Here is a 54957-nt window from a genome sequence, read left to right on the forward strand (position 1 = left end):
ATTGATCGAAGCGCATCTGCGCGCCGCGACGGGTGAGGTCTTCCGCTTGCCGCGCTTCGTCGATTCGATGGCGTCGATGGTGACTTACGCCGCGACGCCAATCACTCACTTTCCGTCGATCGCCTGGCCTGAATGGACAGCGGACCAGCAGTCGGCTGGCACCCGTCTGATTGCCGGCGACCCTGTCTGCACGGTCTTCGCTCGCGGTCCGAGCGTCCAATCGACCAAGCGGCTCATCAAGGGACAAGCCAGTCAATTGCAACTCCAATGGGAAGGAGACCGGACATGAAAGACGGTTCGGCATTCCTGAACGACAATGCACAGCGCATCGTTGACGGGATGATTGGCGACGCCGAACGCCTGCGTATCGTCGTCTCCACGGGGCCATTGGGCGAGCGCCTGATCGATGCCGGCGCCAAGACCGTCGGCAGCGTCGAAGCCGGGCTGCGCATGGCTGAGGCTGCGATGGGCGGTCTCGGCAGCGTTTCGGTGTTCATGGATCGCGCGTCACAGCAATGGCCGTTCACCGTCGAAGCGCGCTCTTCGCAGCCGGTGCTAGCCTGCCTGGGCAGCCAATATGCGGGCTGGAATCTATCTGGCCAGGACTATTTCGCCATGGGATCTGGGCCGGCGCGGGCGCTCGCCCGGGTCGAACCGCTGTTCGAAACACTTTCCTATCGCGACATCGCATCGTCCGCGGTGCTTATCCTGGAGACGGCCGAACCGCCTCCCCGCGCGATCGTTGAGAAAGTGGGCAAGGCAACTGGATTGGCGACGGAAAAGCTCACCTTCCTCTATGCGCCGACACAAAGCCTTGCCGGCGGCGTGCAGATCGTTGCGCGCGCGCTCGAGGTTGCCCTGCACAAGATCAACGATCTCAAATTCCCGCTGGAGAACGTTGTCGATGGCATCGGAACGGCTCCGATCCCCGCCCCCCATCCGGATTTCCTGACCGCCATGGGCCGAACCAACGATGCCATCATCTATGGCGGCAGCGTCCAGCTCTTCGTGAAAGGATCGGCGAAAGAAGCTGGCAAACTCGCGGAAAAACTCCCAAGCAGCGCCTCACGGGACTATGGCCAACCCTTCGCCGAGATCTTTGCGCGGTTCAAGGGCGATTTCTATGCCATCGACCCGCTGCTGTTCAGCCCGGCCGAAGTGATCGTGACAGCGATCGAAACCGGCGATACGTTTCGCGCCGGTCGGCGTGATCTGAAGATGCTCGAACGGAGTCTCGGCTAAGAGGATGGCGGTGCAAAGGGATTCGTCCGTCATTCGCCTGCCCGACGACTGCATTTCGTGCAGCCCCATCGCGGACGCGGCCATTGGGGCGTGGAATCGCTCGCGCCGCCGACATTCCCGTACCCGAGAGGCCACATGATCCCTCGCATCCTGATCGTCAGCGACAAAGTGGACACCGGCTCCAACGGCCTGGCGGCAGGGCTTGGTCGGCGAGGCGCCGCCGTTGCAGCCGTGCCGCTGGCGGCGATCGCATTCGACACCAGCAGCCCGAGCGGGCTTTCGATCCCTGGCTTCGGCGGCACGCTGCCCGACGCCGTGCTCGTCCGTTCGATCGCCGCCGGATCGTTCGAAGCGATTACCCGGCGCCTCGGCGTGCTGCACGCGTTAAGCAGACTGTCGGTTCCCGTGTGGAATTCCGCGCAGGCGATCGAGCGCTGCGTCGACAAGTCGATGACGACATTCCTCCTGAAAAATGCCGGCCTGCCTACGCCACGCACCTTTGCCGTAGAAGGACTTGCCGTCGCCGAGGAGATCGCGGCGCAAGAGCTTCCGCGGGGACCGCTGGTGCTGAAACCATTGTTCGGCGCGCAAGGCCGCGGGATAAAGCTGATCCGCGCGCTCTCGGACCTGCCGGCCGCAGAAGAGGTGAACAGCGTCTACTACCTTCAGCAATATTTGTCGCGTGCCGGTCCGCCTTTCCGGGATTTTCGCGTCTTTGTCTGCGCCGGCGAGACCGTGGCGATGATGAGCCGCATCAGCGACGACTGGATCACGAACGTCAACAGGGGCGGCGTGCCGGAACAGGTTTCCGAACATGGCAAGGCGGAACTGGCCTCGCTGGCTGTCGCCGCGTCAGCCGCGGTCGGCGCGGATTTTGCCGGCGTGGACATCGTGCGGGCTGACGACGGCAATCTGCTCATACTCGAAGTGAACAGCATGCCCGCCTGGTCGGGATTGCAATCGGTGGTCGCCGTGAACATCGCCGAAGCAATCGCCGATGCCTTGCTGAAACTCCTGGCCGACCGCGCCGAAGCGGCCGCCGCGCCGCGGCCCTACCGTTTCGCCGCGCCTGCGAATTCGTGAGGGCCGCTAGGATGGCGCTATCGCGTGAACGCCTCCGGGCCAGCTACAAGGATGCCTGCAGGATGGAGATCGAAGCCCTCAAACCGGGCAACGTCCATCTGTTCGCCGACGGACACGGCATGTCGGCCGCCCAATTCATGATGAGTGCGGAGGTTTCCTCCGGGCCGCTGACCGATCCTCGTCTGCCGGTCGGACAGCGCATGCTGGAGGCGGTGCGCGCGACACGACTGGCGGTCGCAACCAATACCAATCTCGGAATCATCCTTCTGACAGGGCCACTGATATGCGCCGCCGAAATGGGCGGTGACAGACTGCAGGACAATCTCGACTCGCTGCTTCGGGCTTTGAGCGTGCAGGATACCAAGGCGGTGTTCGAGGCGATCGTCACGGCCGCGCCAGGCGGCCTCGGAGAAGCCGCCAACGATGTGCGGCAGGAGCCGAAGATCCATTTGCTGGACGCGATGCGGGAGGCCGCCGACCGCGACATGATCGCCCGCCAGTACGGCAGCTGTTTCGGCGACGTGTTCGGGGTCGGGCTCGCGGCGCTGGATGGAGCGTTGGCACGTGGAGAAACCGGCATGTGGCCGACGGTATTCGTCTACATGGCGTTTTTCGCCGACTTCCCCGACAGCCATGTGATGCGCAAGCACGGCGTTGACGTCGCAAATCAGGCGCGGCAGGAAGCCGTTGCCGTCCAGGCGGCGCTCCATGCGGAGGGCGACGAACCGTCGCGCATTCGCCTGCTCATGGAGTTCGACCGCCGGTTAAAGACCGACAACATCAACCCCGGCACCTCGGCCGACCTCACCGTGGCTACTCTTTTAGTCCACACCCTCGCCCTCACCTTGCATAATCGCGGCGTTGGTGCTTGACTTCCAAAAGTGGAAGCTGTGCTTCCGCGGCTATCTAGCCAACCGGTCCGGGCAAATCCGGACGCTGCCAACAAGGATAGCTGTCCATCGAGCGCCTGCTCGGTTGCAGCGTCCGTGGACACCATAATTGTGTCTTGGAGGAAATTGGCATGGCAAAAATCTCAAAGGTTATGGTCGGTGAATCGCTGGTGGGAGACGGCAACGAAGTCGCGCATGTCGACCTGCTCATCGGCCCGCGGGGGAGCGCGGTCGAAACGGCATTCTGCAACGCGCTTACCAACAACAAGGACGGCTTTACTTCGCTTTTGGCGGTGATCGCGCCCAATCTTCAATGCAAGCCCAACACCGTGATGTTCAACAAGGTCACGATCAAGGGCGCCAAGCAGGCGGTCCAGATGTTCGGCCCGGCGCAGCACGCCGTGGCAAAGGCCGTGCAGGACAGCGTCGCGGACGGGACCATTCCGGCCAACGAAGCGGACGACGTGTTCATCTGCGTCGGGGTATTCATCCATTGGGACGCGGCGGACGACGCCAAGATCCAGAAATACAATTACGAGGCGACAAAGGAAGCTATCCAGCGCGCCGTTGCAGGAACGCCGACCGCCGCCGAAGCAACGGCCCAGCGCGACAAGGTCAAGCATCCGTTCGCAGCCTAGACAAGAGACAGCCCCGCACAGGAAAAACCCTCTTCTGAGACGGATGGTCTGTTGCGCCGGCTGAAAAAGGTTCTGGGCTTTTGAAACGTCAACTCCCGAAGGGCGCTCGCCCTTCGGGAGTTGACGAGCGACGATTGTCAGGCGCCGAGTGACGCGAGGCGGCCGGGGGTGAGCGTAGCGTTGTGCAATGAGGTTGCGACCAGCGCCGCGGCGACACCCATCGCGGACAAGGCGCTGATGTCGGTCTCATCTCGGACGCCGCCGGCCGCGATGACGGCGCGATTTCCGGCCTTGGCCTTGACCTCCTGCAACCGCCCGAAGTCGGGACCGGCGGCCGCACCGACCTTGGCCAGCGTCATGACAATCACCTTTTGCGGCCAAAGCTCGGGCTCATCGAGAAGAGAACGCGGTCCGCAAAAACTATCGCCGACGAAATCAAGGGACAGGATGAGATCGGGATGATCGCGAAAACGCCGCAGCAACATGTCGTCCCGCTGCGATTCAGAGCCCAAAACAGGAGACAGCGAGCGTTCGGCAAGCGCCGCCAAAAGTGTCTTTTCGTCGGCCACACCGGCATCGACCCAAAGTTCCGGCGGCTCCGCCATCGTCCTCAGCCGGGCGAGTGCGTCGCTGTTTGGCACACCGCCTTCGATAGCGTCCAGATCCGCGATGTAGAAGGTCGAAAAAGGATAAAGCCCACGCAGTCCTTCAGCGACCGCGACGACATCAGGGCTTCGGCTGAGCGGCGTAACGATCGGCCTGTAGCGATCGCGTTTTCCCTGCTGGGCGCGAACCACCACGCCGTCTTTCAGGTCGAGAACCGGAATGATACGCAACGCTTTTTTCACCGACCAATTGCCCCCGTCATGAAAGCTTGAAGCGTGGAAAAAAGAAAGGGCATCATTGCCGGTTTCGACATTGGCGGCGCACATCTGAAGGTGACCCGCGCACAAGACGGTCGCATCGTCGAGGCGGTAACGATCGCAACGCCGCTCTGGCAAGGGCTGCACAAGCTGGCTTCAGCCCTCGACGAAACGGCTCCGATCTACGCGGGTGCGGATCTCAACGCATTCACCATGACAGGCGAACTGTCGGACATCTTTCCGTCTCGCGATGTCGGCGTAGCGGCTCTGCTGGGTCAGATTTCCACCCATTTCCCCACAGACAAAAAGCTGGTCTATGCCGGACCATCCGGTTTCGTCGGGGTCGAGCGGGCAGCGCAGCTAGGCGCCGATGTGGCTTCCGCCAATTGGCACGCGACAGCCTTGTTGGTGGCAAAACTCGCCGGCGATGCCCTGTTCGTCGACATGGGCTCCACCACCACCGATATCATTGCCATCAAGAACGGCGCCGTGGCCAATGACGGCTACACCGACGCCGGACGGCTTCTAACCGGCGAATTGGTCTATACCGGCTTCACCAGGACATTCCTGTTCGGCGTAGCCTCCTCGGCTCCCGTCCATGGCAGGCTAACGCCGCTGATGAACGAGTATTTCGCCTCGATCGCCGACGCTCACCGCATTCTGGGCGTGCTCGACGAGGACGACGACAGGCACCCTCCCGCCGACGGCAAGGAAAAGACCGTGGATGGCTCGATCGCGCGGCTGGCGCGCATGGTCGGGCGCGACGCCACTGACCTTACCCCGCCGGAATGGGGTGAAGTCGCGCGCTGGTTCAGCGAGCAGCAACTGCGCAAAGTGCACGATGCAGCGTCGCTGGTTGCCGGAACCCTGCCTCGGGACGTCCCGATCGTCGGCGCCGGAAGCGGTCGCTGGCAGATCAAGCGACTGGCCCAACGCATGGAACGCAGTTACGTCGATTTCGCCGACATCATCCCCGCGGATGACACCGTTCGCGGCCAAGCGAGCAGCGCGGCACCCGCTTCCGCGGTAGCGCTTTTGGCGGGATATCCGTCGTAAGCAGGATGCGGCGCTCGGCCTAAGCCCGCGCGTCCTCGCTCCCGGAACCTTTGGCGGTCAAATGATCGCTGACACGCTGCATCAGCCAGCCCCAGGCTTCCTTTTCACCGTCGCCTGCTGTCTTTTCGATGGCGATCGAAAGGTAGGCGATTTCCGCCTCGATCTTGTCGCGCGGCAGCATGCCGAGCCGGCTGACCAGGATGGCCAGCTCAAGCACCGCCGCCTTGGCTCGGTTAAGGCCGGTGAACGGCGCAAGCGCTTCCTCCCGCACCACGCGGCAGAAATGGCGGGGGCGCACGCCATTGTCATCGACCGCTTGGACTTCGAGGCCCGAATACGCCAGCGCGGCCTCGAGCCTCGGCACCGGAAACCCGTCAACCGGAACAGTTGGCCAATGCTTGCGGCCTGTCAGGCAGCCGGCAAAGACACGCACGTCGTCGGTATAATTGGCGATGGCGAACGGCACTTCGGCGAGATTGTCGAGCGTGACCGACGGCCGGAAGGGCGCAATCACCCAGCCGTCATTCTCGGCGATGATGCCGATCGGCGCGATGTGGACGTTGCCTGCCTTGTTGACCGTCGTGATGATCGATTCGCGAATGTAGGGCATGGTCCTAGCGCTCTTTCCTTGCGCGGAGCGTCTTGCCCGGCTCGGCAAGACGGGTACGGTCGGGTTCGGGAGCCGGCGCGGCAACGCCCCATGCGAGCGGCTCGTCCTGCACATAACGCTTGCCGAGGCGCCACGCGATCTCGGCCTTCATCAGTTCGGCGCCGAGGTAAAAAGCGTGTGCGCCATCGGCGTTGACGTCCAGCCCGGCAAAAAGTTCGAACGCATCCGTGGCAACTGCATGCCCTTTGCTATTGAAAACATGGATGCCGTCCTCCGCTACCGCGATCCGGAAGTTGGCATCGCGCACCTGGACCGCCAATGCCTCGATATCGTCGGTTGAGGCTGTGAAAGGCTTGCGATCGTGGACCTGCAACAGGCCTGGGTGATAGCCGCGCGGCAAGGCGCCGTCCGTGCAAGCAGCCAACATGACGCGGCGGGCGATATCGTGCTCCTCGATCGTCCGCACCGTGTGTGGGCTGACATGCACCGCCAGCACGTTTCGGATCCGGAGTTCCGAGCAGAGTCCCGCTAGAACGGCCGTAACACCAGAACTGTCCGCGTCGGTCAATTCGGTGAGATTGCCGGTGCCCATCAGCAATTCGACGTCCGGCCAGCGGCGCCGCGCCTCGATGAAGCGCCCGAGTGAAACGGCGAAGCCGAAATGGATCGGGTCGAGCACGGGATCGGCAATGAAGGCGATACCGGCCTTTTGCGCGGCTTCGATGGCCCGGCCGAGCGAATCCAGATCGCCAGGCGTGGAAGGTATCAACACTGCCGTAGCCCTATGATCGAAGATCAACGGCAGCGTGTTCTCATCGAGGCTGAGAAGATAGTCCGCGCCGGCGCGTGCCCCGATCGTCAGTTCGTCCACGCTGGCCGAATCGACGCTGACCATAAATCCCCGTGCCTTGAGCGCTCGCACAGCCTCCGCCAGCAATGGAAACGGCGTCTCCGGCAGGCAGCCCAGATCGATGACATCGGCGCCGGCCGCAGCTAGCATCGAGGCCCTCGCCATCAGTGCCTCGACCGACAGCATCGGCGCATCGACGATCTCGGCGAAGATGCGCATATCGTGACGCGTCAGATCCGGCGGTTTGCCCGCCCGGCCAAGGAAGGCCGGAAGGTCGGCGATCTCGTCGGGGCCGCGCACAAAAGGCACGCCGAAATGCTCCGACAGGTGCTCGATGTTTCCCCGATAGCGTCCGGGTAGGATGACGCGGTCGGCGTCTCCTGTCAGAGTGAGCCGACGCTTCACAATGTCCTCGCTCATCAGCGCGGCGACCTTGACGCCGACGTCGACGATTTCCCACGCGAATTCGGTTCTGCCCAGCCCGGCCAGCAGCCGTTCCAGCCGCGCCTTGGCCAGATGGCCGGTAAGAAAAACCAGCCGCTCAGCCATCGCTTGCGAGTTCGGCCTGTCGCCGTGTGAGCGAGGCTTCGAGATCAGCGAGCGACTCGACCACCTGGGTCCGCTCGAAACTCTTCAACTGCTCGGTATTTTCCAGATCGATCCTGCGCGGATAGACCTTGACCAGCCCGTGCGGTGCCTGGGTTTCGAGTTCCGGTGCGGTGTCGCAAGCAAAGACGATGGCTGGCACACGGCACTTTCCCGCTTGGGCAAAGACATTGGTGGCGAGCGTGTCGGAAATGCCATGCACGCATTTGGCGACCGTGTTGGACGTGGCCGGCGCCACCACGACCGTGTGATAGACACCGTGGTAGAATTCGCCGACCGGGATCGCGCTCGCGGTCTTGTCGTGCAGCACGCGCGTCGTCTCCGGGAAATCAAGTTTGAGCTTGTACATGCGCAGCACTTCGTTGGCGGCCTTCGACACGAAGACATCGCAATGTTCGAGTTGGCGAACAAGTGCGAAGCTCTCCGTAAAAAAATGCCCGGAACCCGTCAAAACCCACGCCCAGCGCGGCACATGCAGCTTCACCATCGGCTATCCCGCCTTCTTTGCCGACGACCCTGTAGAAGCCACGATCCTGATGCCGGGCAGCTTGCCCAACACGAGCATCGCGCCGGCCTCGGCAGCATCCTTCGGACCGGCGAGATGGAAATCGACGCCGTCAGGCAGCATGGCGGCAAAGCCTGGGTCGACAATGCCTCGGGTCCTCAGGCTGTCAGCGGTATCGCTGTCGAAGAATGCACCGGTCTGCTTGATAAGCAACAGCGCGTTTGCGCCAAGCTTACCGGCAAGCCAGGCGGCCAGAGAATCGGAGGTAATGTCCCAGGAGGCCGGAACATCCAGCGCCGGCAGTGCCAGTGACGACGGCAGCCACACCGGAACCTTCCCCGCCTCCAACGCTCGCCCGATCTCATCCAGCGACCGTGCCGGCGTCAGCCTTTCGTCCCGGTCGAGGATGACATGGCCGAACTGTTCCATGGCCAGGATCGCCATGGCATGTGCGGCGGTGTCGGAAAAATCCATGCGTGTCTGCGTCTCACGCACATGATCGGCAAAGAGCCCGCCGCCGGGCACGATGACGATCGGCAGCCGGGAACCCGCCAGCGCTGCGATCCAGCTCTTCATCTCCGCCGCGTGGGCCGTGCTGCCGCCAAGCTTGACGATGGCCCGTCGGAGCATTTCGGGGCGTTCCTGGCGCGGCCGGAAGACAACGCTTCGGTCTTCTCGGCCAGCGGTGCCGGAGGCAGCGCCGCGTCCCGCCGATTGGCGCTTGCGTTCGATCTCGACGCCGACACCGCCAGGACCGAGCTCGAGCTTTTCCACCCTTACCGTAACGCGCACGACCCGCTGGTTCTCCAGGACGTGCGCTGCCACCTGCTCGGCCAAAGCCTCGCTGAGCTGGATATGGCCTCGCGCGACGATGGTGCGAATGCCGTCCATGATGATGTCATAAGAGAATACATGGCGCATGTCCTCGGGATGGTCGGTGATTTGCAGCACGTCGGCGGTCACATCAAAGCGCACTTTTTGAGTATGGCCATGCTCGAAGCTGTAGGCGCCGATCTGGACCGGCAGAACAAAATCCCGCACAAAAGTCCTGTCCGTGCCCAGTGTCGGGTCGGTGTCCGGCGAATAGCCTCTCGCCGCCAACAGGCGATAGTCGATACTCAATTGACCGCCGGTCCCGGATTCCGTCGGGATCAACTCTCGAATCTGCGAGACCGCCTCGGCGCTGATCGAACTCGTGCGACCGGAATGGCCACACAGCGCCCCCCGAAAGCCGAGAAAATCCGGAGCGAAAGGCAATAGGCGCGGAATATCCGGAGCTTCCAACGATCCACTCAGGCCTGCCATCAGACCGAGCGATTTCGTGCGATCGACGAATCCCGGAATACGCTCCGGCGGCAGATGATCGAGCAGCCGGCCCTTCCCCTTTTGCGCGGTATCGACCATCACGCCATGGAAGCGATGCCTGGCGAACATCGGCAGAAGCTCGAACTCCGGCGCCAGATCGGCAAACAGCACGGCAATCAGCTTCGTTCGTGCAGCGAGCGGTTCGAGCGCTTCTACGCAGGCAGAGATATTTGCCGAAGGGAAAAATCCGATCTTCACATAGTCGACGCCGGTCGCCGCGATCTCTTCGGCCTTGATGCGGATCGTTTCGGGCTCCATCGGCAGGTCGCCGCAGACCGCGCTGACCGGAGCCCGACCAGCGATGAACGAAATGGTTCGGCGCATGGTTTCCGTGGACACCGCGCCCAGGGCTCCCGCCTTCGGGTCCTTCAGGTCGACGATATCGACACCTCCAGAAAGAGCGATCTCCGCCTCTTCGATGCCGGTGACGCTTGCCAGCATTCTGGTCATTTGAACAGTTTCTCCAGTTTGGAGGACAAGACGTTTTTATAAAGGCGGTCGATGCCCCTGCGCCACGTCTCGTCGGTGTTGCCACGCGAATCGACGCTGGCGACTTTCCGCACCGTTCTGGCAGGCGCGAAAAGTCGTCCGATAGGGTTTGATAAATTTTGCGGGTCGGCTAAGTTGATCATGGGCACCTTGACTTGGCGCGGGTCCGGCAACAGTCGAACCTTTGCGCAAGAATGGGTAATTACTATCGATGACGAGCGCGGTGCCAGGCACTCTCGCTGCCTTTTTGTGCTTTTTTTCCCTGACCGTCAACGTTTCCGACGCGACAGGCCAGGAAACGGTGGCGAAGCCGGAAAAAAAGACAACTGAAATCAAAATAGGTTATTTGCGGGCCTACGCACCGCAATTGACGCTTTCCATGCTCGACCTGCCGCCACGTGACGAAGGTGTCGCCGGCGCCGAGGTGGCAATCGGCGACAACAACACGACGGGAAAGTTCACCAACCAGAAATTCAGCCTGGACGTGACCGAGATCAAACCCGAAGGCGACGCGGTTCGGGCATTCGAGGACCTGATCGCCAAAGGCGACCGCTATGTGGTCGCCGATCTTTCAGCAAAACAATTGCTGTCGATCGCCGACATCGCCCGCGAAAAAGGCGTGCTGATCTTCAACGTCGGCGCGACCGACGACAGCCTTCGCGAGGAGGACTGCCCCATCAACGTTTTCCATATCGCGCCGACGCGCAGCATGCTGGCCGATGCGCTGGCGCAGTATCTCATGGTGAAGAAGTGGCCGAATTGGGTGCTGCTCTATGGATCGCATGAGCAGGATCATCTTTACGCCGATGCGTTGCGCCGCGCGGCGACCCGCTTCGGCGGCCAGATCGTCGCCGAGAAGGAATTCAAGGATACCGGCACAGCCAGGCGCACCGACACCGGCGCCACGCAGATACAGCAGCAGATTTCCGTGTTCACGCAAGATCTCCCGGAGCATGACGTGGTGCTTGTCGCCGACGAAAGCGAGGTTTTCGGGACCTACGTGCCCTATCGCACCTGGACGCCGCGGCTGGTCGCCGGCACGGCCGGTCTGGTTGCATCGTCGTGGCATCCCGCCAGCGAACAGTGGGGCGGCATCCAGATGCAGAGCCGCTTCCTGAAGACGACGAGCCGGCGGATGCTCTCCAAGGACATGTCGGCCTGGACGGCGGTGCGTGCCGTCGGCGAGGCCACCACGCGCACCAACGGCGACGATGCGAAAAAGATCAGCGACTACATGCGCTCTGACGATTTTTCGGTTGCTGCTTTCAAGGGGCAGAAGCTGACCTTCCGCAAATGGAACCTCCAGCTTCGCCAGCCGATCCTGCTTGGCGATACCAAGTCCGTCGTCTCGACATCGCCACAAGAGGGCTATCTTCACCAGGTCTCCGAACTCGACACGCTCGGTGTCGATCAGCCGGAAACGAAATGCGCTCTCAAGTAGAGTCAATCGGGAGGAATTTGCGTGCAGAAACGAGCTTGCGCATTCGCCATTCTCGCGGCCGGCCTGACAGTCAGCCCCGCATCGGCCTATACGGCCTACGTTTCCAACGAGAAGGACAACACGATGACCGTCGTCGACACGGCGACGATGCAGGTGATGAAGACCGTCGAAGTCGGCCAGAGGCCGCGCGGCATCACCATCTCGCATGACGGCAAGTTCGTCTACCTATGCGCCAGCGATGACGATACGGTCCAGATCATCGATACCGCGACGCTTGAAATCGTCGGTACGCTGCCATCCGGCCCCGATCCCGAATTGTTCGTGCTCTCGCCGGACGGCAAGACGCTTTATGTCGCCAATGAGGACGATAATCTCGTCACCGCCATCGACGTCGAAAGCAAGCAGGTCCTGGCCGAGATTCCGGTCGGCGTGGAACCGGAAGGCATGGGTGTCAGCCCCGATGGCAAGACCATGGTCAACACTTCGGAAACCACCAGCATGGCGCATTTCATCGACACCGGCACGCATGAGGTGACCGACAACGTGCTGGTCGACACGCGCCCGCGCTTCGCCGACTTCAAGCCCGACGGCACGCAGGTCTGGGTCAGCGCCGAGGTTGGCGGCACCGTCAGCGTCATCGACAACGCCAAACGCGAAGTGGTGAAGAAGATCCAGTTCGCGATTCAGGGACTGCGGGCCGAAACCATCCAGCCGGTAGGCATCGCCATCAGTGCCGATGGCAAGAAAGCCTATGTCGCGCTCGGCCCGGCGAACCATGTCGCGGTGATCAATACCGATACCTACGAGGTGGAGAAATACATCCTCGTCGGCCAGCGCGTCTGGCATCTGGCCTTCACGCCCGACCAGAAAACGCTAATCACCACTAATGGCAATTCCAACGATATCACCTTCATCGACACGGCCACCGACGAGCCGGTCCAATCGCTCACCGTGGGCCAGCAGCCCTGGGGTGTGGTCATTTCGCCCAAATAGCAGACATTGATCATCGGGAGGTCAAGACATGAAACTTTGCCGCAGGTTTTTCTTCGCCGCGCTCGCCGGATTTGTCCTTGCTCCGATCGGAGCAAGCGCCGACGACGCAACACCAAAACCGTCGCGTGCCAGCAAGAACCTGCCGGAATTGATTATCGGTTCGGCCGATTCCACCTATGCCGTCAATCAGAAGGACTTCGAGCTGATCGCCGGCCAGGGGTATCGCTGGAAGATCACCTCCAAAGGCGGTTTCGAATACAAGTTCGTGACCGACCTCTTCCGCAATGTCTGGATGGACCAGATCGTCATCAACGATTTGGAAGTGCATATGGACGGCGGACCAGCCTGGCTGGAATTCGACGATGCGGGAACGATCCAGGTGCAGTTCCATACCGTTCGCCCGGGCGAATATACCTGGTCGGTTCCCGACCTTGCCGACAAGGGACTGAAGGGCAAGATTACGATCAAGTGAGACAAAGGCGACCAGGGCGCCAGATAGCCAACGCGTCCTGAAGGAGCGACCCGGCATGCAGCATATGAGGACAAACGGTCCGGGAGAAGAGGTGGCGGCGCTCGATGTCGGCGCCGTCAGCCATTCTTATGGCCAGAAGCGGGCGCTCAACGACGTCTCCTTCTCGATCGCGCCGGCGACTTTCACCGTTCTGCTCGGCCTCAACGGGGCCGGCAAGACAACGCTGTTCTCACTGATAAGCCACCTCTACGACACGCGTCACGGATCGATCCGCATCTTCGGCCATGACATTCGCCGCGCGTCCGGCGAAGCACTCAGACGGGTCGGCATCGTGTTCCAGGCACGCACGCTCGACCTCGACCTCAGCGTCTACCAGAATCTCTCCTACCACGCCTCGCTGCATGGCATTGGCGGACGCGAAGCTCGCCAGCGCATTGCCGCGCTGCTTGAAACGGTCGACATGCAGGGCCGCCAGCACGACAAGGCACGCAGCCTCTCCGGCGGTCAGATGCGACGCATCGAAATCGCCAGGGCGCTGCTTCACCGACCTTCCCTGCTCCTGCTTGACGAGGCGACCGTCGGCCTCGACATCGAATCCCGCGCGGGCATCCTCGCCACCATCCGCAAGCTCGTCCAGGCAGAGGGCATCGGCGTGCTCTGGGCCACGCATCTGATCGACGAAGTCGAAGACGCCGACCATGTTGTCATACTGCGGCGGGGTGATCTGGTCGCGAGCGGCAAGGTGTCGGATGTGACCCGTGCGAACGGTGGAAATTCGATTCGCGAAACCTTTTCGAAGCTCAGCCGCGTCGATGCGGCGGGCATGGCGGAGACGTCGCCATGAGCGCTCCTGCGATGCCTGGAAAGGTCGCCGGCATCATGCCGGTGCGGTCTGAGCCATTCGGCCTGCGCCACTATCTCATTTGCCTGAAAGGCGTCGTCCTGCGCGAGTGCCTGCGCTTCCTGCACCAGCGCGAACGCTTCATTTCCTCGCTGGTCCGGCCGCTCGTCTGGCTGTTCATCTTCGCCGCCGGCTTTCGCCAGGTGCTCGGCGTGTCGATCATCCCGCCCTACAAGACCTATGTGCTCTACGAGGTCTATATCACACCGGGCCTTTGCGGCATGATCCTGCTGTTTTCCGGCATGCAGTCTTCGCTGTCGATGGTCTACGACCGCGAGATGGGCAACATGCGCATCCTGCTGGTCAGCCCGTTTCCGCGCTGGTTCCTGCTGGTGTCGAAGATGCTGGCCGGTGTGGCCGTATCGATCGTGCAGGTCTACGCGTTCCTGATCGTTGCCTGGTTGTGGGGCGTCAAGGCGCCGCCACTCGGCTACCTCTACGTGCTGCCGGCACTGTTCCTGTCGGGCATGATGCTTTGCGCGCTCGGCATGCTCTTGTCTTCGCTGATCAAGCAGCTCGAAAACTTCGCCGGCATCATGAACTTCGTCATCTTTCCCGGCTATTTCGCGTCTCCGGCGCTCTATCCCTTGTGGCGCATCCAGGAGGCGAGCCCGCTGCTCTACAAGATCTGCCTCTGCAACCCGTTCACCTATGCCGTCGAACTGATCCGCTTTGCCTTCTACGGACAGATCGAATGGCTGTCGCTGGGCGTCGTCGCCGGCTGCACGCTGCTGTTTCTGGGCGGCGCCATCATCGCATACGATCCTTCGCGCGGTTTGGTGATCCGCAAACAGGACATGGGAGGAAACGCCTGATGGCGCGAATGAGGCTTGCTCACACTCTGGTTCTGGTCGCCACGCTTGCCTCGATGGGGAGCGCCGGCGCGGCAAACACCGATCCCGACTGGCCCTGCATGCAGCGTAAGGTGCCACAGCTCTCGCTTGGCCAGATCTGGAATGGGCCGGAGCTTCCTGCGACCGCGAAAGATTGGGCGAAGGATGCCCGTGTGTCGGCGCTTGTCGAGGCGGTGGCGGCCCGGCGGACGCCGATTGCCGAAGCCCAGAAAGAGATCAAGGATTTCGCGACTTCCCTGTCGGCCGAGCAGGTCGCACCAAAAATGACGATGCTGGTGCAGGGAATGTTCGACCATATGGACGCCGAGCGTTCGCACGTGATCTCCGGCATCTCCCGCTATGCGCACAAACAGCTCGAAATGGCGGCACAGTTGCGCAAGGAAGCATCCGAAGTCGACGCGCTGCGCGCCAAGGCCGATGCGGATCCGGACGAAGTCGAACGGCGAACCGACCAGCTGAATTTCGCGACGCGAATTTTCACCGAACGGGTCCAGTCGCTGACTTATGTCTGCGATGTGCCCACGATAATCGAGCAGCGGCTTTACCAGTTGTCGAAGACCGTCTCGGAAACGCTCGTCGTGAAGAAATAGACCTTGGCGCCTGCCTCATGACCCCCTGCCAGGCAGCACACGCCAGCGCTGCACGAAATAACCGGGATGCGTCTCGATCCACCGAGCCACCAGCGGCTGCGCCTGCATGAAGGCAGTCCCGGGATTCATCGCCAGACCGTCTACCATTTGTTCGCGTTGTTCGCAGGTCCGCGGTACATCCGTCAGGCAGACCATCATAACGAGTGTGTAGAGCATTACCCCTTTTCCCCATCGAATTCCCGAACCCTACCCGGGAGATTTCCGAACAGTCTGCAGGGGTTGCACATACGGATCGCTTACGGATGTGAAAGGACGTGGCCCCCGCTCTTTCGCACTGCAACATAACATATCGCTTATATAACACCAACGATCGCGGGCGTTCTCCACCGGACTTTCATCCGTTGCGTTCGTAAAATGTCATCCCGCCTTGTCTGGATACAGCTTTCCGAAAAGGGGCAGATACATCGCGCCCTTGCGCATCAGGAAATCGTTGAACGTGGCCATGGCCGGCGAGATTGCGTGATCGGTCCGCATCACCGAGAACCATTGCCGGCGGATCGGCATGCCGACAACGTCGAGGATGACGAGCCGGCCTGCTTCGGTTTCCGCAGCGATGGTGTGGGCAGAGATGAAGGCGATGCCCAGACCAGCCATCACCGCCTGCTTGATCGTTTCGTTCGAGGCCATCTCGACACCGAGGTCGTCGATGCGCCCAGGCACGTCGCTCAGGAATATTTCCAACGAGATGCGGGTTCCGGAGCCGGGCTCGCGAATAAGGAAATGCTCCTCGGCGATGCGCTCCTTGGAGATATCGCGCGCCGCGACCAACGGATGGTCGGGCGGCGCGATGATGACCAGCGGGTGATCGCCGAAGACCGAAGCACGCACCGGAACCTCTTTCGCCGGGCGCCCCATCAGCGCGATATCGATGTCGTGGTTTCGGAGGTTGTCGATCGTCTGGGCACGGTTTCCGATGGCAAGCCGCATGTCGATGTCGGGATGGTCCTTCATGAACGCAGCCATCAGCCGCGGCGCGAAATATTTGGCGGTGGAAACGACGCCGAGCCTCAAGCTGCCGGTGCGTACGCCCTTGATGGCATCCATCTTGTCTTCGAGCAAACCGAGATGCTCCTCGATAACCTGTGCTGTCTCGACGAAAGCCCGACCTGCGGCAGTGGGACGCATGCCGTCCGACGTTCGGTCGAACAGAGCCAGCTGGAATTCTTCCTCCACTTGCCGCAACTGGATTGTCAGCGCTGGAGGAGACAGGCCTAACATCTTGGCTGCGCTGACAATTTTTCCGCACTTGATGATTGCCTGGACGGTCTTGAAATGCTTGAGCGTGAGGTTTCTCATGCCGCATACTAAATTATTTTTACTGGCTAAGTAAAGTTATTGAATTTTACTTATCTCTCCACGTTTGTTTCCATTCCTCCAGTCCAGCCGCTCCGAGGAGATGCGGCCGGACCGGGAGGTTACGATGCCAGCGGCAACGCTCGACGCTTTTCTGAACTCCTATCTCGGCCAGCCTGACGAATTCCGCTCGGCAGTTGTGACGACCGTCCGTCAGTTGACACAGGCCGCCATCAAGGTCCGCAACACCATCAATCAAGGGGTGCTCGGCGCCGCCTTTGCGGAAACCCGTGGCGCCAATGCCGATGGCGACGTCCAGAAGGATCTCGACGTCTTCTCCGACGACATCTTCCTCGACGCCATGCGCCGCGCACCAGTCGCGCTTTACGCCTCCGAGGAACTGGAGCAGCCGGTCCTGCTCGACAGGCAAGCGCCACTCGCCATTGCGATCGACCCGCTCGACGGCTCTTCCAACATCGACACCAACGTGTCGATCGGAACGATCTTCTCGCTCCTGACCGCAACTGGCGCGCCGGACGCTGATCCGGCCGCCTCTTTCCTGCAGGCGGGCGTGAACCAGCTAGGCGCCGGTTTCTTCATCTATGGGCCGCAGCTGGCACTCGTCCTGTCGCTCGGCAGCGGCACGCATGTCTTCGTCTTCTCGACAAGGCTCGGCACCTTCGTCCAGGCCTATGAAAGCCGGATCATTCCGCAACGCACTCAGGAGTTCGCCATCAACGCCGCCAACTACCGGCACTGGGACGAGGCCGTGCGGCTCTATGTCGACGACTGCCTGGAGGGCACCGAAGGACCGCGCGAGAAGGATTTCAACATGCGCTGGATCGCCTCTCTGGTTGCAGACTGTTACCGAATATTGATGCGCGGCGGCGTCTTTCTCTACCCCGGCGATCGGCGCAAGGGCTATGGTCAGGGACGGCTGCGCCTCGTCTACGAGGCCAACCCGATCGCCTATCTCATAGAACAGGCTGGTGGTGCCGCCACCGATGCGATCAACCGAATCCTGGAAATCGAACCCGAGAGCCTGCATCAGCGCGTGCCGATGATCTTCGGGTCGGCGCGGGAAGTCGCGCGCATCACCCGCTACCACACAGAGCCGAGCAACATCGGTGAGCGTGCGCCGCTGTTCAGCCGCCGCGGCCTGTTCAGAGCCTGAGCAGCACCATGTCAGCCAAGCACCCCATCATCACCATCACCGGGTCGTCGGGCGCGGGCACGACCTCGGTTAAGCGCATCTTCGATCTGATTTTCCGGCGCGAGAACATCGAGGCCGCTTTCATCGAAGGCGACGCATTCCACCGCTACGACCGCGCGGCGATGAAGGGAAAGGTGGCCGAGGAGGAAAAGGCCGGCAACCCGAACTTCACCCATTTCAATGCCGCGGCCAACGAACTCGGAATTCTCGAAGAGGTGTTCACGGAATATGGCCGCCGCGGAACCGGCAAGACCCGCACCTACATTCATGATGAGGAAGAGGAAAAGCAGCACGGCACGCCACCGGGAACCTTTACCGAATGGCGCGAATTCGCTCCCAGCGACCTGCTCTTCTACGAGGGGCTGCACGGCTGTGTCGTCACCGACACGATCGATTTGGCCAAGCATGCGGATCTCAAGATCGGCGTCGTGCCGGTCATCAATCTCGAATGGATCCAGAAGATCCATCGCGACCGTTCGACACGCGGCTATTCCACCGAGGCGGTGATGGACGTGATCCTGCGCCGGATGCCCGACTATGTCCGCTACATTGTCCCGCAATTCTCGCAGACCGCCATCAACTTCCAGCGCGTGCCGATCGTCGACACGTCCAACCCGTTCATCGCGCGCTGGATCCCGACGCCGGACGAATCGATGCTGGTTATCCGCTTCGCCAATCCGCGCGGCATCGATTTTCCGTATCTGCTGTCGATGATCCACGACTCGTTCATGTCGCGGCCAAATTCCATAGTGGTGCCAGGCAACAAGCTCGATCTTGCCATGCAGCTGATCCTGACGCCGCTCATCCTGCAATTGACTGAACGCAAGAGCCGTGTGTCGTGAGGAGGATGCAATGACCAGCCAAACAGCACTGAAGCCCGTCACCACAACCGCTCCCGTCTCGGAGCGCGACATGGCGAACGCCATTCGCGCGCTGGCGATGGACAGCGTCCAAAAGGCGAATTCGGGTCACCCAGGCATGCCGATGGGCATGGCCGATGTCGCAACGGTGCTGTTCAACCGCTTCATCAACATCGATCCGTCGAGGCCGGACTGGCCCGACCGTGACCGTTTTGTGCTTTCAGCCGGCCACGGCTCGATGCTGCAATACGCGCTGCATCATTTGCTCGGCTATGAGGACATGCAGGTCGAGGAATTGCAGCGATTTCGGCAGTTGGGCAGCCGCACCGCCGGGCATCCGGAATACGGCCATGCGCTTGGCGTGGAGACCACCACCGGACCGCTGGGACAGGGCATTTCCACGGCGGTCGGCATGGCGCTGGCGGAACGTATGCTTGCCGCCCGCTACGGTACCGATCTGGTCGATCATCATACCTATGTGATTGCGGGCGACGGCTGCCTTCAGGAGGGCATCAGTCACGAGGCGATAGACCTCGCTGGTCACCTGAAGCTTTCCCGCCTGATCGTCTTCTGGGACGACAATGCGATTTCCATTGACGGGCCGACCTCCCTCTCCACGTCGATGGACCAGCCGGCGCGCTTCAAGGCCGCCGGCTGGGATGTCCAAAGCGTCGCCGGCCACGACATGGAGGCAGTCGCCGCGGCAATCGAGTCGGCGCGGCGGTCGGATCGGCCATCGCTGATTGCCTGCCGCACAGTGATCGGCATGGGTGCCCCCAATCTCGGCGGTTCGGAGAAGACGCACGGCGCACCGCTGGGTGAAGCAGAGATCGCCGCGACACGCGAAAACATCGGCTGGGCCCACGCGCCGTTCGATGTGCCGGATGATATCCTTTTCGCCTGGCGCGAGATTGCCGGTCGCGGCGAAGCGATGCGGCGCGCCTGGGAGCAGCGGCTTGCCGCCTCGCCGCGGCGCGAGGCTTTCGAGAGCGCCGTCGCCGCCGAACTGCCCGACACCGTCTTCAAAGCGCTCGACGCCTTTCGTCGCGAACATGTCGAGAAGGCAACCAAGGTGGCGACGCGAAAAGCCTCCGAAATGGCGCTCGAGGTCATCAACGGCGCAACGGAATTGACCGTCGGCGGCTCGGCCGATCTGACGCATTCAAATCTGACGATCACCAAGGGCATGAACCGCATTGCGCCGGGTGATTATGCCGGCCGCTACATTCACTACGGCATTCGTGAGCACGGCATGGCTGCCGCCATGAACGGCATCGCGCTGCATGGCGGTTTCGTGCCCTATGGCGGTACGTTCCTGTGCTTCGCCGATTATGCGCGCGGCGCGATGCGGCTCTCGGCGCTCATGGGCCAGCGCGTCATCTATGTGATGACACACGATTCCATCGGCCTCGGCGAGGACGGCCCGACGCACCAGCCGGTCGAGCACCTTGCGATGCTGCGTGCCACGCCTAATCTCAACGTCTTCCGCCCGGCGGATGTCATCGAAACGGCGGAGTGCTGGGAACTCGCGCTAAAGAGCAAGGATCGGCCGAGCGTCCTGGTGCTGTCGCGCCAGAACTTGCCGATGCTGCGTCGGTCGCACAGCGACGAGAACCGCTCCTGCCAAGGCGCTTACATCCTGCGCGAGCCGACAAAGCACCGCGCCGTCACCCTGATCGCCACCGGCTCGGAGGTCGAGATCGCGGTTGCTGCCGCCGAAAGGCTGGAGACCGAGCATGGCGTCGCCGTCGCCGTCGTGTCGATGCCGTGCTGGGAGCTTTTCGAGGAGCAGGAAAGCGCCACCCGCAAGGCCGTTCTCGGCTCGGCGCCGCGCGTCGCGGTCGAAGCGGCAGCCCGGCTGGGCTGGGATCGCTGGATCGGCGAGACCGGCGCTTTCGTCGGCATGACCGGCTTCGGCGCCAGCGCCCCTGCCCCCGACCTCTACCGGCATTTCAACATAACGTCCGAAGCGGTTGCTGCAGCGGCGCTGAAGCTCATCATCTAGGAGGATTCACAATGGCTCGCATCACCCTTCGCCAGCTTCTCGACCATGCCGCCGAGCACGGCTACGGCGTTCCGGCATTCAACATCAACAACATGGAACAGGGCCTCGCCATCATGGAGGCGGCCAAGGCCTGCGACGCGCCAGTCATCATCCAGGCTTCACGTGGCGCCCGGTCCTATGCCAACGACATCATGCTGGCCAAGATGATGGAGGCGCTGACCGAAATCCACCCGGCCATCCCGCTATGCATCCATCAAGACCACGGCAACAGTGAGGCCACCTGCCTTTCCGCGATCCGCCACGGCTTCACCTCGGTGATGATGGACGGATCCTTGATGGCGGACGCCAAGACGCCGGCAAGCTACGACTACAACGTCGCCATAACCGAACGCGTCGCACGCATGGCGCATTGGGTCGGCGCTTCCGTCGAAGGCGAACTGGGCGTGCTCGGCTCGCTGGAAACCGGCCAAAGCGAGGCGGAGGATGGCCACGGCGCCGAGGGCGCGCTCTCTCACGACCAACTCTTGACCGATCCCGATCAGGCGGTCGACTTTGTGACTGCAACCCAGGTCGACGCGCTGGCGATTGCCTGCGGCACCTCGCACGGCGCCTACAAATTCACCCGCAAGCCGGACGGCGACATCCTGGCCATGCAGGTGATCGAGGCGATCCACGAGAAGCTGCCCAACACGCATCTGGTCATGCACGGCTCTTCCTCGGTGCCGCAGGAGCTGCAGGACATCATCAACAGATACGGCGGCGAGATGCCCCAGACCTTTGGCGTTCCGGTCGAGGAGATCGAGCGCGGCATCCGCTACGGCGTGCGCAAGGTCAACATCGACACCGATTGCCGCATGGCCATGGCCGGACAGTTCCGCCGCGTCGCGACGGAAGACCCGCGCGAGTTCGATCCCCGCAAATTCCTGAAACCCGCCATGGATGCCTTGCGCGACCTTTGCCGGGACCGCTTCGAGCGCTTCGGTACGGCGTCCAACGCCTCGAAGATCAAGGTCATCGCCATGGACGAGATGGCGAAACGTTACGCCGCGGGAAAACTCGACCCCCATATCGCAACCGCGAAAGCCGCCTGAGCAACAAACAGGAGACCTGTCATGAACAAGATCGACATACTGCCAGCGGGGACGCTCAAGGAAGGCAAGGAACGCTATAAGTCAGGGGTCATCCCCTACAAGAAGATGGGCTATTGGGAGCCTGACTACAGGCCCAAGGAGACCGATCTGATCGCCATGTTCCGGATCACGCCGCAGCCGGGCGTCGACCACGAGGAGGCGGCGGCCGCCATCGCCGGCGAATCCTCCACCGCGACGTGGACCGTGGTGTGGACCGACCGGCTGACCGCCTGCGAGCTCTACCGCGCCAAGGCGTTCAGATCCGAGCCGGTGCCGAACACCGGTCCCGGAACCAAGACCGAACAACAGTACTTCGCCTACATCGCCTACGACCTCGACCTGTTCGAGCCGGGCTCGATCGCCAATTTGACCGCATCGATCATCGGCAATGTGTTCGGCTTCAAGGCAGTCAAGGCGCTGCGGCTGGAAGACATGCGTATCCCGGTCGCGTACCTCAAAACCTTCCAGGGGCCGGCGACAGGCATCGTGGTGGAGCGTGAGCGGCTCGACAAGTTCGGCCGGCCGCTGCTCGGCGCTACGACGAAGCCGAAGCTCGGCCTGTCGGGCCGCAATTACGGCCGCGTCGTTTACGAAGCGCTGAAGGGCGGCCTCGATTTCGTCAAGGACGACGAGAACATCAACTCGCAGCCCTTCATGCACTGGCGCGACCGCTTCCTCTACTGCATGGAGGCCGTGAACAAGGCGTCGGCTGCCACTGGCGAGGTCAAGGGCCATTATCTCAACGTCACCGCCGGCACGATGGAGGAGATGTACGAGCGCGCCGAATTCGCCAAGCAGCTTGGCTCCTGCATCGTCATGATCGACCTCGTCATCGGCTACACGGCGATCCAGTCGATGGCCAAGTGGGCACGCCGCAACGACATGATCCTGCACCTGCACCGTGCCGGCAACTCGACCTATTCGCGCCAGAAGAACCACGGCATGAATTTCCGCGTCATCTGCAAATGGATGCGCATGGCCGGCGTCGACCACATCCATGCCGGCACTGTGGTCGGCAAGCTGGAAGGCGACCCGCTCATGATCAAGGGATTTTATGACACGCTGCGTGAGGAGCGCACGCCGCAGAACCTCGAAACCGGGCTGTTCTTCGATCAGGAATGGGCCTCGCTCAACAAGGTGATGCCCGTCGCCTCGGGCGGCATCCATGCCGGCCAGATGCATCAGTTGATCCACTATCTCGGCGAGGACGTCATCCTGCAGTTCGGCGGCGGCACAATCGGCCATCCGGACGGCATCCAGGCAGGCGCGACGGCCAATCGCGTCGCCCTGGAAGCGATGATCCTGGCCCGCAACGAGGGGCGCGATTATTTGCGCGAAGGGACCAAGATCCTCGAACAGGCGGCCAGATGGTGCACGCCGCTGAAGGCTGCCCTGGAGACCTGGAAGGACGTCACCTTCAACTACGAATCGACCGACACGGCCGACTTCGTGCCAACCGCAACGCCCAGCTTCTAGACGAAAGGAACCATCGTCATGATGACCAATCCGGGAAACAAGGTCACGCAGGGACAGTTCTCGTTCCTGCCAGACCTGACCGATGAGCAGATTTCGGCGCAGATCAAATACGCGCTGAAGAACCATTGGGCGGTCAGCGTCGAGTACACGGACGATCCGCATCCGCGAAACACCTACTGGGAAATGTACGGCAACCCGATGTTCGATTTGAAAGATCCGGCGGGCATACTGCTCGAGGTCAATGCTTGCCGGAAAGCCTGTCCGAACATGTATGTGCGGGTAACCGCCTTCGATTCGACCAAGGGCTGGGAAGCGCCGCGCATGTCGTTCATTGTCAACCGGCCGCCCAGCGAACCCGGGTTCCGGCTGCTGCGCCAGGAGCGCGACGGCCGCAGCCAGGGTTATTCGATCGTGCCTTATGCGACCGACAGGCCCGAGGGCGAGCGGAGCTAGCTGAACCATGCTGAACGCGATGACCAAGGACGCTGCCGCACAGGACGCGACGGTTGATCTGCAGGCCGAGTTCGAGGCCTCCAACATCGACGAGGTGATGGACAAGCTCGACCGTGAACTCGTTGGCCTGAAGCCGGTCAAGACCCGCATCCGCGAGATCGCCGCTCTCCTCCTGGTCGACCGGCTTCGCCGCAAGTTCGGGCTGACCTCGGGCGCCCCGACGCTGCACATGAACTTTACGGGAAATCCCGGCACCGGAAAGACCACCGTGGCGCTGAGGATGGCCGAAATCCTGCATCGTCTGGGCTATGTCCGCGAAGGCCACATGGTCGCCGTGACGCGCGACGATCTTGTTGGCCAGTATGTGGGCCACACCGCGCCCAAGACCCGCGAGGTGATCAAGCGTGCCATGGGCGGCGTGCTTTTCATCGACGAGGCGTACTATCTCTACAAGCCCGAGAACGAACGCGACTACGGCCAGGAATCGATCGAAATCCTGCTGCAGTGCATGGAGAACAACCGTGACGATCTGGTTGTGATCCTTGCCGGCTACAAGAACAAGATGGACCGCTTCTTCGACAGCAATCCCGGTATGCGTTCGCGCATCGCCCACCATCTCGATTTCCCCGACTATGGTGTCAGCGAACTGAAATCAATCGCCGAGATTATGCTCGCGGAGCAGAATTATCGCCTCAGCGAGGCGGCATCCCGTGCGCTCGAAGAGTATCTTCCGATCCGCATGAGGCTGCCGCATTTCTCCAACGCGCGTTCGGTCCGCAATGGGCTCGATCGGGCACGGCTGCGGCAGGCCAACCGGCTTTTCGCATCGCGCAGCAGGGTGTTGACCAAGGCCGATCTTGTCACCATCGAGGAATCCGACATCCGCGGCAGCCGCGTGTTCGCGGAAGGGAAACTCGAAGGCGAACCGGAGACGAAGATGCGCTGACGGGATGAAGCCGGCTGGCGCAGAGACCAACAGCGCAGACAGGATTGGAGACGACGACCATGGTCACCAGGACAATCATCGCACCCTCCGTGCTTTCCGCGGATTTCTCGCGGCTCGGCGACGAGGTCGAAGCTGTCGTGCGGGCGGGTGCCGACTGGATCCATCTCGACGTGATGGACGGGCATTTCGTACCCAACATCACCTTCGGTCCGCCGGTGATCAAGGCGATCCGCGACCGAACGGACAAAGTCTTCGACTGCCATCTGATGATCGCGCCGGCCGACCCCTATCTGGCCGCCTTCGCCGACGCCGGCTGCGACATCATCACGGTGCACGCCGAGGCCGGGCCGCATCTCGATCGTTCCCTGCAGGCGATCAAAAATCTCGGCAAGAAGGCCGGCGTATCGCTGAATCCTTCGACGCCGGAGAGCGCCATCGAATATGTGCTCGACAGGCTCGACCTGGTGCTTCTGATGACGGTCAATCCAGGCTTTGGCGGCCAGGCCTTCATTTCCGCGGTCATCGAGAAGATCAGGCGAATCAAGGCACTGGTTGGCCACCGCCCGATTGACATCGAAATCGATGGCGGCGTCACGGCCGAATCCGCCCCGCTGGTCGCCGCGGCCGGCGCCAATGTGCTGGTCGCCGGGTCGGCCGTGTTCAAGGGGGGCACCGAGGCGGCCTATCGCGCCAACATTGGAACCATCCGACAGGCGGCCGACGGTGCGATCCGGAAAGCCGCGTAAACCATTCCATCGGAGGCAAGCATGGCGGCCGTCCCCCCTGTCTGCGATTTCGGCTGGCGCGCCATCGATGCCGTTTTGCCTGACGTCGACGGCAGGTCGCATTCGATCTTCAGCCAGGCCGGCCCGAACGGCCTGGTCGTGGCCTTCATCTGCAATCACTGCCCTTATGTGAAGGCGGTGATTTCACGTATCGTGCGCGATGCCAACGACCTCAAGGCCGAAGGTATCGGCTTTGTCGCGATCAACTCAAACGATGCCGATGCCTACCCGGAGGATTCCTTCGACCAAATGAAGCTATTCGCCACGACGAGCGGCTTCAGCTTCCCTTACCTGCACGACCAGCACCAAACTGTGGCGCGCGATTACGCAGCCGTGTGCACTCCCGATTTCTTCGGGTTCAACAGCGAGTTGGGACTGCAATATCGCGGTCGGCTGGACGCCTCGCGACGAGAAGCCGGAGCGCCCGGGCTGAGACGCGATCTGTTCGAGGCGATGAAGCAGGTTGCCCGAACCGGCGACGGGCCGCTGGACCAGATCGCCTCGATCGGCTGCTCGATCAAGTGGAAGGATGCCGCATGAACGTCGGCGCAGGTAGGCCGCTTCGATCGCCGAAGGCGATCCTGTTCGACCTCGACGGCACGCTGGTCGACTCGGCGCCGGACATAGCGGCCGCAGTCAACGAATTGCTGGCCAGCCGCGATCTGCCGCCGCTGCGCCTGGATCAGGTCACGGCCATGATCGGCGGCGGCGTCAGGAAATTGATCGAGCGAGCCTTCGCGGCGTCGGGAGCGCCACTGCTCGGTAACGCTCTCGATGAGGCCAACCGCGTCATGGCGCCTATCTACCGCCGGCATCTGACCGGCCTGACAAGGCTGATGCCTGGCGTCAGGGAGGCTCTCACCCACTTTCATTTGGGCGGGGTAAGCATGGGGGTGGTAACCAACAAACCGCAGTTGGCGACCCGCGAAATCCTGCTTCATTTCGGATTGACGGAATATTTCGGCGCCATCGTTGGCGGAGACGCGGTGACATTCCTGAAACCGGCGCCCGATGCCCTGCTGCTGGCGTTGGCACAGCTTGGGGTCGACGCCGGTGACGCGCTGCTGGTCGGAGACAGTGGCGCTGACCTGGGCGCCGCACGCGCCGCCGGCTTGCCCGTCATTCTGTTGCGCGGCGGCTACAGCCACATTCCGGTGGAAGAGCTTGGCGCCGACCTTGTTTGCGACAGCCTTTTCGATCTGCCTTCGGCAATGCAGAGGCTGCAAGCCGATGCGTGATTGAGGCGTCCGCCGGCCGAACGCAAATTCGAACGGCCGGCTGCGCTCTATTTCGAGAATTGCTTCAGATAGGCAATGACATTGGCGATGTCTTCGTCCTGCTTGAGGCCGACAAACGCCATCTTCGTTCCTTTGACCATGGCCTTGGGATCGTGAAGATAGGTCTTCAGTGAGGGCTCATCCCATTTGACGCCGGATTTGCCAGCCGCGACCATCGCCTGAGAATAGCTGAACCCCGGGTGTGTTCCAGCCGTTCGGCCTATGACGCCGTTCAACGACGGGCCGACCTTGTTCTTGTCCTGGTCGGCGACGTGGCAGACCTTGCATTTGGCGAAGACCTTCTCACCCGCCGCCGCATCCTGTGCCTGGGATTGGCTCGCGATGAAGGGCACAACGGACATGACTGCGAAAAATGCGATTGCGCGCATGGCATTTCCTCATTGATCGTCTGGGTGCCCTGGACGATTTGCGCATGCCGATCCTTTGATCCGTCGGCATGCGCCTTACGCGGTGGTGTGGAATATCCGCTTCTCCCGTGGAGCCGCGCCGCGTGATTCAGAAGCTAATTGGCATGTTGTGAAAGTCAATCGTACAAAGGTTTAGAGGCCTGGGTGCTCAACAGACCCGTCCATTCGTCTTTGTTGACGGTGATCCGGCGAGCGCGTAGCTTGACCTCACTCCGGTTTCTCCATTGGCACCTCGGGAAATCCGGCAAACGGTGATTTTGCCCTCGCTTCTGGTTGGGCTGAGCTCGCCGGGATGAGCGTTTGGGAACGCGCAAGAGGTGCTGAATGGACATGGTCGATCTCATATTGACGGTTTGCCTCAGCGCCAATCCGAGCAATTGCCGAGACGAACATCTCTATTTCGAGAGCCGCGGCACTCTGTTCCAATGCATGATCCTTGCCCCCAGCGAAATCGCGAAATGGTCCCAAGAACACCCGACCCTCAAGGTCATGCGCTGGAAATGCGCATTTCCAAACAAGGAACGAGCCATTTGATTTGGCAGCGCGGAACCCTGGGGAGGAGGTGTCATGATGGTTTCACGGCGCATGACGTTGCGTCTGGCGGTTCTCGGGACAGCCGCTGTTCTTGCTACCAGGCCGGGCGTTGCGGCAGCCAGGATTCGCCTCGGTGTGCTGAAGTTTGGAACCGTGAGTTGGGAACTCGATACGCTAAGGCAGCACAAATTCGATGCCGCGAACGGGATCGGTCTGGAGATCATCGACTTCGCCGGCGAGGATGCAACCAACGTCGCGATGCTGGCTGGCGCGATCGATATGATCGTCTCCGACTGGCTGTGGGTCTCGCGCCAGCGCTCCGAAGGCGGCGACCTCACATTGACCCCCTATTCGACCGCGGTGGGTGCGATCATGGTGAAGGAGGATTCGCCGATCCGGACGGTCGCCGATCTCAAGGACAAGAAGATCGGCGTCGCCGGCGGCCCGCTCGACAAGAGTTGGCTGCTGATACAAGCGCTGACCAGACGCGATGTCGGCGTCGACCTGTCGGCAACCAGCGACATCGTCTTTGGCGCGCCGCCACTGATTTCGGAAAAGGCGATACAGGGCGAACTCGATGCAGTGCTGAATTTCTGGCATTTTTGCGCGCGTCTCGAGGCCAATGGCTTCCGTCGATTGATCGGCGTGAATGACGCGGCAAAGACGCTCGGGGCTCTGGGACCCGTTTCGGCGCTCGGTTACGTCTTCCATGACCAATGGGCGAACCAGAACCCGGATGCCGTCAGGGGTTTCGTGAGGGCGTCCGCGCAAGCCAAGGACTTGCTGGCCAGATCCGATGACGAATGGCTGCGCCTGGCGCCGATCATTCGCGCGGAAGGCAAGGAACTGGAAAAGCTGCGCGATCGCTACCGCCAGGGCATTCCCAGACGGTCGGTCGCCGAGGAAGCGGCCGACGCCGGCAGGCTATACCATGTGCTGGCGGCGATCGGCGGCGCGAAGCTGGTCGGCAGCGCACCGGAGATGGCGCCCGGCACATTCTGGCAGGAACCCCGGAAATGACCGCATTGGAAACCGGCGGCACGCGTGATGCCCCGCCGAGCATGTCCGGCCGACGTAGCCTGGCGATGGCACTGGTGCCCGCGCTGACCGTAGCGGTTTCCCTGCTCGGGCTTTGCCTGCTGTGGAACCTTGCGGCAAGCGTCTGGCCAAGCCGTGCCTTTCCAGGACCTGGGCAGGTCTGGCAGGTGCTTCTCAGGGAGGCTGCGAACGGCGATCTCTTTTACCATCTCGGCGTGACCCTCGGCCGGGTCGCCGCGGCATATATCGTCGCAATGATCATCGGATCCGTCATCGGCGTTTTGCTCGGCAGCCATCGTCGTGTCGACCATTTTTTCAACCCGTGGGTGATCCTGTTCCTCAACATCCCGGCGCTGGTGGTCATCGTCCTCGGCTACATCTGGTTCGGCCTCAACGAGGCGGCGGCGATCGGCGCGGTGGCGGTGAACAAGATCCCGAATGTCGTGGTGACGATGCGCGAAGGCGCCAGGGCGCTTGATCCAAGTTACGCCGAAATGGCCACCGTCTATCGCTTCGGCCGCCTTGAACGCATCCGCCATATCCTGCTGCCGCAATTGCAGCCCTATCTTGCCGCCGCATCGCGATCCGGCATCGCCCTCATCTGGAAGATCGTCTTGGTCGTCGAACTGCTCGGCCGCTCGAACGGTGTCGGCTTCCAGATCCATCTCTATTTCCAGCTCTTCGATGTCGCCGCCATTCTTGCCTACACGCTGGCTTTCGTGGCGGTGATGCTTGTCATTGAACTTCTCCTGGTGCAGCCCGTTGAACGACATGCAACCCGTTGGCGCCGTCGTCCCGCTTAAGGTCGACATCGCCGAAAAGACCTTCAGGTCCGCGCGAGGCGTCTCGATCACGGCGCTTCAGGACCTTTCCTTCGAGGTCCGGCAAGGCGAATTCGCCTGCTTGCTGGGACCGTCAGGCTGCGGCAAAACCACGACGCTGCGTATCCTGCTTGGCTTGGACAAAGACTTTTCCGGCTCCTTCCAGTTGCCGCAAGGAGGTTCGAACCGCATCGCCGCCGTATTCCAGGAACCGACCCTGCTGCCGTGGCGAACGGTGGAACAGAATGTCAGGCTGGCGTTGCCGAAAAGCTTGAGAGCGAAAAATCTCGACAGGCTGTTCGACACGCTCGGCCTCGCCGGTATGCGCTCGCTCTATCCTGCCGAACTGTCGCTCGGCCTTGCGCGCAGGGCAGCACTTGCCAGGGCTTTCGCGACCGAGCCGGCGGTGCTTTTCCTGGACGAACCCTTTGTCTCGCTCGACGAACAGACCGCCGAGCGGCTTCGGCATCTGCTTTTGACCGTGTGGTCGGCACGGCCAACGACCGCCTTGATGGTGACGCACAATCTACGCGAGGCACTGATGCTGTCGGACCGCATCATCGTGCTCGCGCCGCGGCCAACCCATGTGCTCGGCGTGTTCGACGTACGGCTGCCACGGCAACATCGCAATTCGCAGGTGATGAGCGACCTTCTGCGGTCGTTCCATCATAGATTTCCGGACGTCACCTGATCGCCAGCAGGCGAAATGCATATCGGAGGCCTTCATGTCGGTTGATCTGCTAAGACGCAGGCTTGTGAGTGGCTTCGCCTGCACCGCCGCCAGCGCCGCCTTGCTGCCATGCTGCCTCGGACGAGCCGCTCTGGCCGCAGGCGGCAGCTTGCGGTTCTCGGTCAGACAAATCGCCGACGGCGTCTTCGCCTTCCAGGGCGCGGATGAGTTGATGACCGCCGCCAACGACGGTGCGATCTGCAATCTGGGCGCCGTCATAGGCACCGATGTGGTTGCCGTCATCGACAGCGGTGGCAGCCTGATCGAGGCGCACGCCTTTCTCGCCGCGATCGGAAAGCTGACAGCAAAGCCGGTTCGCTTCCTGGTCAACACCCACATGCATCCCGACCATATCTTCGGCAATGCGGCATTCCGGAAGATCGGCGCGACCATCGTCGGTCACCGCAATCTGCCGCGTGCTCTCGAGGCGCGTGGTGCATTCTATCTGCACAACTATCGCGAACAGCTTGGCGAGGCGCTGATGGAGGGGATCGAGATCGTGTCGCCGACCATGCTGGTCGACGATCACCTGCAACTCGACCTCGGCGGGCGCATGATCGAACTGCGCGCATGGAAGGCGGCGCACACCGACAACGACCTGACCGTGTTCGATCCCGCGACCAGAACGCTCTTTGCCGGCGATCTCGTGTTCATAGGCTCCTTGCCGACGCTCGACGGATCACTGCTTGGATGGCTCCGCCAGATGGATGCGCTCACCGCGATCGACGCCGCGCGCGTCGTTCCAGGTCATGGTCCTGTAACGGCCGACTGGCCACAGGCGCTGGCGGAGGAGCGACGCTATTTCGAGATTCTGGCGCGCGATATCCGAAAGGCGATCGCCGACGGAACGCCGCTGCGCGAAGCAGTTAAAACCGCGGGCGAAACCGAACGGGATAATTGGCACCTGTTCGACGATTACAACGAGCGCAACGCAACGGCCGCATTTGCCGAACTCGAATGGGAATAGACGATGCCGACACGCGTCAGGTACCTGTAACGCACGGCGATTTGCCAAGGTGTCGCCAAAGGCTTATCCTCAACGCAGCCTGGGCACCACCTCTCTTGCATTGGTGGAGGCATCGAAATGCAAAATCACGCTTACTCGAGCCGGCAGCTCGCTTTGCCGCTCGCATCCGTTTTCGTCGCGATCATCTTGGCCATCGGCACGCTGCTCGGCTCCTCGGGAACCGCCAGCGCACAGCAAACAACCGCGTCCTCGGATAGGATCTGGCAGGATTTGAAGGGCGACGTGTTCGGCGATCGGGCAATTCTGGTCGATACCGGGGTCGTCAGGATCGAAGCGCCGAAGCGGGCGCAGGATGCCGCCATCGTGCCCGTCGACATCTATCTCGATCCAGCCAAGGCGCCGGACGGCATCAAATCCGTTACCTTGATCATCGATGCCAACCCTGCACCGGTGGCGGCAACGTTCCAGCTCGGCAAGGATGCCGGCGTGACGCATCTGTCGACGCGCGTGCGCGTCAACGACTATTCCTATCTGCGTGCCATCGCTGAGACGCAGAGCGGCCAACTCCATATGATGCAGACCTTCGTCAAGGCATCAGGCGGATGCTCCGCCCCTGCGGTCAAGAACCAGGACGAGGCCAACGCAACGATGGGTCAGATGAAGCTGCGCCAGTTCCCGCCCAAAGAGACGATGACCAAGACCGAGGAACTGCAGTTGATGATCCGGCACCCTAATAATTCGGGCCTGCAGCGGGATCCGCTGACCCAGTATTTCATACCGGCCCATTTTGTCCAGAAACTGTCGATCTCCCAAGCCGGCCGGCCGATCCTCTCCATGGAAGGTGGAATATCGATTTCGGAAGACCCCAATTTCCGGTTCGATTTCAGCGTGCACGGCAACGGCGAAATCCAGGTGGAAGCGATCGACACGGATGGCAAGACATTCCGCAATCAGTGGCCCCTGGAGACAGCAGGTCTCTGAAGTATCCCTCTTGCGCCGTAATGCCGGCTGCTTGCCAGCTCGATCCCGAAAGTGGAGTTCGTTTCGCGAGGATCAGACAAAGGATGGTACTCCATCCGGCTTGCGGAGGGAGCAGGCTCTAAAAGCAGCGCACGTCGGCTTCCGACTGCGCGCGCTTCAATTCGGTGCGGGCTGCCTTCGCCGGTGCGCTTTCGCGAAACAACCCCGCGTTTTCCCCTGTGGTCAAAGACATGCTCTTGAAAGTCTCGGCTCTCTCATAGTGGTCGTAGGGAAGGATCGAGGCGATGACGTCGATCGAGCAGGAACAGCTTTCCAGCGCCTGACGTGTCTGGCCGTTCGTCTGCATGCAGCCGAGCACGTAATCGGCGATCGTTGCTGTCGGGTAATCTCCCGCGGCGCCCGCCGGGTTTGCGAAGGCCAGCGGCGCGGCAAGGAGCAGCGGCAAAGTCGAAAATCCAACATATCTGATCACGGGAAAACCTCCGGTTGGGCTGGGCGCGATGCGCCCAGTCGGGATCACCGTGGCAGTTGGCAACGTGCCGCAGAGTCAGTCAAGCGCCCATGGCTTCCGTATACGACCAAAGGAGGAATGCAGTGCTGGTCGACGGTGGTTCCGCATGGGGGCCCCATGCCCCGGTCCACGCTCCAACTCCAACGATCATCTCATGCTTGGCTCACTATCGTTTCCCAACGGGGCACGTACATGGCCATGCCGAGACATCGAAGTGAATACCTCCAAATAAAATCCACACTTAGGTGAAATGTAAAACTCAAAAAATAATCAAATTTTATCCGGCCCACCGTTATTTCTCAATCAGAAATACTTCATCTAACAAATACTACCCTACTTATTTCCTTATATTGCGCCGCATCATTTACGATATTGCGGTGCAAAAAAACACCCAGGCTTTTTTGCTTGCCTAGCGTTTTGCGATGACATAGCCTCACTCTGTTTCCGGCTTCAAGGGCGTCACCGTCATTAGGGAGCGGCGACAGTCTTTCGTAGGCCAAGGTGAGGTGGGCAGTAACGGTGCCCTCTGCACATCTGGCTTAGGTCGTGACACGCTGCCGGAAATATTTCCCCCCCGTGAATCGCTTGGGCAAGCCCTTGTGGGCTCAGCAAATGATTCATCACTATGAACCTCGGGAGGAATTCGGATGCGTGTATTTACGAAAGCTACCTATATTCTAACCACTGCGGCGTTTCTGTCGCTCGGCGCGGCCTTTACGGCGTCGGCTAACGAGGACCTTGCAAAGCTGGCTTCGGATTCGAAGAACTGGGCAATGCAGACGGGTGACTACGCCAACACCCGCTATTCCAAACTCAACCAGATTACTGCGGACAATGTGAAGAACCTGCAGGTCAAGTGGACCTTTTCCACCGGCGTGCTACGAGGCCACGAGGGTGGACCGCTTATCATCGGCGATGTGATGTATGTTCACACGCCTTTCCCGAACAATGTCTTTGCGCTCGATCTCAAGAATGACGGGAAGATCCTCTGGAAATACGAACCCAAGCAGGATCCCAACGTCATTCCGATCATGTGTTGCGATACGGTCAATCGCGGCGTTGCCTATGGTGACGGCAAGATCATTCTCAATCAGGCCGACACCACCGTCGTCGCCCTCGACGCGAAGACCGGCAAGGTCGTCTGGTCGGTCAAGAACGGCGACCAGACCGATGGCGGCAAGGGCGAATCCGGCACGGCTGCTCCCGTCGTCGTCAAGGACAAGGTGCTCATCGGCGTATCCGGCGCCGAATTCGGCGTTCGCGGCTGGCTGGCCGCCTACAATCTGAAAGATGGCAAACTCGCCTGGAAAGCCTATTCGGAAGGTCCGGACGCAGACACCCTGCTCGATCCCGAGAAGACCACGCATCTCGGCAAGCCGGTGGGCAAGGACTCCGGCACGAACACCTGGGAAGGCGAGCAGTGGAAGACCGGCGGCGGCACGACATGGGGATGGTATTCCTATGATCCCAAGCTGAACCTGGTCTACTATGGCACCGGCAATCCCTCGACGTGGAACCCGGTACAACGCCCCGGCGACAATCGCTGGTCGATGACGATCATGGCCCGCGATGCGGATACCGGTGTTGCCAAATGGCTCTACCAGATGACCCCGCATGACGAATGGGACTATGACGGCATCAACGAGATGATCCTCGTCGATGGCATGGAGGTCAACGGCGCCAAGCACGACGTGCTGGTGCATTTCGATCGCAATGGTTTCGCCTACACCATGGATCGCGCCACCGGCGACCTTCTCGTCGCCAAGAAATACGATCCGGCCGTGAACTGGGCGACGGAAGTCGTCATGGACCCCAAGAGCGAACAATATGGTCGCCCGCAGGTCGTGGCGAAATATTCGACCCAGCAGAACGGCGAAGACACCAACTCGACGGGCATCTGCCCGGCGGCGCTTGGAACGAAGGACCAGCAGCCGGCGGCCTATTCGCCGAAGACCGGGCTGTTCTATGTCCCGACCAACCATGTCTGCATGGACTATGAGCCTTACAAGGTGAGCTACACCGCCGGTCAGCCTTATGTTGGCGCCACCGTGTCGATGTATCCCGCACCTGGCGGCGACGGCAACATGGGCAACTTCATTGCCTGGGATGCGGCCAAGGGCGAGATCGTCTGGTCGAAGCCCGAGCAGTTCTCGGTGTGGTCGGGTGCGTTGGCGACAGATGGCGACGTCGTCTTCTACGGTACACTCGAAGGCTACATCAAGGCGGTCGATAAGGACGGCAAGGAACTCTACAAGTTCAAGACCCCGTCCGGCATCATCGGCAACATCACGACCTACGAGCAGGGCGGCAAGCAGTACATCGCCGTTCTGTCCGGCGTCGGTGGCTGGGCAGGTATCGGCCTGGCAGGCGGTCTGCTTTCGCCTGATAACGCCGCTGCCTGGCATGGCGCCGTCGATCAGGGCCGTGCCCAAGGCGACGAGGCCGCGGTCGTTGGCACCGCTGGTCTTGGTGCCGTCGGCGGTTACGCTGCACTTGCCGACTACACGACGCTGGGCGGTCAGCTCACCGTCTTCGGTCTCCCGGATTGATGCGCTGGGAACCTTGAGAACGCCTCAGGTCTTGTGAGACCAAAGGCTTGAAGAACGAGAGCCCGGATCATCCGGAAGCCATGGCCGGGCTCTCGATTCGGTCACGCACCCAAAACACCGATCAATGCCGGTCGCGCCAGCAAAACCGTGTCCATTGGCAAATGAAGGAAGTTTGAATGTCCGTTCGCATTGTAATTTCGGCTTTGGTCCTGGCTCTGCTGCCTCTGGCAAGCTCAGGCGTCGCCCAGGCCGACGACAGCATGGAAAAAGCCAAGGCGGTGAAGGAAGAAGGCGGCAAGTATTTGGATGCGGATGGAAATCCGACCTACAAGATCGAAAACGGAACCGTCGATTGGTACACGTTCAGCGGCTACCGCCGGTATCACTCCGATTGCCATGTCTGCCATGGGCAGGACGCAACAGGTTCGAGCTATGCGCCGGCTTTGGTCAACAGCTTGAAAAACATGGATTACGGCACGTTCCTCTCGATCGTCGCCGAGGGCCGCAAGAATGTCGGCGGCGGCAAGGAAAACGTCATGCCTGCCTTTGGCGACAACAAGAATGTCTATTGCTACATGGACGACCTCTACATCTACCTGCGCGCGCGCGCAGATGGCGCGGCGCCCCGCGGACGGCCGCCCAAGCACGAAGACAAGGCCCAGGCGGCGAAGGATGCCGAAGCATCCTGCATGGGTGGATGACATGATTGGCCGCGATGCATCGAAGCTGCGCGTCGTTCTGCCGATCCTCGGCACACTCGCCTTGCTGCCGTCGAACGCGCATGCGCAAAGCGCCGGCCTTGGCGCGGCGGGAGAACTGGTCGATCCCGACATTCTGCGCGTCTGCGCCGATCCCTCGAATATGCCCTTCACCGACAAGAGCGGCGAAGGATTCGAAAACAAGCTGGCCGAACTGGTTGCCGCGAAAACCGGGCGCAAGTCCGTCTCCTACACCTGGTTTCCCACGATCACCGGCTTCGTGCGCAATACGTTGGGGGCCAACCGATGCGACATCATCATGGGCTATGCCCAAGGCGATGAGCTGGTGCAGAACACCAACGCCTACTATCGCTCCGCCTATGTGCTGGTGCATCCAAAAAGCCACGATATGGAAGGTGTGGAAACGATCGAGGATCCCAGACTCACGGGCAAGACGATCGGCGTCGTTGAAAGCACGCCGCCAACCGCCAACATGGCCGCCAACAAGCTTCTGCGGACCGCCAAGATCTATCCGCTTGCGGTGGATACGCGCGTCACCCCATCCATGGGAGAGGTCATGATCAAGGACATGCTGGCACACAAGATCGATGCGGCGGTGCTGTGGGGACCGATGGCAGGTTACTATGCAAGGGAACTCGGAGCTGATGTGACGATCGTTCCACTGGTGAAGGAAAAAACCGGCTCGCGCATGTCTTACCGCATCACCATGGGCGTACGTCCGTCCGACCAGGAATGGAAGCGGACGCTCAACCGGGTGATCAGGGAAAACCAGGCTGAGATCACCAGGATCCTGCTGAGCTACAACGTGCCGCTGATCGACGAACACGACAACCTGATTACCCAATGAATGGAAGGGAGACTATTTTCTTGCTGGTCGCCGCGAGCCTTCTGGGTCTGACCGAGCCGACATGGGCCGGCGATGTCGTCGAACCCAGCGGTTTCCGGATGGACGACTATCGGGCGCCGGTGCCGCGGACGCTGCAAGGCGCGAGGGTGGTGACGACGGTGGAAGCGGAAGCGCTGTGGCGAGCGAAAAAGGCGATCTTCTTCGACGTGATGCCGGACACGCCCAAGCCGGCCAATTTGCCGGCAGGAACCATATGGAGGGACAAGGTCAGAAAGGACATTCCAGGCAGCACATGGCTGGCCAATGTGGGATACGGCGCTATTTCGCAGGAGACCGCCAGCTATTTTCGCCGAGGCCTCACGGCCAAGGCCGGGACGGACAAGTCGCGCGCGATTCTTTTCTACTGCATGACGAATTGCTGGATGTCGTGGAATGCGGCGAAACGCGCCGTCGAGTGGGGCTACAGTTCAGTAATCTGGTATCCGCTTGGCGCTGATGGGTGGGAAGATGCAAACCTGCCACTGGAGGAGAAAAAACCCTACGCCACGACCAATTGAAGTAAGGACTGCAATTATTCTCGATAGTTTGTTTTCAATTTTTCAAAACCTATTGTTTCATTTGTCCATTTTGAGACTTGATGGACGAGCCATTGCGTCGGTGCCCTGCAATGGTTGACTAACGACAGGATCGGTCCCTTCGGGCTGGTATAAGAGGAGAAATGTCATGAAGAAGAACTGGAAAAAACCGACCATGTGTCAGGTTGCCGCTGGCTTCGAAATTTCACGGTATCTGCCTGCTGAAATTACTCCCAAGAAGTAGGCCGCAGAGGTGCGCGTCCCTGGCGACAGGGGCGCGCATCCCCTCGCCGCATGGGATTTTCGTGAAAGATTTTGACGCACGCAAAGCGTGCGAAGCGTTTTTTGTGACTGCAAATTGCCTGCAGGTCAGAGAAGCCGCCGCGCGGGCATTTTCATGCATTTGAAGATCATCGGATCGGCGGCGGGCGGCGGCTTTCCGCAATGGAACTGCAACTACCGTCTGAGTCGTGCGGCTCGCACCGGCATGGCCGGCGTACATTCACGAACCCAGTCAAGTGTCGCCGCCTCTGCGGACGGGTTCGGCTGGGTTCTTTTCAATGCCTCGCCCGACATTCGCCAACAAATCGCTGCAACACCTGAACTGCAGCCTGCGGGCGATGCGCCGCTGCGCTCGACGCCTATTCGCGCGGTGGTGCTGACCAATGCCGATGTCGATCATATCGCCGGACTGCTCAGCCTGCGCGAACGGCAGCCTTTCGCCATCTATGCAACGGCGCAGGTTCTGGCGACGCTGGAGGCGAATTCGATTTTCAACGTTCTCGATCCAGCGCTTGTGCCGCGGCGCATCCTGCCGCCGGCGAAAGAATTGGCCATCTGCGACGCAGAAGGCCGCGATACCGGCGTAATGATCGAGCCCTTTCCCGTGCCCGGGAAGATAGCACTCTATCTGGAGGATAGAGACCGTCCGGATGCCAATTTCAGCTCCGACGCAGGTGACACGATCGGAGTCCGAATTGCCGGCATCGGCAGCCGCGGCTCCGTCTTCTATATCCCAGGCTGCGCGCGCATCGATGCGCGCTTACGCGCGCGTCTCACCGATGCCGCCTGTCTTTTGTTCGACGGCACGGTGTATACCGACGACGAGATGATCGTCGCCGGCGTCGGTCAGAAAACCGGCGCGCGCATGGGGCATCTGGCGATCTCGGGAGAACTGGGTTCGATCGCAGGCTTGGCCGATGTGAAGGTTAGCCGCCGTGTCTTCGTCCACATCAACAACACCAACCCCATCCTTGACGAGAATTCCGCCGAGCACGCGGCGGTCAAGGCGGCAGGCTGGGAAATCGCAAACGACGGTATGGAGATGGAATTTTGAGCGACTTCCGCGATGCAGCCAAAGGCGGACTCTCCACGAGCGCTCTCGAAGCCGTATTGAGGCAGGTTGGCGCCGAGCGCTATCACAATCGCCATCCCTTTCACCACAGGATGACCAGCGGCGCGTTGTCAAAGGCCGAGATGAAGGCCTGGGCGCTGAACCGCTATTGCTATCAGGCGGTCATCCCGCGCAAGGATGCCATGATCCTCGTGCATGCCGAGGATCCGGCGTTTCGCGCCGCTTGGCGCAAGCGGATCGAGGATCATGACGGCGAGGACGGCTGGAGCGGCGGCATCGCGCGCTGGCTGCATCTGGCAACTTCGCTCGGCCTGGACGCCGAGGCCGTGAAGAGCGAAAGGCTGGCGCTGCCGGCGACGCGCTTCGCGGTGGGCGCTTACCTTTCCTTTTGTACAAACCGGACGCTGTTCGAGGCGGTCGCGTCGTCGCTGACCGAGATGTTCTCGCCACTCATCATCGGTGAGCGGGTGCCGGCAATGCTGGCCAAATACGACTACATCACCGAGGATACGCTGGCCTATTTCAGGCAAAGGCCCGAACAAGCCTCGCGTGACGCCGGCTTCGCCCTCGCCTACGTGCTCAGCCATGCCGATACGGCGGAGCGCCAGCAGCAGGCAATCGATGCACTGGTGTTCAAATGCGATATACTCTGGGCCATGCTTGATGCGCTTCAACACGCTTATGGCGAGCAGGGCAGCATACCGCCTGGCGCCTTCCAGCCCGAGGCAGCCCAATGATGGCGCTGCGCGAAAGAGCCGTGGTGTCGTTGCGATCGGTGCCTTCGCTGCCGAAGCACGCGCGCATACAGTACGATTCCGTGCGGCAGGCATTCGCCGTACTGTCACCGGAAAAGATATTCTGGCCGAACGATATCAGTCTCGACATATTGCGCCGCTGCGATGGACGGTCCACGGTCGGCGACATCATTGCCGGCCTTGCCGCGGATTACGAGGCCGAGCAGGAGGCCGTGGCGACTGACGTCATCGCCTTCCTGCAGGAATGGTCGGATAAGCTGCTGGTGAGGCTATGAGCACGCCCCTCCTCCCGCCAATCGGCATGCTGGCGGAACTGACGCATCGCTGCCCGCTGCAATGTCCTTATTGCTCCAATCCGCTCGAACTGCTGAAGGCCAATCGCGAACTCGACACAGAGACCTGGCTCGCTCTGTTCTCGGAGGCCGCCGATCTCGGAGTGCTCCAGGTGCATCTGTCCGGCGGCGAGCCGACACTGCGCCGCGACCTCGAGCAATTGATCGCCGGGCTTGCGGGGCGCGGCGTCTACACCAATCTGATTACCGCGGGCGTTGGCATCGTCGAGGGCCGTATCGAGGCATTTGCCGAAGCCGGTCTCGACCATCTGCAACTGAGCTTTCAAGGCGCGCGGCCGGCGACCACCGATCGCATCGGCAACCACAAGGGCGCCCACGAAAAGAAGCTGGAGACGGCACGCCGCGCGCGCGCTGCCGGTCTGCCTCTTACCATCAACGCACCGATCCATCGCCATAACATCGAGGAAGTGCCGGAATTCATCGATCTCGCCCTTTCGCTGGGCGCGGAGAGGCTTGAGATCGCCAATGTGCAGTATGCCGGCTGGGCGTTGACCAATCGCGATCAACTGATGCCCGAGCGTGAAGCGGTCGACAGGCAGGCGGAGATCGTCGCGGAGGCACAGGAGCGGTTGGCCGGCATCATCAACATCGATTTTGTGACGCCGGACTATTTTGCGATCTATCCCAAGCCGTGCATGGGCGGCTGGGCGCGTGACGCCTTCATGGTGACGCCTGACGGCACCGTACTGCCCTGTCATGCCGCACAGACGATCCCGTCTCTCAGCTTCGAGCGTTTCGAACCACGCAGGCTGTCCTCGATCTGGGCCGATTCACCGGGGTTCAATGCCTTTCGCGGCACGGACTGGATGCAGGAACCCTGTCGCGGCTGTGAGCGGCGCGAGATCGACTGGGGCGGCTGCCGCTGCCAGGCGATGGCGATCGCCGGCGATGCCGCTGCAACGGACCCGGCTTGCGCGAAATCGCCGATCCATGCTCGCATGGCAATGCTGGTCGACGAAGCCAAGCGCATTGCCACAGCCCCTTCGAGAGAAGAACCATTCGTCTACCGGCGGATCGGCGCCATGACCGAATCCGCCTGACCAGTGTCATACCAGCCCGAGCAGAAAGGCGGCGCCGCCGAGAAAGCCTGCCGAGCAGATCCATAGCAGCCCAAGCCCCCGGACCCGGCATTCGAGCACCGCTGAGCCGGGGTTGACGGGGTCATAGTGAACGTCGACCTTGCTACCTTCGACATATTGCCGTGCCTGGCCGCCGACGAGGCCGGGCAGCGAGGCGGTCACGGTGGCGCCGAAGGTCACACGATCGGCGCTGTAGCGCTGGCCGGCGACGCCATAGGAGTAGACGATGCGGGATTTGGAGACGGTGCGCCAGCGGCCATAGCCTGAATGGTTTCGGAGCGCCTGCAGACCTGAAGTGTCGATGCGGCCAGCGACGATCGGCCATTTTGCCGCCTGCTCGGCTAACGCTTTCTGGGCGAAACCCATGCTCAGGATGAACAAGCCCATAAAAAGCAGCAACGCCGCGGCACCGAGATTCTGCGGCTTGGGCAAATGCGGCCCAATCGCTTCCAGAACACCGCCGACGGAAAACACCAGCACAACCGCCCCGATCACCAATCCTGCCGAAAGTTGGACCATGAACTTGAAGGCGCCGTCCGGCAGTGTGCGCTCGATCACCGCTTTGCTCGGATCGGCCGGATTGTAGAAGACAGTCACCTCCGCGCCGCGGGGAAACTGGGCAAGGGTTTCAGCGACTTCGAAATTCCCCAAATTCTCCTTCACGCTGTAGCGCGAGCTTTGAAATTTCTTGCCGCCGACCTTGTATTCGAAGGTGATCGCCGGAAAATTGCGCATTTCGGTGGTATCGCTGCTGTCCGAGCCAACGCCCGAGTTTCTCACTTCACGTGCCTCGACGCGCGAGGAAATGATCTTTCCCGGGGCCGGCAACCAGCGGCTGAGCGCTTTCACCTCTCGCCATTTCATGAAGGTGATGAACGACAGCGCGCCCGCGACCACGCAGGCAAAGCCGACAAGCATGATCTTGAGTTCCAACTCGTCTCCCCCAGGAGTGCAGGAACTTCACATAGACAGCAAGGCTGCGGCAATGTCTTGCTTATTCGCGAAATCTGAAAAGGCTGAGCAGCGCAAACAGCGACAGCGTTCGGCGGGTCATGCAGGCTTGACGGCCAGGAACGTGTTCCATTCTTCGCTATTGCGGCCGACGTTGAAATCCTCCCTGATGAGGACGAGCCCGGCGCCTTCGAGACGGGCCGCGAAGTCGTCCCTGCGCCAGTAGACCATGTGATATTCGCCTGATGTCTCGCCGTCGCCATTGCGCATCGAGACGAGGAAGGCGCCGCCCGGCCGCAGCGACCCGGCTATCTTGGCAAGTACCTGGTCGGTCTCGTCGCGAGGCACATGGATGAGGACGCAGAGGGCCAGGACTGCGTCGTAGGGGCCGCCGAGATCATCGGTGATGAGATCGAGCAACTCGCCATGCTTGCCACGCGCGGCCTGCAGTTCCAGAAACCGCTTGGTTGCGTCGGTGCGCCGGACTTTGACACCCAAAGTCTCCAGAAAATCCGCGTCATATCCGGCTCCGGACCCGACTTCCAAAATCCGGCCGCCTGTGCCAGCGATTGCCACCAGGCGCTTCAGCGATGCCTGCTCCCTCTCGTTGGGAACATGGCGCACGGTGGCATCATATTGTTCGGCATAATCCTCGTAGGCGCTGATCGTTTGACGGCTCTGCGCCAGAGCCTCCGATGACACACCCATCTTTTCCTCCCATGCGTCCATGTCGGTCAAAGAGCCGGACACTTTCCTCAGCGAATGCTGCCGGCGGAAGCGTGTCCATCGAGCAGTCCGATATCGCGCTTGCCCAGACCGCGGGCATCAGGCAGAGCGAAGCGCGCCGGGACTGACGACTGTCTCAGTTGGCGTCGGCTACCGTCTGCCGGCCGCCGGCCCAGGCGCGCCATTGCCGTTCGTCGCCATGGAAGACATTGAGGTCTATACGGCCGGTGACGCCGTGCGACAGGCCGGAGCCGGAATACTGCCAGAAGAGCCATTTGCGGCCGGGATAGACCTTTGACGGATGCTGGGCCACGGCACGCAGCCAGAACGGATAGTCGAGGAATTCGCCCCTGAGATTGTCGCGGTAGAAATCGGGCGCGGTGTAGATGATGGGACGCTGGCCGTAATGGCGCTCCAGCTTGTCCATGAACACCTGCATCTTTTCCAGCACCTTTTCGCGCGACGGCCGGCGCTTGCAGCTGGACTCGCCGTTCCACTCGACGTCTATCACCGGCGGCAGTGCGCCTTCGACCCTGGGCACGTTGCGGATGAACCAGTCCGCCTGCTCGCCGGCCGTGCGGCACCAGTAGAAGAAATGATAGGCGCCGCGCTTCAAGCCGGCGGCGTCGGCGTTGCGCCAGTTTTTCATGAACATCGGATCGAGGTGGTCGCCACCGTCGGTCGCCTTGATGTAGGCGAAGTTGGCGCCCTGGGCGCGCAGCTTGTCCCAATTCACGTTGCCTTGCCAACGCGAGACGTCGACGCCGTGCACTGCAAGGCGGCGAGGCGAAGCCTTGCCGAAATTGATAGGCTTGGCATCACGAAAACCGTAACGGGTGAGCGGCCCGGCAAGCATGGCCGGTGCCGCGCGGGTCAACAGCTTGGGCGGCGACACCAAGGCTGCCGGCTCGACCGGCAACCCGCCGACATCAGGCACTTGGGGATCAGGCACATCAGGTGCGGCAAACACCCCCGTCTCTTCCTCCTCCGCCAAACCAAACGGGCGCCTCGGACCGTTGTCAGACATGGGGGCCAATTCGGCCCTTGCCGCCCTGTTGCCCCTTGCCGCCGGAGCAGCGGCGATCGGTGCCGGCGGCCGAATCACGGAACTGGTGGTCTCGTTGGACGGTTTCTGCAAATCCAGCGCGTCGACGCCGGCCGTTGAAGAGCAGCCGGCAAGGCATAGCGATGCGATCAAAAAACTGACGACGCCCGGAATCCGCATCTGGACCTGTACTCAAAACACAACAGACCGAGGGCAAAACGACAGCCGACGGACAAACCGGATCAGTTATGAATGAGAAATTACCAATAAAGTTTGAATCAATTTTTTTCGCCCATACCGCGTGTGGGTAAGCGCGGTGGAAAACCGGCTAGGATTTCCTGAAAACGCCGATCATCGGCCCGAGATTCCAGTAGTCGTCTTTGCGGCCGATGGCAGGCGCAAACAAGCTTGATATCGTGCCGTCGAGGAACAGCGCGTTGTCGCAGCCAAGCGCGTCGCGGAAAAGCCGGGCGAAGGCATGGAAGGTCACTGTGCCGTTCGAAATCGCAAAGACCGCGACGCCGTCCTTTCGCACCCCGACACCGTCGCGGGTTTTCCGCGAAGTGCCGTCAGCCTGGAATTTTGGATGCAGCTTGCCGTCGATCACCAGCATCGGCCCCGATTGCGTCGCATAGTCGACGGTCGGGCGCCTTTTCACGAATTCCCGAGTGGCACGAACCGCGGCCTTGCCGTCGCGCAGGTAGAAAATGCCGTTCGGCTGCAGGGAAAAATTGCCGCTTCCCGATCCCGTTTTCACCGAGGCCATCTCCTGGCCACGCTCGACATAGAGGCCGACCGGCGCGAGGTTAGGGTGATACATGCCGGCATTGATGCCGAACACCATCGTGCGCCCGATCGCCTGTTGCGCGGCATGCAGATTGTGCAGCGACTGAAACGGCTTGCCCGCCGCATCCTTCCAGAACAGCTCGAGCTGGTATCGTTTCGGATCGACCTCGCAAACGAGATAGCTGGTCGCCTCGAAGGTGAAGTCCCGGCATGGCGGCAGTGAAGCGGCCCACTGGCCAAATGCCGCCACCGACGGCAGTGCGCCCTTGGCCAACGCCAGCAGCAACGGCAGTGATTGCAGGAGGGTCAAAAAATCCATGTGCGTACCGGAATCGAAGTTCGAGGTCCGGTACGGATATAGCCCGTTTCAAGCGATACTGTGGAACTTGCCTTAGACGAGCCATCCCATCGCCACGCCCAGCAGCAGGACGACACCGAGGAGGCCGCGATAAATGACGAACGGCCAGGCCGAGAAACGCTCCAGCACGTGCATCAGCCCCCATATGGCGAAGAAGGCGGAGATCGAGGCGACGACCAGCCCGACGGCAAGGACCGACCACCCATGGGCGTCGAGATGGACCTTGTGCAGTTCCCAGAGTTCCTTAAGGCCGGCGAGTGCAATCGCCGGCAACCCGAGCAGGAACGAGAAGCGCGCCGCCTCGGCCCGCTTGAAGCCGAGCCCCAGTGCCGCCGTCAGGGTCGAGCCCGAGCGCGAGACGCCGGGGACAAGCGCGCCGATCTGGGCAACACCGACGAGCAGCGCATCGGTCAGCGACGCACCGCCCATGCTGCGCCGGTGACGGGCAAAGATCTCGGCCAGCGCCAGCAAGATCGCCATTGCGATGCAGGCCCAGCCGATCACCGTTAGGCTGCGTAGCGGCGAATTGCAGGCGTTGAGCACGCCCGACAGCGCCACGCCGGCGATGACGATCGGGATCGTCGCCAGCACGATCCAGAGCGCCAGCTTGAAATGCCGGTCGGCGAAATCGCGTCGCGCCAGAGCGTCGAACGAACCAAACAGGATATTCCTGACATCACTCCAGAAATAGCTGACCACCGCGGCAAGAGCCGCGAGTTGCATGGCGGCGGAGAAGGCGGAGCCAGGATCCTGCCAGCCGAGCACGGCCGGCACGATGCGCATATGGGCGGTCGAGGAAATCGGCAACAGTTCGGTGATGCCTTGCACCACGCCGAGGAACGCCACCTTGGCGAACCCCAGCCCGACGAAGCCCGTGTCCAGGCCTTGTGTGCAGATGTCGGCCAAAATCGAATTCCGTGCATGAGAGATCAGAGTTGCGTGGACCGACCACCGGTCAATCCCCGACAAGCCTTATCGTCATGGGCCGGATAATCAATTTACGGATTTGTAAGCTGGCGTGCCGAAGTGCACGCCGTTCGAAAACCGGCCCACCTTGGAGCCGGCTTGAGATACACAGGGAAAATCGCAAAGCGACTACGGGCAGAGCCAGAGTTTCTGGCATGTCCTGGCGATCACATGCGCCGGCGGCACTTCGGGCTCATCGGTCGAAGGCCGGCGAGCCCGTTCGAGCAGCATGCGCACCTGTTCGGGGCGCACACGATCGCGCTCCATCACAAGCAGGACCATCGGATCGCTCAAAAGCTCGTCCAGGGTGCTGATGCTGTCGTTCATCCGTCGTCTCCTCGAATGCCGTACCCGCGACCCATAAATAGGGAGACAATGATGGCCCGCCAATGACGCTTTGCCGGCTATCTCGTGTCGATTTGGATTAAATTTTGGCCATGGTTGCGTTCTTCCTTCTCGCTGGCGTAGCGCGTCGATCCACCTTCTTCCACAACAAAGGGAAAGGGGAAAATTAGCCTGGCGGAGGGGCGCCTTCGTATTTCGGCAGGCTGTCATCGAGCACCACCCAGGGCTGCTTCGAGGCGGTGAAAATATGCATTTGCGGCTTGAAAACCGTGGGATCGTCGAGCGAACCGGTGGTGATGCCGATGATATCAGCGGAATCACGCCGGGAAAACATCGTCGTGCCGCAGCTCGGGCAAAAGCCGCGCTTGAGATCCGGCGAAGAGTTTATGGTCGCCAGCGGCCCGTCGATCGTCACGTCGTCGATGCGAAACAGGACGCGTGCGTTGAAGGCGGCGCCGATCGCCTTCTGGCAAACCCGGCAGTGGCAGACGCGTTCGTTGATGGGGGCCGCGTCCGCGCGGTAGCGCACCGCCTTGCACAGGCATCCGCCGTCATATCTTGCCATTGTCCGGATCGATCCACTGGTGGGGGAGAATAGGCGCGCAAGGTATCGGCGCGGCCGATTGGGTCAATTGAAAAGCTTTGATGCAACGTCATCGCTTATGCTGATGCGAGTGGGGCTGAAGTCATGACGCCGAAAGCCGTCATGGCGGCCGCATGACGATCCGCCGGCTGCCAGCCAACAACCGGCGGCCTTGGCGTTCACTCCGTTTCGCCGACGACCTCGTCCCAGGTTTTGACCTTGGTCTGGCCGTTGAGGAACGGCAGCGCGGCGGCCGTGAGTTCGGGGGCGAAGAAAGTGTCGTAGTGGGTGCGGTTGGGCAGGATCGCCAGGCGGTTCTGCGACAGGTTCTCGCGCATCCAGCCGGCGTCCTTCAGCCCGCCGCCGAGCATCTGATAAAACTTGATCTCGTGCTCGGGCTTGTACATATCGCTGTCGCCATAGACCAGCATGACAGGCATCTTCAGCTTGGCGACGTCGGCCGAGTAATCGCGGTTCTGACGCATGAAGCCGCCCAGCGCATCGAGGAGCTTCGGGAACTCCTCCGGATGCGGCGCCACCGCGACGTAGGATTTGTACATCGGCGTGTCCTTCATGAACTCAGCCGCAGCCGCGCTCACCTGTGCCTGCTGGGGACGCATCTCGTCATAGAAGCCGTCCGTGGCGTAGCCGGTCGATACCAGGACGAGGCGGCGCACCGCTTCGGGATGCTGGCCGGCCATGCGGAAGGCGACGCCGCCGCCCAGCGAATAGCCCATGACATCGACCTGGTCGTAACCGAGCGCCTTGACGATGGCGGCCATGTCGTCGCCCATCGCTTCCACGGTGAATGGTCGGTCACCCAGCGCGGTGCGACCGTGACCCTGCAGGTCGACGCCGATGACGGTGCGGTTTTCGGCAAGTTTCGGCAGGATCGGCGCGAACATATCCGTGGTGCCGAGACCGCCATGCAGCAGAAGCAGCGGCTCGCCCTTGCCATAGATGGCATAATAATAATTCAGGCCGTCGATCGGCAGCAGGCCAGACTTTTCCGGCTTCGGCAGTGCGTTCGTCTCAGTCGTCATGGCGGGTTTTGTCTCCTCCGCATTGGTGGTGACCGGGCAGGCAAGCAGTGCTGCGGCCGAAGCAAAAATGGCGAAAAACAGGGTTTTGGACATATCGATCTCCTCTCGTCCTGCCGGTATCAGAGCGTCATGCGGATCAAAGCGTTTTGGCGAGTTCTTCGAGCTGGTCGGCGCACTGTCCCCAACCCTCGTGGAAACCCATCTTCTCATGCTGTTCGCGGTCGGCGACGCTCCAGTGCCTGACCCGAGCGATGTAGCGCGTCTTGCCGTTGCCCTCGTCCTCGAAGGTCAGCACGACGGTCATGAACGGCTTTTCCGAAGGCTGCCAAGCCTCTGTGTAGGCGTCGGTGAAGACGATCTTCCTGCCGGGAACGACTTCGAGGAAGATTCCCGGGTTGGGGAATTCGTTACCGTCCGGGCTAGCCATGACGACAAGGCTCGAGCCGCCGGTGCGCACATCCATCTCGGCGCGCGGCGTCGTCCACGGCTTTGGCGAGAACCAGCGCGTGATCAGTTTCGGATCGGTCCAGCAGCGATAGACGTTCTCACGCGGCGCATCGATGATGCGGGCAAGAACCACTTCACGGTCGTTGGTGGGGGCGGTGTCGAGCTTGGTGGTCATAAGGGCGTCCTGCGTTTGATCTGGCTTCCGTCCCAAGGACGAGCCGATGAACCGCAAACCGACATCGTCCACGAAAATTTTGCGATGACGTCCCTGCTCCGCGTCGGTCCGTGGGGAACGAAGGAAGTGTCAGTGGCGCTTGGCTTGCACCAGATAAGCCTCGATTTCGGTCTCCCCGAGCCACTTTGCCGCTTCCAGCCGGTGCAGGCCTTCGACGAGGATGTGGCGTTTGCCGTCATGGCGGACCTGGATCGGCGTCTTCATGCCGTTTTCCAGAATGTCCTCGGCCAGATGGCGGACGGTCTCGGGATGCAGCGTCTTCTTGCGCGCTGTCGGCACGTAGATCTCGTCGACTTTGACCTTTTGCACTCTGAGCATTCCGACCCCCGTGGCGGAAACGCCGCCTGCCCTGAGATAGTCCGTTTGATGGAGGCGGCCAAGGGTGCGGCTAACGAATGCTGGTCCGATCGTTTCCATTTGACGCAACGACAGCAGATCGCCGAAATGGCGGCCTTCGACCTTTCAGGTGTTCATGACCCATCTGCCGACCGAATTCCCCGATTTCGGACTGACGCCGGAGCAGCGCCGCCACGCGGTGCGTGGCCATTACTACGAATGGCCGGGGATGGATGGCGAGCGCGGCGAGATCTGGTGCTACAGCGACCGCTTTTCCTATCGCGCCGGCGAAACGGTGGCGTTGCATGTCAGTTCGACAGCTCCGAACTTCGGCATGACAATCACCCGGGATGGCGGCAGCGAGACCAAAGCGTTCGAAAAATCGGGCATCGCGGCACGCCGGCAGGACACACCTGACCAGTGTTCGGTTGAAGGCTGCGGCTGGGACCTATCCTTCGAATTTCGCGTCGGGGCGGACTGGCCGTCCGGCGCCTATCGGGTCACGCTGACCGCCGACGGCCGCGACGGCAAACCGATCCAATCCCATCATCTTTTCATCGTCAGCCCGCAGCCGGGCCGTAAACCCGGCCGTGTGCTGCAGGTGGCTGCGACAGGCACATGGCTGGCCTACAACACCTGGGGCGGCTCCAACCACTACCAGGGCATCACCGGGCCGGATCGCAACCAGTATTCGCCCATGGTGTCGACGCAACGCCCCTGGTGCCGCGGCTTCGTCGTGCTGCCGAAGGATGCGCCGCGCGTGCCGCTGGAAGTCGCCGTGCCGCCGAAGACGGTGCCGCGTTATCCGCATATGGAATGGGCGCTCGCCACCGGCCATTCGAAGAAATACGCCTCGTCGGGCTGGGCCAGCTATGACAGCCATTTCTTCCGCTTCGCCGAACGGGCCGGCTATGGCGTCGATCTCATCAGCCAGCACGATCTGCATTTTTCGCCCGAAATTCTCGACGGCTACGACTGTGCCGTCTTCGTCGGCCATGACGAATACTGGACCTGGGAAATGCGCGATGCCGTCGACGCCTATGTCGAGCGCGGCGGCCATGCGGCGCGCTTTGCCGGCAATTTCATGTGGCAGACGCGGCTGGAAGACGAGGCCCGCCGGCAGGTCTGCTACAAATATCGCGCGCGTGCCGAAGACCCCGCCTATCTCCCAGGCGGCGACATCACCCGCGCCACCAACTCCTGGGAAGCGCCGGAAATCGGCCGGCCGGGTTCGGCGACCTTCGGGCTCAACGCCACGCGCGGGGTTTATACCGGTTGGGGCGGTTGCGCGCCGCGCGGCGTGCGTGGCTTTCCGGTCTACCGGCCGGAGCACTGGGCCTTTGCCGGCACCGGCATCTATTATGGTGACCTGCTGGGCTCCGACAGCCACGTCTATGGCTATGAAGTCGATGGGCTCGACTTCGAGATACGCGGCGGCCTGCCCTACCCGACCGCCACCAGCGGCGCGCCAGACGGCCTGCAGGTTCTCGCCGTCGGCATGGCATCCCAGGTCGAGGAAAGTGCCGACATCCCGATCGAGGACCAATTCCTCACCGACGAGGATGGCCGCTTCACCGCCGAGACGCTGTTCGGCGAGGCGAGCGACGCCAATCTGGAAAAAGTCAAACGCGGCAACGGCATGATCGTCAATTTCCCGCGTGGCAAGGGCGAGGTGTTCCACGCCGGAAGCTGCGAATGGGTCGCCGGCCTGCTAAGACAGGACCCGATGGTCGAACGCGTCACCAAGAATGTCCTCGATCGTTACCTCGGAAAGTCCTGACATGTCGAAAGTCCAGACCGCCACGCAAGACACCGATGCCCGGCGAGAGTCGCATCTGTTCTATTTGTCCAGCCTGCGCCGGCCGCTGATCGACCGCGCCGAGGGCATTTATATGTGGACGCAGGATGGCCGCCGCTTCATCGACGGCTCGAGCGGCCCGATGGTCGCCAATATCGGCCATTCTAACCGCAATGTGCTGGATGCCATGAAGCGGCAGATGGACCGCGCCACCTTCGCCTATCGGCTGCATTTCGAGAACGAGCCGGCCGAGGAGTTGGCACGCGAACTGGCCGGCAAGCTGCCGGAAGGCATGGACCGCATCTTCTTCGTCTCGGGCGGCTCGGAGGCGACGGAATCCTGCATCAAGCTGGCGCGGCAATGGGCCGTTGCCACCGGACAGGCCAGCCGCTGGAAGGTGATCACGCGCTTCCCCTCCTATCATGGCGGCACGCTGGGTTCGCTCTCGATCACCGGCGACGATGCGCTGGCCGAAACGTTCGAGCCGATGATGCGGGTGATGCCGACCGTGCCGGCGCCGAACGCCTGGCGCGACCGCGACAATCTCTCGATGGAACAGCGCGGCATCCGCTATGCCGACATGCTGGAAGAAAAGATCCTGGCCGAAGGGCCTGAGAGCGTGGTGGCCTTCATCATGGAGCCGATCGGTGGCGCGGCGACCTCAGCCCTGGTGGCGCCCGACAGCTACTATCCGCGCATCCGCGAGATCTGCGACCGCTACGGAATCCTGCTCATCCACGACGAGGTGATGAGCGGCGCCGGTCGCACCGGCAAATTCCTCGGCGGCGACCATTGGAACTGCAAGCCCGACATCGTCGCGCTGTCGAAGGGGCTGGGTTCGGGCTATGCGCCGCTTGGCGCGCTCGCCGCCCCGATGCGGCTGGTGCAGCCGCTGCTTGACTCCGGCGGCTTCCAGCACGGCCACACCTATGCCGGCAATCCGCTGGCCTGCGCCGCCGGGCTGGCTGTGCTCGGTGAAATGGACCGGCTCGACCTGATCGCCAATGCGGCTGCCATGGGCGACGTGCTGATGGACGGGCTGAAGGGGCTGGCGAAGCGGTTTCCGTTCATTGCCGACGTGCGCGGCAAGGGCCTGCTCACCGGCGCCCAGATGGTTGCCGATCCCGAGACGCTCCGACCGATCGACCAGACCAAGAAAGCCACGCAACGGCTGCTCGACCTCGCCTATCAGCGCGGGCTGATCATCTATGGCCGCAGGGTCAAGGGCGGCGTCGACGGCGACAATTTCATGGTCGCGCCGCCGATGATCGTCACCAGGGAGCAGGTCGGCGAGATCGTCTCCATCATCGGCGACTCGCTGGACGTTCTGGCCTCCGAACTCGATCTACCGGTCGAAGGCTGAGGCGACAAAGATGGCGCCTAGAAAAGTCATCATCACCTGCGCTGTCACCGGCTCGGTGCACACGCCGTCGATGTCGCCCTATCTGCCGGTGACGCCGGACCAGATCGCCGCCGACGCGATCGCCGCCGCAGAAGCCGGTGCTTCGATCCTGCATCTGCACGCCCGCGATCCGAGTGACGGCCGCCCGACCGCCGATCCGGACGTCTACATGCAGTTCCTGCCGCGCATCAAACAGGCGACCGATGCAGTGATCAACATCACCACCGGCGGCTCGTCGTTGATGACCTTGGACCAGCGGCTGGCGGCACCGCTCAGAGCCGAGCCCGAAATGTGCTCGCTCAACATGGGTTCGATGAATTTCGCGCTGTTCCCGATGCTCGACAAGCCGAGGGAATGGCAGCACGAGTGGGAGCCGAAGCTGCTGGAAGCCACCCGCGACACGATCTTCAAGAACACCTTCGCGGACATGGAGGGCGTGCTGGAGAGGCTGGGCAAGGGCTGCGGCACGCGCTTCGAGTTCGAATGCTACGATGTCGGCCATCTCTATTCGCTGGCGCATTTCCGCGACCGGGGACTGGTGTCGGGACCGCTGTTCATCCAGTTCGTGCTGGGCATTCTGGGCGGCATTGGCGCCGACCCGGACAATCTCGTCCACATGAAGCGGATCGCCGACAAATTGTTCGGCGACAGCTACCAGTTCTCGGTGCTGGCCGCCGGCCGCCAGCAGATGCCGCTGATTTCGATCGCCGCGGCAATGGGCGGCAATGTCCGCGTCGGGCTGGAAGACAGTCTCTATGACGGACGCCAGCTGGCGAAATCCAATGCCGCCCAGGTGCGCCGCATCCGTGGCATTCTCGACGGGCTGTCGCTGGAGGTTGCCACGCCCACCGAAGCGCGCGACATGCTGGCGCTCAAGGGCGGCGACCGGGTGGCGTTTTGAGATGACGGCGTTTGAAAGGGAGACAATCTGAAATGATTGCGTTCCTTCGCCCCCCCCTCTGTCCTGCCGGACATCTCCCCCGCAAGGGGGGAGATCGGATGTCATTTCGGCTTTCGCTAACTTCCAACGTTGCAGGAGGGGCGGTAGTATCAAAACTGCCAATCTCCCTCCTTGCGGGGGAGATATCCGGCAGGACAGAGGGGGGTGCCTGGGCACCGAACCTCCGATGATTGTCCCCCCGCCCAATATCCTCCTTCGACTCGGCACTCTCGACGACGTCGAAACGATCCACGCGGCGATCCTGAAACTCGGCACCCATATCGGCGCGCCGGAGGAAATCATCTCGACACCGGACGATCTCAGAACCTATGGCTTCGGCGAAAAGCCCGCCTTCTCGACCCTGATCGCCGAGGTGGACGGCGAATTTGCCGGGCTTTGCCTGCATTTTCCGATCTTTTCAACCTGGATGGGGCGGCCTGGCGTCTATGTGCAGGACCTCTATGTCGAGGATCGTTTTCGCGGGCGCAAGATCGGCGAGCGGCTGCTGCGGCACGTTGCGGCGCAGTGCCGGAAAGAAGGCGGCGTCTATCTCCGACTGTCGGTCGACACCGACAATGAAGGCGCCAAGACCTTCTACGAAAGGCTGGGCATTGCCTGGTCGAGCTATGAGCAGACCCAGAAAATCATTGGCGAGGCGTTCTTTGCCTTCGCCGATGCGCCGCAGAACGAGGATCCGGAATGAAAGCCTTCTATGCCGAGGAACAGAAGCGTCACGACCCCAAGGCCTTTCTGTCAAGCGGTGCGGCGCAGCCCAATCCGGAAAAGCCGGAGCGCGTCGGGAGATTGTTATCCGGCGCAAAATATGCTGGCTGCACGATCGAGCGACCTCGCAACCATGGCCTCGGTCCGGTCGCGGCTGTGCATACGCCCGAATATCTGGATTTCCTCGAGCATATCTACGCGCGCTGGCAGCGCATCGAGGGCGCTTCGGCCGAAGTGATCCCCAACATCCATCCGATCGCGCGCAACGGCTCCTACCCGGCCTCGGCAGTCGGCCAGGCCGGCTACCACATGGCCGACACGGCCTGCCCTATCTCAGGGGAAACATGGCAAAGCGCGCTGTGGAGCGCCTGGAGCGCGGTCGAAGCCGCCGAGGCGGTGATGTCAGGCGTACCGGCCGCCTACGCGCTATGCCGCCCGCCCGGTCACCACGCCTTTGCCGATGTCGCGGGCGGCTTCTGTTTCATCAACAATTCGGCCGTCGCCGCACAGGCTCTGCGTAAACAGGCCGCACGGGTGGCGATCCTCGATGTCGACCTGCATCACGGCAACGGCACGCAAGGCATCTTCTATGCACGACCGGATGTGCTGACCGTCTCGCTGCATGCCGATCCCGTGCGTTTCTACCCGTTCTTCTGGGGCCATGCCGACGAGCGCGGCGAAGGGCCAGGCCTCGGCTACAATTTCAACCTGCCGCTGCCACGCAAATCCGCCGACGCGGCGTTTCTCGAAGCGCTCGAGGTAGCGTTCCAGCGCATCCGTGCCTTTTCGCCCGACGCGCTGGTCGTGGCGCTCGGGCTCGATGCGTTCGAGGGCGATCCGTTCGGCGGACTTTCGGTGACGACGCCGGGTTTCTCGCGCATCGGCGAGGCCATCGCAAAGCTCGACCTGCCGACGGTCATCGTCCAGGAGGGCGGCTACCTCTGCGACGAACTCGGCGACAATCTCACCGCGTTCCTCACCGGCTTCGGCGGCAAGATGCGGTGAGTACTCAAGCCAGTGTCAGGAGCGCTGCTGCCTGAGCATGGCGATGACCCGGTGCACGCTCTCCAGCGTCTCGTCGATTTC

General features: G+C 61.7%; 63 protein-coding genes (2 of these 63 only partly in view). 43 read left to right on the plus strand and 20 right to left on the minus strand.

Annotated elements, in window-relative coordinates:
• The 5 genes from NKJ11_RS14910 to fae all read left to right on the plus strand — a co-directional run.
• Positions 1 to 289 carry the 3' portion of an ATP-grasp domain-containing protein gene (locus tag NKJ11_RS14910; protein WP_352793667.1) on the plus strand. Its footprint begins 806 nt before the window's first position, so 289 of the gene's 1095 nt are visible here — the last part of the coding sequence; the start codon falls outside the window, past its left edge; the stop codon is at positions 287 to 289.
• Entirely contained in the window at positions 286 to 1242 is a 957-nt protein-coding gene (gene mch / locus NKJ11_RS14915; RefSeq protein ID WP_023810421.1) for a methenyltetrahydromethanopterin cyclohydrolase, read from the plus strand. Before NKJ11_RS14910 ends, mch begins: the two co-directional genes overlap by 4 nt.
• A gap of 135 nt (positions 1243 to 1377) precedes the next feature.
• Positions 1378 to 2325 (plus strand): ATP-grasp domain-containing protein, encoded by a 948-nt coding sequence (locus NKJ11_RS14920; RefSeq protein WP_352793668.1) that lies wholly within the window; start codon positions 1378 to 1380, stop codon positions 2323 to 2325.
• Positions 2326 to 2336: 11 nt separating this feature from the next.
• Complete coding sequence (locus NKJ11_RS14925) at positions 2337 to 3197, plus strand: triphosphoribosyl-dephospho-CoA synthase (protein ID WP_352793670.1); 861 nt, start codon at positions 2337 to 2339, stop codon at positions 3195 to 3197.
• A 149-nt stretch (positions 3198 to 3346) separates the two neighbouring features.
• Positions 3347 to 3853 carry a formaldehyde-activating enzyme gene (gene fae / locus NKJ11_RS14930; RefSeq protein ID WP_013532036.1) on the plus strand — a complete coding sequence of 169 codons (507 nt, stop codon included), beginning with the start codon at positions 3347 to 3349 and terminating at the stop codon, positions 3851 to 3853.
• A gap of 137 nt (positions 3854 to 3990) precedes the next feature.
• Here the strand turns inward: fae and NKJ11_RS14935 are convergent, their stop codons facing one another.
• Entirely contained in the window at positions 3991 to 4701 is a 711-nt protein-coding gene (locus NKJ11_RS14935; RefSeq protein ID WP_128303328.1) for a HisA/HisF-related TIM barrel protein, read from the minus strand.
• Between the two features lie 33 nt (positions 4702 to 4734).
• Here NKJ11_RS14935 and NKJ11_RS14940 point away from each other — a divergent pair, with 33 nt between their 5' ends.
• The gene (locus NKJ11_RS14940) at positions 4735 to 5772 is read left to right on the plus strand and encodes a hydantoinase/oxoprolinase family protein (RefSeq protein ID WP_352793672.1); all 1038 of its coding nucleotides are present in this window, start codon (positions 4735 to 4737) and stop codon (positions 5770 to 5772) included.
• A gap of 19 nt (positions 5773 to 5791) precedes the next feature.
• Here the strand turns inward: NKJ11_RS14940 and NKJ11_RS14945 are convergent, their stop codons facing one another.
• Genes NKJ11_RS14945 through NKJ11_RS14960 form a run of 4 tightly spaced genes read right to left on the minus strand, consistent with a single transcriptional unit; the run spans position 5792 to position 10158 of the window.
• Positions 5792 to 6382, minus strand: a complete 591-nt coding sequence (locus tag NKJ11_RS14945) for a DUF447 domain-containing protein (RefSeq protein WP_127379793.1) — start codon at positions 6380 to 6382, stop codon at positions 5792 to 5794.
• Between the two features lie 4 nt (positions 6383 to 6386).
• Positions 6387 to 7781, minus strand: a complete 1395-nt coding sequence (locus tag NKJ11_RS14950) for a DUF6513 domain-containing protein (protein WP_352793674.1) — start codon at positions 7779 to 7781, stop codon at positions 6387 to 6389.
• Positions 7774 to 8325 (minus strand): flavoprotein, encoded by a 552-nt coding sequence (locus NKJ11_RS14955; RefSeq protein ID WP_023810415.1) that lies wholly within the window; start codon positions 8323 to 8325, stop codon positions 7774 to 7776. Before NKJ11_RS14955 ends, NKJ11_RS14950 begins: the two co-directional genes overlap by 8 nt.
• Positions 8326 to 8328: 3 nt before the next feature.
• Positions 8329 to 10158, minus strand: a complete 1830-nt coding sequence (locus NKJ11_RS14960) for a (5-formylfuran-3-yl)methyl phosphate synthase (RefSeq protein WP_023810414.1) — start codon at positions 10156 to 10158, stop codon at positions 8329 to 8331.
• Positions 10159 to 10408: 250 nt separating this feature from the next.
• Between NKJ11_RS14960 and NKJ11_RS14965 the strand changes: the two genes are divergently transcribed.
• Genes NKJ11_RS14965 through NKJ11_RS14990 form a run of 6 tightly spaced genes read left to right on the plus strand, consistent with a single transcriptional unit; the run spans position 10409 to position 15448 of the window.
• On the plus strand, positions 10409 to 11638 hold the full coding sequence (locus NKJ11_RS14965) for a lanthanide ABC transporter ABC transporter substrate-binding protein PedA1 (protein WP_352793676.1): 1230 nt from the start codon (positions 10409 to 10411) through the stop codon (positions 11636 to 11638).
• A gap of 21 nt (positions 11639 to 11659) precedes the next feature.
• Positions 11660 to 12631 carry a YVTN family beta-propeller repeat protein gene (locus NKJ11_RS14970; RefSeq protein ID WP_352440192.1) on the plus strand — a complete coding sequence of 324 codons (972 nt, stop codon included), beginning with the start codon at positions 11660 to 11662 and terminating at the stop codon, positions 12629 to 12631.
• A 28-nt stretch (positions 12632 to 12659) separates the two neighbouring features.
• Entirely contained in the window at positions 12660 to 13103 is a 444-nt protein-coding gene (locus NKJ11_RS14975; protein ID WP_023810411.1) for a hypothetical protein, read from the plus strand.
• A 55-nt stretch (positions 13104 to 13158) separates the two neighbouring features.
• Positions 13159 to 13947 (plus strand): lanthanide ABC transporter ATP-binding protein PedB/LutE, encoded by a 789-nt coding sequence (locus NKJ11_RS14980; RefSeq protein WP_128303321.1) that lies wholly within the window; start codon positions 13159 to 13161, stop codon positions 13945 to 13947.
• Between the two features lie 35 nt (positions 13948 to 13982).
• Positions 13983 to 14819: a lanthanide ABC transporter permease protein PedC gene (locus NKJ11_RS14985; RefSeq protein WP_050580490.1), complete on the plus strand. Its 837-nt coding sequence runs from the start codon at positions 13983 to 13985 to the stop codon at positions 14817 to 14819.
• Positions 14819 to 15448, plus strand: coding sequence for a hypothetical protein (locus tag NKJ11_RS14990; protein WP_023810408.1), 630 nt, complete (start codon positions 14819 to 14821; stop codon positions 15446 to 15448). Before NKJ11_RS14985 ends, NKJ11_RS14990 begins: the two co-directional genes overlap by 1 nt.
• A 15-nt stretch (positions 15449 to 15463) precedes the next feature.
• Here NKJ11_RS14990 and NKJ11_RS14995 read toward each other — a convergent pair whose 3' ends face one another.
• Entirely contained in the window at positions 15464 to 15664 is a 201-nt protein-coding gene (locus NKJ11_RS14995) for a hypothetical protein (RefSeq protein ID WP_023810407.1), read from the minus strand.
• 201 nt (positions 15665 to 15865) lie between these two features.
• Positions 15866 to 16804: a LysR family transcriptional regulator gene (locus NKJ11_RS15000; protein WP_127319312.1), complete on the minus strand. Its 939-nt coding sequence runs from the start codon at positions 16802 to 16804 to the stop codon at positions 15866 to 15868.
• A 124-nt stretch (positions 16805 to 16928) separates the two neighbouring features.
• On the opposite strand from NKJ11_RS15000, the gene NKJ11_RS15005 reads away from it, so the two are divergent.
• The 10 genes from NKJ11_RS15005 to gph are packed head-to-tail and all read left to right on the plus strand — an operon-like array spanning position 16929 to position 26907.
• Entirely contained in the window at positions 16929 to 17975 is a 1047-nt protein-coding gene (locus tag NKJ11_RS15005; protein ID WP_023810405.1) for a class 1 fructose-bisphosphatase, read from the plus strand.
• An 8-nt stretch (positions 17976 to 17983) separates the two neighbouring features.
• Entirely contained in the window at positions 17984 to 18856 is an 873-nt protein-coding gene (locus NKJ11_RS15010) for a phosphoribulokinase (protein ID WP_023810404.1), read from the plus strand.
• Between the two features lie 10 nt (positions 18857 to 18866).
• Complete coding sequence (tkt, locus tag NKJ11_RS15015; protein ID WP_352793677.1) at positions 18867 to 20879, plus strand: transketolase; 2013 nt, start codon at positions 18867 to 18869, stop codon at positions 20877 to 20879.
• Positions 20880 to 20890: 11 nt separating this feature from the next.
• Positions 20891 to 21970: a class II fructose-bisphosphate aldolase gene (fba, locus tag NKJ11_RS15020; RefSeq protein WP_023810402.1), complete on the plus strand. Its 1080-nt coding sequence runs from the start codon at positions 20891 to 20893 to the stop codon at positions 21968 to 21970.
• 21 nt (positions 21971 to 21991) lie between these two features.
• Positions 21992 to 23485, plus strand: coding sequence for a ribulose-bisphosphate carboxylase large subunit (locus NKJ11_RS15025; protein ID WP_013532056.1), 1494 nt, complete (start codon positions 21992 to 21994; stop codon positions 23483 to 23485).
• Between the two features lie 18 nt (positions 23486 to 23503).
• On the plus strand, positions 23504 to 23938 hold the full coding sequence (locus tag NKJ11_RS15030; RefSeq protein WP_013532057.1) for a ribulose bisphosphate carboxylase small subunit: 435 nt from the start codon (positions 23504 to 23506) through the stop codon (positions 23936 to 23938).
• Between the two features lie 7 nt (positions 23939 to 23945).
• Positions 23946 to 24884 carry a CbbX protein gene (cbbX, locus tag NKJ11_RS15035; protein ID WP_023810399.1) on the plus strand — a complete coding sequence of 313 codons (939 nt, stop codon included), beginning with the start codon at positions 23946 to 23948 and terminating at the stop codon, positions 24882 to 24884.
• Between the two features lie 59 nt (positions 24885 to 24943).
• On the plus strand, positions 24944 to 25630 hold the full coding sequence (rpe, locus tag NKJ11_RS15040; protein ID WP_352793679.1) for a ribulose-phosphate 3-epimerase: 687 nt from the start codon (positions 24944 to 24946) through the stop codon (positions 25628 to 25630).
• Between the two features lie 21 nt (positions 25631 to 25651).
• Positions 25652 to 26209 (plus strand): thioredoxin family protein, encoded by a 558-nt coding sequence (locus NKJ11_RS15045; protein WP_023810397.1) that lies wholly within the window; start codon positions 25652 to 25654, stop codon positions 26207 to 26209.
• The gene (gene gph, locus NKJ11_RS15050; protein ID WP_352440185.1) at positions 26206 to 26907 is read left to right on the plus strand and encodes a phosphoglycolate phosphatase; all 702 of its coding nucleotides are present in this window, start codon (positions 26206 to 26208) and stop codon (positions 26905 to 26907) included. The genes NKJ11_RS15045 and gph overlap by 4 nt, the downstream gene beginning before the upstream one ends.
• 47 nt (positions 26908 to 26954) lie before the next feature.
• Here gph and NKJ11_RS15055 read toward each other — a convergent pair whose 3' ends face one another.
• Complete coding sequence (locus tag NKJ11_RS15055) at positions 26955 to 27335, minus strand: c-type cytochrome (RefSeq protein WP_023810395.1); 381 nt, start codon at positions 27333 to 27335, stop codon at positions 26955 to 26957.
• 363 nt (positions 27336 to 27698) lie between these two features.
• Between NKJ11_RS15055 and NKJ11_RS15060 the strand changes: the two genes are divergently transcribed.
• From NKJ11_RS15060 to NKJ11_RS15085, 6 genes are all read left to right on the plus strand, one after another.
• A complete protein-coding gene (locus NKJ11_RS15060; protein ID WP_023810394.1) occupies positions 27699 to 27908 on the plus strand; it encodes a hypothetical protein in 210 nt (69 codons plus the stop codon).
• Between the two features lie 33 nt (positions 27909 to 27941).
• Complete coding sequence (locus NKJ11_RS15065; RefSeq protein ID WP_352793680.1) at positions 27942 to 28928, plus strand: ABC transporter substrate-binding protein; 987 nt, start codon at positions 27942 to 27944, stop codon at positions 28926 to 28928.
• Complete coding sequence (locus tag NKJ11_RS15070) at positions 28925 to 29749, plus strand: ABC transporter permease (RefSeq protein ID WP_128303314.1); 825 nt, start codon at positions 28925 to 28927, stop codon at positions 29747 to 29749. Before NKJ11_RS15065 ends, NKJ11_RS15070 begins: the two co-directional genes overlap by 4 nt.
• Positions 29718 to 30458 carry an ABC transporter ATP-binding protein gene (locus tag NKJ11_RS15075; RefSeq protein ID WP_023810391.1) on the plus strand — a complete coding sequence of 247 codons (741 nt, stop codon included), beginning with the start codon at positions 29718 to 29720 and terminating at the stop codon, positions 30456 to 30458. The genes NKJ11_RS15070 and NKJ11_RS15075 overlap by 32 nt, the downstream gene beginning before the upstream one ends.
• Positions 30459 to 30492: 34 nt before the next feature.
• A complete protein-coding gene (locus NKJ11_RS15080; protein WP_352793681.1) occupies positions 30493 to 31464 on the plus strand; it encodes a quinoprotein relay system zinc metallohydrolase 2 in 972 nt (323 codons plus the stop codon).
• Between the two features lie 117 nt (positions 31465 to 31581).
• Positions 31582 to 32445 (plus strand): quinoprotein dehydrogenase-associated SoxYZ-like carrier, encoded by an 864-nt coding sequence (locus tag NKJ11_RS15085; protein WP_352610600.1) that lies wholly within the window; start codon positions 31582 to 31584, stop codon positions 32443 to 32445.
• A 118-nt stretch (positions 32446 to 32563) separates the two neighbouring features.
• Here NKJ11_RS15085 and NKJ11_RS15090 read toward each other — a convergent pair whose 3' ends face one another.
• Entirely contained in the window at positions 32564 to 32917 is a 354-nt protein-coding gene (locus tag NKJ11_RS15090; protein WP_023810388.1) for a hypothetical protein, read from the minus strand.
• Positions 32918 to 33603: 686 nt separating this feature from the next.
• On the opposite strand from NKJ11_RS15090, the gene NKJ11_RS15095 reads away from it, so the two are divergent.
• The 9 genes from NKJ11_RS15095 to pqqE all read left to right on the plus strand — a co-directional run bounded on the left by NKJ11_RS15095 (position 33604) and on the right by pqqE (position 41148).
• The gene (locus NKJ11_RS15095) at positions 33604 to 35505 is read left to right on the plus strand and encodes a methanol/ethanol family PQQ-dependent dehydrogenase (protein WP_023810387.1); all 1902 of its coding nucleotides are present in this window, start codon (positions 33604 to 33606) and stop codon (positions 35503 to 35505) included.
• A 176-nt stretch (positions 35506 to 35681) separates the two neighbouring features.
• Positions 35682 to 36206, plus strand: a complete 525-nt coding sequence (locus NKJ11_RS15100) for a c-type cytochrome, methanol metabolism-related (protein ID WP_127327544.1) — start codon at positions 35682 to 35684, stop codon at positions 36204 to 36206.
• Positions 36178 to 37071: a quinoprotein dehydrogenase-associated putative ABC transporter substrate-binding protein gene (locus NKJ11_RS15105; protein WP_352793682.1), complete on the plus strand. Its 894-nt coding sequence runs from the start codon at positions 36178 to 36180 to the stop codon at positions 37069 to 37071. Before NKJ11_RS15100 ends, NKJ11_RS15105 begins: the two co-directional genes overlap by 29 nt.
• Positions 37068 to 37628, plus strand: a complete 561-nt coding sequence (locus NKJ11_RS15110; protein ID WP_352440180.1) for a PQQ-dependent catabolism-associated CXXCW motif protein — start codon at positions 37068 to 37070, stop codon at positions 37626 to 37628. Before NKJ11_RS15105 ends, NKJ11_RS15110 begins: the two co-directional genes overlap by 4 nt.
• A 166-nt stretch (positions 37629 to 37794) precedes the next feature.
• Positions 37795 to 37890 (plus strand): coenzyme PQQ biosynthesis protein A, encoded by a 96-nt coding sequence (locus NKJ11_RS33830; RefSeq protein WP_013532074.1) that lies wholly within the window; start codon positions 37795 to 37797, stop codon positions 37888 to 37890.
• A gap of 153 nt (positions 37891 to 38043) precedes the next feature.
• Positions 38044 to 38982 carry a pyrroloquinoline quinone biosynthesis protein PqqB gene (gene pqqB / locus NKJ11_RS15115; protein WP_023810382.1) on the plus strand — a complete coding sequence of 313 codons (939 nt, stop codon included), beginning with the start codon at positions 38044 to 38046 and terminating at the stop codon, positions 38980 to 38982.
• Positions 38979 to 39737 carry a pyrroloquinoline-quinone synthase PqqC gene (gene pqqC / locus NKJ11_RS15120; RefSeq protein WP_023810381.1) on the plus strand — a complete coding sequence of 253 codons (759 nt, stop codon included), beginning with the start codon at positions 38979 to 38981 and terminating at the stop codon, positions 39735 to 39737. Before pqqB ends, pqqC begins: the two co-directional genes overlap by 4 nt.
• Positions 39734 to 40030 carry a pyrroloquinoline quinone biosynthesis peptide chaperone PqqD gene (gene pqqD, locus NKJ11_RS15125; protein WP_023810380.1) on the plus strand — a complete coding sequence of 99 codons (297 nt, stop codon included), beginning with the start codon at positions 39734 to 39736 and terminating at the stop codon, positions 40028 to 40030. The genes pqqC and pqqD overlap by 4 nt, the downstream gene beginning before the upstream one ends.
• Positions 40027 to 41148, plus strand: a complete 1122-nt coding sequence (gene pqqE / locus NKJ11_RS15130; protein ID WP_023810379.1) for a pyrroloquinoline quinone biosynthesis protein PqqE — start codon at positions 40027 to 40029, stop codon at positions 41146 to 41148. Before pqqD ends, pqqE begins: the two co-directional genes overlap by 4 nt.
• Positions 41149 to 41154: 6 nt before the next feature.
• Here the strand turns inward: pqqE and NKJ11_RS15135 are convergent, their stop codons facing one another.
• From NKJ11_RS15135 to NKJ11_RS15145, 3 genes are all read right to left on the minus strand, one after another.
• On the minus strand, positions 41155 to 42120 hold the full coding sequence (locus tag NKJ11_RS15135) for a DUF3592 domain-containing protein (RefSeq protein WP_352610592.1): 966 nt from the start codon (positions 42118 to 42120) through the stop codon (positions 41155 to 41157).
• 117 nt (positions 42121 to 42237) lie between these two features.
• Positions 42238 to 42846, minus strand: a complete 609-nt coding sequence (locus NKJ11_RS15140) for a class I SAM-dependent DNA methyltransferase (RefSeq protein ID WP_023810377.1) — start codon at positions 42844 to 42846, stop codon at positions 42238 to 42240.
• A gap of 154 nt (positions 42847 to 43000) precedes the next feature.
• Positions 43001 to 44002, minus strand: a complete 1002-nt coding sequence (locus tag NKJ11_RS15145) for a glycoside hydrolase family 25 protein (RefSeq protein ID WP_502895807.1) — start codon at positions 44000 to 44002, stop codon at positions 43001 to 43003.
• Here NKJ11_RS15145 and NKJ11_RS15150 point away from each other — a divergent pair.
• Complete coding sequence (locus tag NKJ11_RS15150) at positions 43890 to 44165, plus strand: hypothetical protein (RefSeq protein ID WP_245490376.1); 276 nt, start codon at positions 43890 to 43892, stop codon at positions 44163 to 44165. The genes NKJ11_RS15145 and NKJ11_RS15150 overlap by 113 nt on opposite strands.
• 72 nt (positions 44166 to 44237) lie before the next feature.
• Here the strand turns inward: NKJ11_RS15150 and NKJ11_RS15155 are convergent, their stop codons facing one another.
• The 7 genes from NKJ11_RS15155 to NKJ11_RS15185 all read right to left on the minus strand — a co-directional run bounded on the left by NKJ11_RS15155 (position 44238) and on the right by NKJ11_RS15185 (position 48990).
• The gene (locus tag NKJ11_RS15155) at positions 44238 to 45014 is read right to left on the minus strand and encodes a phosphodiester glycosidase family protein (RefSeq protein WP_023810375.1); all 777 of its coding nucleotides are present in this window, start codon (positions 45012 to 45014) and stop codon (positions 44238 to 44240) included.
• 72 nt (positions 45015 to 45086) lie between these two features.
• Entirely contained in the window at positions 45087 to 45959 is an 873-nt protein-coding gene (locus NKJ11_RS15160) for an undecaprenyl-diphosphate phosphatase (protein WP_023810374.1), read from the minus strand.
• Positions 45960 to 46148: 189 nt separating this feature from the next.
• The gene (locus tag NKJ11_RS15165; protein ID WP_013532087.1) at positions 46149 to 46346 is read right to left on the minus strand and encodes a hypothetical protein; all 198 of its coding nucleotides are present in this window, start codon (positions 46344 to 46346) and stop codon (positions 46149 to 46151) included.
• Positions 46347 to 46530: 184 nt separating this feature from the next.
• Complete coding sequence (locus NKJ11_RS15170; protein WP_023810373.1) at positions 46531 to 46929, minus strand: GFA family protein; 399 nt, start codon at positions 46927 to 46929, stop codon at positions 46531 to 46533.
• Positions 46930 to 47126: 197 nt separating this feature from the next.
• A complete protein-coding gene (locus NKJ11_RS15175) occupies positions 47127 to 48083 on the minus strand; it encodes an alpha/beta fold hydrolase (protein WP_352793683.1) in 957 nt (318 codons plus the stop codon).
• Between the two features lie 43 nt (positions 48084 to 48126).
• Positions 48127 to 48612: an SRPBCC family protein gene (locus tag NKJ11_RS15180; RefSeq protein WP_023810371.1), complete on the minus strand. Its 486-nt coding sequence runs from the start codon at positions 48610 to 48612 to the stop codon at positions 48127 to 48129.
• 129 nt (positions 48613 to 48741) lie between these two features.
• Positions 48742 to 48990 (minus strand): ParB N-terminal domain-containing protein, encoded by a 249-nt coding sequence (locus NKJ11_RS15185; RefSeq protein ID WP_013532091.1) that lies wholly within the window; start codon positions 48988 to 48990, stop codon positions 48742 to 48744.
• Between the two features lie 154 nt (positions 48991 to 49144).
• On the opposite strand from NKJ11_RS15185, the gene NKJ11_RS15190 reads away from it, so the two are divergent.
• From NKJ11_RS15190 to NKJ11_RS15210, 5 genes are all read left to right on the plus strand, one after another.
• On the plus strand, positions 49145 to 50788 hold the full coding sequence (locus NKJ11_RS15190) for a N,N-dimethylformamidase beta subunit family domain-containing protein (RefSeq protein WP_352793684.1): 1644 nt from the start codon (positions 49145 to 49147) through the stop codon (positions 50786 to 50788).
• Between the two features lies 1 nt (position 50789).
• A complete protein-coding gene (locus NKJ11_RS15195) occupies positions 50790 to 52169 on the plus strand; it encodes an aminotransferase family protein (protein WP_352793685.1) in 1380 nt (459 codons plus the stop codon).
• 10 nt (positions 52170 to 52179) lie between these two features.
• Positions 52180 to 53109 (plus strand): 3,5-dioxohexanoate:acetyl-CoA acetone transferase, encoded by a 930-nt coding sequence (gene kce, locus NKJ11_RS15200; protein ID WP_352793686.1) that lies wholly within the window; start codon positions 52180 to 52182, stop codon positions 53107 to 53109.
• A 226-nt stretch (positions 53110 to 53335) separates the two neighbouring features.
• Complete coding sequence (locus tag NKJ11_RS15205; protein ID WP_352440171.1) at positions 53336 to 53851, plus strand: GNAT family N-acetyltransferase; 516 nt, start codon at positions 53336 to 53338, stop codon at positions 53849 to 53851.
• Entirely contained in the window at positions 53848 to 54876 is a 1029-nt protein-coding gene (locus tag NKJ11_RS15210) for a histone deacetylase family protein (protein WP_352793687.1), read from the plus strand. Before NKJ11_RS15205 ends, NKJ11_RS15210 begins: the two co-directional genes overlap by 4 nt.
• A 15-nt stretch (positions 54877 to 54891) precedes the next feature.
• On the opposite strand, the gene NKJ11_RS15215 is transcribed toward NKJ11_RS15210, so the two are convergent.
• A protein-coding gene (locus tag NKJ11_RS15215; protein ID WP_352440169.1) for a cysteine desulfurase-like protein crosses the window boundary here: on the minus strand, positions 54892 to 54957 show its end. Its footprint extends 1200 nt past the window's final position; 66 of the gene's 1266 nt are visible here — the last part of the coding sequence; the start codon falls outside the window, past its right edge — the gene reads right to left on this strand; its stop codon occupies positions 54892 to 54894.

The sequence above is a fragment of the Mesorhizobium sp. M0243 genome, from assembly GCF_040321775.1.
Lineage (GTDB): Bacteria > Pseudomonadota > Alphaproteobacteria > Rhizobiales > Rhizobiaceae > Mesorhizobium.

Excerpts from the sequence above, each read along its gene's own strand:
- mch (WP_023810421.1), top strand. The coding sequence starts at position 286 with ATGAAAGACGGTTCGGCATTCCTGAACGACAATGCACAGCGCATCGTT.
- NKJ11_RS14920 (WP_352793668.1), top strand. The coding sequence starts at position 1,378 with ATGATCCCTCGCATCCTGATCGTCAGCGACAAAGTGGACACCGGCTCC.
- NKJ11_RS14925 (WP_352793670.1), top strand. The coding sequence starts at position 2,337 with ATGGCGCTATCGCGTGAACGCCTCCGGGCCAGCTACAAGGATGCCTGC.
- fae (WP_013532036.1), top strand. The coding sequence starts at position 3,347 with ATGGCAAAAATCTCAAAGGTTATGGTCGGTGAATCGCTGGTGGGAGAC.
- NKJ11_RS14945 (WP_127379793.1), bottom strand. The coding sequence starts at position 6,382 with ATGCCCTACATTCGCGAATCGATCATCACGACGGTCAACAAGGCAGGC.
- NKJ11_RS14950 (WP_352793674.1), bottom strand. The coding sequence starts at position 7,781 with ATGGCTGAGCGGCTGGTTTTTCTTACCGGCCATCTGGCCAAGGCGCGG.
- NKJ11_RS14955 (WP_023810415.1), bottom strand. The coding sequence starts at position 8,325 with ATGGTGAAGCTGCATGTGCCGCGCTGGGCGTGGGTTTTGACGGGTTCC.
- NKJ11_RS14960 (WP_023810414.1), bottom strand. The coding sequence starts at position 10,158 with ATGACCAGAATGCTGGCAAGCGTCACCGGCATCGAAGAGGCGGAGATC.
- NKJ11_RS14965 (WP_352793676.1), top strand. The coding sequence starts at position 10,409 with ATGACGAGCGCGGTGCCAGGCACTCTCGCTGCCTTTTTGTGCTTTTTT.
- NKJ11_RS14975 (WP_023810411.1), top strand. The coding sequence starts at position 12,660 with ATGAAACTTTGCCGCAGGTTTTTCTTCGCCGCGCTCGCCGGATTTGTC.
- NKJ11_RS14980 (WP_128303321.1), top strand. The coding sequence starts at position 13,159 with ATGCAGCATATGAGGACAAACGGTCCGGGAGAAGAGGTGGCGGCGCTC.
- NKJ11_RS14985 (WP_050580490.1), top strand. The coding sequence starts at position 13,983 with ATGCCGGTGCGGTCTGAGCCATTCGGCCTGCGCCACTATCTCATTTGC.
- NKJ11_RS14990 (WP_023810408.1), top strand. The coding sequence starts at position 14,819 with ATGGCGCGAATGAGGCTTGCTCACACTCTGGTTCTGGTCGCCACGCTT.
- NKJ11_RS14995 (WP_023810407.1), bottom strand. The coding sequence starts at position 15,664 with ATGCTCTACACACTCGTTATGATGGTCTGCCTGACGGATGTACCGCGG.
- NKJ11_RS15000 (WP_127319312.1), bottom strand. The coding sequence starts at position 16,804 with ATGAGAAACCTCACGCTCAAGCATTTCAAGACCGTCCAGGCAATCATC.
- NKJ11_RS15005 (WP_023810405.1), top strand. The coding sequence starts at position 16,929 with ATGCCAGCGGCAACGCTCGACGCTTTTCTGAACTCCTATCTCGGCCAG.
- NKJ11_RS15010 (WP_023810404.1), top strand. The coding sequence starts at position 17,984 with ATGTCAGCCAAGCACCCCATCATCACCATCACCGGGTCGTCGGGCGCG.
- tkt (WP_352793677.1), top strand. The coding sequence starts at position 18,867 with ATGACCAGCCAAACAGCACTGAAGCCCGTCACCACAACCGCTCCCGTC.
- fba (WP_023810402.1), top strand. The coding sequence starts at position 20,891 with ATGGCTCGCATCACCCTTCGCCAGCTTCTCGACCATGCCGCCGAGCAC.
- NKJ11_RS15025 (WP_013532056.1), top strand. The coding sequence starts at position 21,992 with ATGAACAAGATCGACATACTGCCAGCGGGGACGCTCAAGGAAGGCAAG.
- NKJ11_RS15030 (WP_013532057.1), top strand. The coding sequence starts at position 23,504 with ATGATGACCAATCCGGGAAACAAGGTCACGCAGGGACAGTTCTCGTTC.
- cbbX (WP_023810399.1), top strand. The coding sequence starts at position 23,946 with ATGCTGAACGCGATGACCAAGGACGCTGCCGCACAGGACGCGACGGTT.
- rpe (WP_352793679.1), top strand. The coding sequence starts at position 24,944 with ATGGTCACCAGGACAATCATCGCACCCTCCGTGCTTTCCGCGGATTTC.
- NKJ11_RS15045 (WP_023810397.1), top strand. The coding sequence starts at position 25,652 with ATGGCGGCCGTCCCCCCTGTCTGCGATTTCGGCTGGCGCGCCATCGAT.
- gph (WP_352440185.1), top strand. The coding sequence starts at position 26,206 with ATGAACGTCGGCGCAGGTAGGCCGCTTCGATCGCCGAAGGCGATCCTG.
- NKJ11_RS15055 (WP_023810395.1), bottom strand. The coding sequence starts at position 27,335 with ATGCGCGCAATCGCATTTTTCGCAGTCATGTCCGTTGTGCCCTTCATC.
- NKJ11_RS15060 (WP_023810394.1), top strand. The coding sequence starts at position 27,699 with ATGGACATGGTCGATCTCATATTGACGGTTTGCCTCAGCGCCAATCCG.
- NKJ11_RS15065 (WP_352793680.1), top strand. The coding sequence starts at position 27,942 with ATGATGGTTTCACGGCGCATGACGTTGCGTCTGGCGGTTCTCGGGACA.
- NKJ11_RS15070 (WP_128303314.1), top strand. The coding sequence starts at position 28,925 with ATGACCGCATTGGAAACCGGCGGCACGCGTGATGCCCCGCCGAGCATG.
- NKJ11_RS15075 (WP_023810391.1), top strand. The coding sequence starts at position 29,718 with ATGCAACCCGTTGGCGCCGTCGTCCCGCTTAAGGTCGACATCGCCGAA.
- NKJ11_RS15080 (WP_352793681.1), top strand. The coding sequence starts at position 30,493 with ATGTCGGTTGATCTGCTAAGACGCAGGCTTGTGAGTGGCTTCGCCTGC.
- NKJ11_RS15085 (WP_352610600.1), top strand. The coding sequence starts at position 31,582 with ATGCAAAATCACGCTTACTCGAGCCGGCAGCTCGCTTTGCCGCTCGCA.
- NKJ11_RS15095 (WP_023810387.1), top strand. The coding sequence starts at position 33,604 with ATGCGTGTATTTACGAAAGCTACCTATATTCTAACCACTGCGGCGTTT.
- NKJ11_RS15100 (WP_127327544.1), top strand. The coding sequence starts at position 35,682 with ATGTCCGTTCGCATTGTAATTTCGGCTTTGGTCCTGGCTCTGCTGCCT.
- NKJ11_RS15105 (WP_352793682.1), top strand. The coding sequence starts at position 36,178 with ATGCCGAAGCATCCTGCATGGGTGGATGACATGATTGGCCGCGATGCA.
- NKJ11_RS15110 (WP_352440180.1), top strand. The coding sequence starts at position 37,068 with ATGAATGGAAGGGAGACTATTTTCTTGCTGGTCGCCGCGAGCCTTCTG.
- NKJ11_RS33830 (WP_013532074.1), top strand. The coding sequence starts at position 37,795 with ATGAAGAAGAACTGGAAAAAACCGACCATGTGTCAGGTTGCCGCTGGC.
- pqqB (WP_023810382.1), top strand. The coding sequence starts at position 38,044 with ATGCATTTGAAGATCATCGGATCGGCGGCGGGCGGCGGCTTTCCGCAA.
- pqqD (WP_023810380.1), top strand. The coding sequence starts at position 39,734 with ATGATGGCGCTGCGCGAAAGAGCCGTGGTGTCGTTGCGATCGGTGCCT.
- pqqE (WP_023810379.1), top strand. The coding sequence starts at position 40,027 with ATGAGCACGCCCCTCCTCCCGCCAATCGGCATGCTGGCGGAACTGACG.
- NKJ11_RS15140 (WP_023810377.1), bottom strand. The coding sequence starts at position 42,846 with ATGGGTGTGTCATCGGAGGCTCTGGCGCAGAGCCGTCAAACGATCAGC.
- NKJ11_RS15150 (WP_245490376.1), top strand. The coding sequence starts at position 43,890 with ATGGGGGCCAATTCGGCCCTTGCCGCCCTGTTGCCCCTTGCCGCCGGA.
- NKJ11_RS15155 (WP_023810375.1), bottom strand. The coding sequence starts at position 45,014 with ATGGATTTTTTGACCCTCCTGCAATCACTGCCGTTGCTGCTGGCGTTG.
- NKJ11_RS15165 (WP_013532087.1), bottom strand. The coding sequence starts at position 46,346 with ATGAACGACAGCATCAGCACCCTGGACGAGCTTTTGAGCGATCCGATG.
- NKJ11_RS15170 (WP_023810373.1), bottom strand. The coding sequence starts at position 46,929 with ATGGCAAGATATGACGGCGGATGCCTGTGCAAGGCGGTGCGCTACCGC.
- NKJ11_RS15175 (WP_352793683.1), bottom strand. The coding sequence starts at position 48,083 with ATGTCCAAAACCCTGTTTTTCGCCATTTTTGCTTCGGCCGCAGCACTG.
- NKJ11_RS15180 (WP_023810371.1), bottom strand. The coding sequence starts at position 48,612 with ATGACCACCAAGCTCGACACCGCCCCCACCAACGACCGTGAAGTGGTT.
- NKJ11_RS15185 (WP_013532091.1), bottom strand. The coding sequence starts at position 48,990 with ATGCTCAGAGTGCAAAAGGTCAAAGTCGACGAGATCTACGTGCCGACA.
- NKJ11_RS15190 (WP_352793684.1), top strand. The coding sequence starts at position 49,145 with ATGACCCATCTGCCGACCGAATTCCCCGATTTCGGACTGACGCCGGAG.
- NKJ11_RS15195 (WP_352793685.1), top strand. The coding sequence starts at position 50,790 with ATGTCGAAAGTCCAGACCGCCACGCAAGACACCGATGCCCGGCGAGAG.
- kce (WP_352793686.1), top strand. The coding sequence starts at position 52,180 with ATGGCGCCTAGAAAAGTCATCATCACCTGCGCTGTCACCGGCTCGGTG.
- NKJ11_RS15205 (WP_352440171.1), top strand. The coding sequence starts at position 53,336 with ATGATTGTCCCCCCGCCCAATATCCTCCTTCGACTCGGCACTCTCGAC.
- NKJ11_RS15210 (WP_352793687.1), top strand. The coding sequence starts at position 53,848 with ATGAAAGCCTTCTATGCCGAGGAACAGAAGCGTCACGACCCCAAGGCC.